54 protein-coding genes (2 of these 54 cut by a window edge) are annotated in these 54,880 nt (G+C 70.6%); 25 read left to right on the top strand and 29 right to left on the bottom strand.

What is annotated here, in order from left to right; genetic code table 11:
* The 4 genes from AUV07_RS16545 to AUV07_RS16530 all read left to right on the top strand — a co-directional run.
* Positions 1-112, top strand: partial view of a response regulator transcription factor gene (locus tag AUV07_RS16545; RefSeq protein WP_025102802.1) — the end only. 566 nt of this gene lie to the left of the window's left edge; the window shows 112 of its 678 coding nt (coding positions 567-678); the start codon falls outside the window, past its left edge; its stop codon occupies positions 110-112.
* Positions 105-1,430: a sensor histidine kinase gene (locus AUV07_RS16540; protein WP_062637809.1), complete on the top strand. Its 1,326-nt coding sequence runs from the start codon at positions 105-107 to the stop codon at positions 1,428-1,430. Before AUV07_RS16545 ends, AUV07_RS16540 begins: the two co-directional genes overlap by 8 nt.
* 169 nt (positions 1,431-1,599) lie before the next feature.
* Positions 1,600-2,490 (top strand): hypothetical protein, encoded by an 891-nt coding sequence (locus AUV07_RS16535; protein ID WP_082803019.1) that lies wholly within the window; start codon positions 1,600-1,602, stop codon positions 2,488-2,490.
* Between the two features lie 28 nt (positions 2,491-2,518).
* Positions 2,519-2,746, top strand: a complete 228-nt coding sequence (locus AUV07_RS16530; RefSeq protein WP_025102805.1) for an RNA-binding S4 domain-containing protein — start codon at positions 2,519-2,521, stop codon at positions 2,744-2,746.
* On the opposite strand, the gene AUV07_RS16525 is transcribed toward AUV07_RS16530, so the two are convergent.
* On the bottom strand, positions 2,686-3,678 hold the full coding sequence (locus AUV07_RS16525) for a DMT family transporter (protein WP_231868298.1): 993 nt from the start codon (positions 3,676-3,678) through the stop codon (positions 2,686-2,688). The two genes, AUV07_RS16530 and AUV07_RS16525, sit on opposite strands and share 61 nt — an antisense overlap.
* A 32-nt stretch (positions 3,679-3,710) precedes the next feature.
* Between AUV07_RS16525 and AUV07_RS16520 the strand changes: the two genes are divergently transcribed.
* The gene (locus tag AUV07_RS16520) at positions 3,711-4,316 is read left to right on the top strand and encodes a TetR/AcrR family transcriptional regulator (RefSeq protein ID WP_062637808.1); all 606 of its coding nucleotides are present in this window, start codon (positions 3,711-3,713) and stop codon (positions 4,314-4,316) included.
* Here the strand turns inward: AUV07_RS16520 and AUV07_RS16515 are convergent.
* Positions 4,313-4,789, bottom strand: coding sequence for a hypothetical protein (locus AUV07_RS16515; protein WP_062637807.1), 477 nt, complete (start codon positions 4,787-4,789; stop codon positions 4,313-4,315). The two genes, AUV07_RS16520 and AUV07_RS16515, sit on opposite strands and share 4 nt — an antisense overlap.
* Before the next feature lie 91 nt (positions 4,790-4,880).
* Here AUV07_RS16515 and AUV07_RS16510 point away from each other — a divergent pair, with 91 nt between their 5' ends.
* Positions 4,881-5,513, top strand: a complete 633-nt coding sequence (locus AUV07_RS16510; protein WP_157524125.1) for a winged helix-turn-helix transcriptional regulator — start codon at positions 4,881-4,883, stop codon at positions 5,511-5,513.
* Between the two features lie 9 nt (positions 5,514-5,522).
* Here the strand turns inward: AUV07_RS16510 and dnaB are convergent, their stop codons facing one another.
* Positions 5,523-6,896 carry a replicative DNA helicase gene (dnaB, locus tag AUV07_RS16505; RefSeq protein WP_062637804.1) on the bottom strand — a complete coding sequence of 458 codons (1,374 nt, stop codon included), beginning with the start codon at positions 6,894-6,896 and terminating at the stop codon, positions 5,523-5,525.
* A gap of 516 nt (positions 6,897-7,412) precedes the next feature.
* Between dnaB and AUV07_RS16500 the strand changes: the two genes are divergently transcribed.
* On the top strand, positions 7,413-8,477 hold the full coding sequence (locus tag AUV07_RS16500) for a hypothetical protein (protein WP_062637803.1): 1,065 nt from the start codon (positions 7,413-7,415) through the stop codon (positions 8,475-8,477).
* A 102-nt stretch (positions 8,478-8,579) separates the two neighbouring features.
* A complete protein-coding gene (locus AUV07_RS16495; RefSeq protein ID WP_062637801.1) occupies positions 8,580-10,127 on the top strand; it encodes a hypothetical protein in 1,548 nt (515 codons plus the stop codon).
* Positions 10,128-10,333: 206 nt separating this feature from the next.
* On the opposite strand, the gene AUV07_RS16490 is transcribed toward AUV07_RS16495, so the two are convergent.
* Together AUV07_RS16490 and AUV07_RS16485 are read right to left on the bottom strand one after the other, a co-directional pair.
* On the bottom strand, positions 10,334-10,699 hold the full coding sequence (locus AUV07_RS16490; protein ID WP_062637798.1) for a cupin domain-containing protein: 366 nt from the start codon (positions 10,697-10,699) through the stop codon (positions 10,334-10,336).
* A 16-nt stretch (positions 10,700-10,715) separates the two neighbouring features.
* On the bottom strand, positions 10,716-12,842 hold the full coding sequence (locus tag AUV07_RS16485) for a CapA family protein (protein WP_062637796.1): 2,127 nt from the start codon (positions 12,840-12,842) through the stop codon (positions 10,716-10,718).
* A gap of 87 nt (positions 12,843-12,929) precedes the next feature.
* On the opposite strand from AUV07_RS16485, the gene AUV07_RS16480 reads away from it, so the two are divergent.
* Together AUV07_RS16480 and AUV07_RS16475 are read left to right on the top strand one after the other, a co-directional pair.
* Positions 12,930-14,453, top strand: coding sequence for a S1 family peptidase (locus AUV07_RS16480; RefSeq protein WP_062637794.1), 1,524 nt, complete (start codon positions 12,930-12,932; stop codon positions 14,451-14,453).
* The gene (locus tag AUV07_RS16475) at positions 14,404-14,604 is read left to right on the top strand and encodes a hypothetical protein (protein WP_062637792.1); all 201 of its coding nucleotides are present in this window, start codon (positions 14,404-14,406) and stop codon (positions 14,602-14,604) included. Before AUV07_RS16480 ends, AUV07_RS16475 begins: the two co-directional genes overlap by 50 nt.
* 81 nt (positions 14,605-14,685) lie before the next feature.
* Here the strand turns inward: AUV07_RS16475 and rplI are convergent, their stop codons facing one another.
* The 4 genes from rplI to rpsF all read right to left on the bottom strand — a co-directional run bounded on the left by rplI (position 14,686) and on the right by rpsF (position 16,350).
* Positions 14,686-15,138, bottom strand: a complete 453-nt coding sequence (rplI, locus tag AUV07_RS16470; RefSeq protein WP_025102814.1) for a 50S ribosomal protein L9 — start codon at positions 15,136-15,138, stop codon at positions 14,686-14,688.
* 11 nt (positions 15,139-15,149) lie between these two features.
* A complete protein-coding gene (rpsR, locus tag AUV07_RS16465) occupies positions 15,150-15,404 on the bottom strand; it encodes a 30S ribosomal protein S18 (RefSeq protein WP_017203799.1) in 255 nt (84 codons plus the stop codon).
* A gap of 71 nt (positions 15,405-15,475) precedes the next feature.
* On the bottom strand, positions 15,476-15,976 hold the full coding sequence (locus AUV07_RS16460) for a single-stranded DNA-binding protein (RefSeq protein ID WP_062637790.1): 501 nt from the start codon (positions 15,974-15,976) through the stop codon (positions 15,476-15,478).
* A 5-nt stretch (positions 15,977-15,981) separates the two neighbouring features.
* Positions 15,982-16,350: a 30S ribosomal protein S6 gene (rpsF, locus tag AUV07_RS16455; protein WP_021201450.1), complete on the bottom strand. Its 369-nt coding sequence runs from the start codon at positions 16,348-16,350 to the stop codon at positions 15,982-15,984.
* Between the two features lie 224 nt (positions 16,351-16,574).
* Here rpsF and AUV07_RS16450 point away from each other — a divergent pair, with 224 nt between their 5' ends.
* The gene (locus AUV07_RS16450) at positions 16,575-17,279 is read left to right on the top strand and encodes a hypothetical protein (RefSeq protein ID WP_062638028.1); all 705 of its coding nucleotides are present in this window, start codon (positions 16,575-16,577) and stop codon (positions 17,277-17,279) included.
* A gap of 59 nt (positions 17,280-17,338) precedes the next feature.
* Here the strand turns inward: AUV07_RS16450 and AUV07_RS16445 are convergent, their stop codons facing one another.
* The 5 genes from AUV07_RS16445 to AUV07_RS16425 are packed head-to-tail and all read right to left on the bottom strand — an operon-like array spanning position 17,339 to position 22,546.
* Positions 17,339-18,178: an ABC transporter ATP-binding protein gene (locus AUV07_RS16445; protein ID WP_062637788.1), complete on the bottom strand. Its 840-nt coding sequence runs from the start codon at positions 18,176-18,178 to the stop codon at positions 17,339-17,341.
* Positions 18,171-18,986: an ABC transporter ATP-binding protein gene (locus AUV07_RS16440; RefSeq protein ID WP_062637787.1), complete on the bottom strand. Its 816-nt coding sequence runs from the start codon at positions 18,984-18,986 to the stop codon at positions 18,171-18,173. Before AUV07_RS16440 ends, AUV07_RS16445 begins: the two co-directional genes overlap by 8 nt.
* Positions 18,983-19,894, bottom strand: a complete 912-nt coding sequence (locus AUV07_RS16435) for an ABC transporter permease (protein WP_062637785.1) — start codon at positions 19,892-19,894, stop codon at positions 18,983-18,985. The genes AUV07_RS16440 and AUV07_RS16435 overlap by 4 nt, the downstream gene beginning before the upstream one ends.
* The gene (locus tag AUV07_RS16430; protein ID WP_058631931.1) at positions 19,891-20,952 is read right to left on the bottom strand and encodes an ABC transporter permease; all 1,062 of its coding nucleotides are present in this window, start codon (positions 20,950-20,952) and stop codon (positions 19,891-19,893) included. Before AUV07_RS16430 ends, AUV07_RS16435 begins: the two co-directional genes overlap by 4 nt.
* A 10-nt stretch (positions 20,953-20,962) precedes the next feature.
* Positions 20,963-22,546 (bottom strand): ABC transporter substrate-binding protein, encoded by a 1,584-nt coding sequence (locus AUV07_RS16425; RefSeq protein WP_062637783.1) that lies wholly within the window; start codon positions 22,544-22,546, stop codon positions 20,963-20,965.
* Between the two features lie 151 nt (positions 22,547-22,697).
* Here AUV07_RS16425 and AUV07_RS16420 point away from each other — a divergent pair, with 151 nt between their 5' ends.
* Positions 22,698-23,285, top strand: coding sequence for an Lrp/AsnC family transcriptional regulator (locus AUV07_RS16420; protein WP_234024180.1), 588 nt, complete (start codon positions 22,698-22,700; stop codon positions 23,283-23,285).
* A 1-nt stretch (position 23,286) separates the two neighbouring features.
* Here AUV07_RS16420 and AUV07_RS16415 read toward each other — a convergent pair whose 3' ends face one another.
* Entirely contained in the window at positions 23,287-23,646 is a 360-nt protein-coding gene (locus tag AUV07_RS16415; RefSeq protein ID WP_231729533.1) for a hypothetical protein, read from the bottom strand.
* Positions 23,647-23,711: 65 nt separating this feature from the next.
* On the opposite strand from AUV07_RS16415, the gene AUV07_RS16410 reads away from it, so the two are divergent.
* Together AUV07_RS16410 and AUV07_RS16405 are read left to right on the top strand one after the other, a co-directional pair.
* Complete coding sequence (locus AUV07_RS16410) at positions 23,712-24,617, top strand: hypothetical protein (protein ID WP_062637781.1); 906 nt, start codon at positions 23,712-23,714, stop codon at positions 24,615-24,617.
* Positions 24,614-25,717, top strand: a complete 1,104-nt coding sequence (locus AUV07_RS16405) for a hypothetical protein (RefSeq protein ID WP_062637779.1) — start codon at positions 24,614-24,616, stop codon at positions 25,715-25,717. The genes AUV07_RS16410 and AUV07_RS16405 overlap by 4 nt, the downstream gene beginning before the upstream one ends.
* A 223-nt stretch (positions 25,718-25,940) precedes the next feature.
* On the opposite strand, the gene AUV07_RS16400 is transcribed toward AUV07_RS16405, so the two are convergent.
* On the bottom strand, positions 25,941-27,254 hold the full coding sequence (locus tag AUV07_RS16400; protein WP_062637777.1) for a glycosyltransferase: 1,314 nt from the start codon (positions 27,252-27,254) through the stop codon (positions 25,941-25,943).
* Between the two features lie 63 nt (positions 27,255-27,317).
* Here AUV07_RS16400 and AUV07_RS16395 point away from each other — a divergent pair, with 63 nt between their 5' ends.
* A complete protein-coding gene (locus AUV07_RS16395; RefSeq protein WP_062637775.1) occupies positions 27,318-27,956 on the top strand; it encodes a TetR/AcrR family transcriptional regulator in 639 nt (212 codons plus the stop codon).
* A gap of 4 nt (positions 27,957-27,960) precedes the next feature.
* On the opposite strand, the gene AUV07_RS16390 is transcribed toward AUV07_RS16395, so the two are convergent.
* Positions 27,961-28,707, bottom strand: coding sequence for a 3-hydroxybutyrate dehydrogenase (locus AUV07_RS16390; RefSeq protein ID WP_062637774.1), 747 nt, complete (start codon positions 28,705-28,707; stop codon positions 27,961-27,963).
* Positions 28,704-30,089, bottom strand: a complete 1,386-nt coding sequence (locus AUV07_RS16385; RefSeq protein WP_062637772.1) for an MFS transporter — start codon at positions 30,087-30,089, stop codon at positions 28,704-28,706. The genes AUV07_RS16390 and AUV07_RS16385 overlap by 4 nt, the downstream gene beginning before the upstream one ends.
* Before the next feature lie 103 nt (positions 30,090-30,192).
* Here AUV07_RS16385 and AUV07_RS16380 point away from each other — a divergent pair, with 103 nt between their 5' ends.
* Positions 30,193-31,104, top strand: a complete 912-nt coding sequence (locus AUV07_RS16380) for a LysR family transcriptional regulator (RefSeq protein WP_060922063.1) — start codon at positions 30,193-30,195, stop codon at positions 31,102-31,104.
* A gap of 7 nt (positions 31,105-31,111) precedes the next feature.
* Here AUV07_RS16380 and AUV07_RS16375 read toward each other — a convergent pair whose 3' ends face one another.
* Both AUV07_RS16375 and AUV07_RS16370 read right to left on the bottom strand, forming a co-directional pair.
* Positions 31,112-31,516 (bottom strand): arsenate reductase ArsC, encoded by a 405-nt coding sequence (locus AUV07_RS16375; protein ID WP_062637770.1) that lies wholly within the window; start codon positions 31,514-31,516, stop codon positions 31,112-31,114.
* A 16-nt stretch (positions 31,517-31,532) separates the two neighbouring features.
* Positions 31,533-32,831, bottom strand: a complete 1,299-nt coding sequence (locus tag AUV07_RS16370; protein WP_062637767.1) for an FAD-dependent oxidoreductase — start codon at positions 32,829-32,831, stop codon at positions 31,533-31,535.
* An 83-nt stretch (positions 32,832-32,914) separates the two neighbouring features.
* Here AUV07_RS16370 and AUV07_RS16365 point away from each other — a divergent pair, with 83 nt between their 5' ends.
* Positions 32,915-33,256, top strand: a complete 342-nt coding sequence (locus AUV07_RS16365) for an ArsR/SmtB family transcription factor (RefSeq protein WP_231868297.1) — start codon at positions 32,915-32,917, stop codon at positions 33,254-33,256.
* A gap of 66 nt (positions 33,257-33,322) precedes the next feature.
* Here the strand turns inward: AUV07_RS16365 and AUV07_RS16360 are convergent, their stop codons facing one another.
* The 5 genes from AUV07_RS16360 to AUV07_RS16340 form a co-directional block, all read right to left on the bottom strand.
* Complete coding sequence (locus tag AUV07_RS16360; protein WP_062637765.1) at positions 33,323-33,994, bottom strand: hypothetical protein; 672 nt, start codon at positions 33,992-33,994, stop codon at positions 33,323-33,325.
* 305 nt (positions 33,995-34,299) lie between these two features.
* The gene (locus AUV07_RS16355; RefSeq protein ID WP_062637763.1) at positions 34,300-34,689 is read right to left on the bottom strand and encodes a DUF779 domain-containing protein; all 390 of its coding nucleotides are present in this window, start codon (positions 34,687-34,689) and stop codon (positions 34,300-34,302) included.
* 72 nt (positions 34,690-34,761) lie between these two features.
* Complete coding sequence (gene exaC, locus AUV07_RS16350; RefSeq protein ID WP_062637761.1) at positions 34,762-36,312, bottom strand: acetaldehyde dehydrogenase ExaC; 1,551 nt, start codon at positions 36,310-36,312, stop codon at positions 34,762-34,764.
* Positions 36,313-36,482: 170 nt separating this feature from the next.
* Positions 36,483-37,805 carry a GAF domain-containing protein gene (locus AUV07_RS16345; protein ID WP_062637759.1) on the bottom strand — a complete coding sequence of 441 codons (1,323 nt, stop codon included), beginning with the start codon at positions 37,803-37,805 and terminating at the stop codon, positions 36,483-36,485.
* 82 nt (positions 37,806-37,887) lie between these two features.
* Entirely contained in the window at positions 37,888-38,454 is a 567-nt protein-coding gene (locus tag AUV07_RS16340) for a TetR/AcrR family transcriptional regulator (protein ID WP_062637758.1), read from the bottom strand.
* 70 nt (positions 38,455-38,524) lie between these two features.
* On the opposite strand from AUV07_RS16340, the gene AUV07_RS16335 reads away from it, so the two are divergent.
* The 5 genes from AUV07_RS16335 to treZ all read left to right on the top strand — a co-directional run bounded on the left by AUV07_RS16335 (position 38,525) and on the right by treZ (position 45,739).
* Positions 38,525-39,094, top strand: a complete 570-nt coding sequence (locus tag AUV07_RS16335) for a dihydrofolate reductase family protein (protein WP_062637757.1) — start codon at positions 38,525-38,527, stop codon at positions 39,092-39,094.
* A 105-nt stretch (positions 39,095-39,199) separates the two neighbouring features.
* A complete protein-coding gene (locus AUV07_RS16330; RefSeq protein WP_025102837.1) occupies positions 39,200-39,484 on the top strand; it encodes a hypothetical protein in 285 nt (94 codons plus the stop codon).
* Complete coding sequence (gene glgX, locus AUV07_RS16325) at positions 39,481-41,655, top strand: glycogen debranching protein GlgX (protein ID WP_062637756.1); 2,175 nt, start codon at positions 39,481-39,483, stop codon at positions 41,653-41,655. Before AUV07_RS16330 ends, glgX begins: the two co-directional genes overlap by 4 nt.
* Positions 41,652-44,000: a malto-oligosyltrehalose synthase gene (gene treY, locus AUV07_RS16320; protein WP_062637755.1), complete on the top strand. Its 2,349-nt coding sequence runs from the start codon at positions 41,652-41,654 to the stop codon at positions 43,998-44,000. Before glgX ends, treY begins: the two co-directional genes overlap by 4 nt.
* Complete coding sequence (gene treZ, locus AUV07_RS16315) at positions 43,997-45,739, top strand: malto-oligosyltrehalose trehalohydrolase (protein ID WP_062637754.1); 1,743 nt, start codon at positions 43,997-43,999, stop codon at positions 45,737-45,739. Before treY ends, treZ begins: the two co-directional genes overlap by 4 nt.
* An 88-nt stretch (positions 45,740-45,827) precedes the next feature.
* Here treZ and AUV07_RS16310 read toward each other — a convergent pair whose 3' ends face one another.
* Positions 45,828-47,255, bottom strand: coding sequence for a CCA tRNA nucleotidyltransferase (locus AUV07_RS16310; RefSeq protein WP_062637753.1), 1,428 nt, complete (start codon positions 47,253-47,255; stop codon positions 45,828-45,830).
* Positions 47,256-47,499: 244 nt separating this feature from the next.
* On the opposite strand from AUV07_RS16310, the gene AUV07_RS16305 reads away from it, so the two are divergent.
* Together AUV07_RS16305 and AUV07_RS16300 are read left to right on the top strand one after the other, a co-directional pair.
* Complete coding sequence (locus AUV07_RS16305) at positions 47,500-50,058, top strand: purple acid phosphatase family protein (protein WP_062637752.1); 2,559 nt, start codon at positions 47,500-47,502, stop codon at positions 50,056-50,058.
* 123 nt (positions 50,059-50,181) lie between these two features.
* Positions 50,182-50,826, top strand: a complete 645-nt coding sequence (locus tag AUV07_RS16300) for a hypothetical protein (protein ID WP_062637751.1) — start codon at positions 50,182-50,184, stop codon at positions 50,824-50,826.
* 126 nt (positions 50,827-50,952) lie between these two features.
* Here the strand turns inward: AUV07_RS16300 and AUV07_RS16295 are convergent, their stop codons facing one another.
* On the bottom strand, positions 50,953-51,801 hold the full coding sequence (locus AUV07_RS16295; protein ID WP_062637749.1) for a PrsW family glutamic-type intramembrane protease: 849 nt from the start codon (positions 51,799-51,801) through the stop codon (positions 50,953-50,955).
* Between the two features lie 83 nt (positions 51,802-51,884).
* On the opposite strand from AUV07_RS16295, the gene AUV07_RS16290 reads away from it, so the two are divergent.
* A complete protein-coding gene (locus AUV07_RS16290; RefSeq protein WP_062637748.1) occupies positions 51,885-53,648 on the top strand; it encodes an alkaline phosphatase family protein in 1,764 nt (587 codons plus the stop codon).
* Between the two features lie 82 nt (positions 53,649-53,730).
* Here the strand turns inward: AUV07_RS16290 and AUV07_RS16285 are convergent, their stop codons facing one another.
* A complete protein-coding gene (locus AUV07_RS16285) occupies positions 53,731-54,381 on the bottom strand; it encodes a dihydrofolate reductase family protein (protein WP_062637746.1) in 651 nt (216 codons plus the stop codon).
* A 96-nt stretch (positions 54,382-54,477) separates the two neighbouring features.
* Positions 54,478-54,880 carry the end of an LLM class flavin-dependent oxidoreductase gene (locus AUV07_RS16280; protein WP_062637743.1) on the bottom strand. 656 nt of this gene lie beyond the right edge of the window, so only the last 403 of its 1,059 coding nucleotides appear in the window; its start codon lies beyond the right edge, outside the window — the gene reads right to left on this strand; it ends in the stop codon at positions 54,478-54,480.

Genomic DNA, 54,880 nt, shown 5'->3' with positions numbered 1-54,880 from the left:
CGTCGAGGTGTACATCGGCCACCTCCGCCGCAAGGTCGACAAGCCGTTCGGACGTGAGGCGATCGAAACCATCCGCGGCGCGGGCTATCGGCTGGCGGCGAACGGTGGCTAGGCGGCTCTGGCGGTCGGTCCGCGGTCGGACGACCCTGGGCGCCACCCTCGTCGTCGCGGTCGCGCTGCTCCTCGGGGCTTTCTCCTTCTACGGGGTGCTGAGCGCGAGCATCCACGGCAGCACCGAACGCGCGGCGGAACAGCGGCTGGAGGAGCTCGTCAGCCGATTCGACGGTCCGGGCCGACGCGGACCCGACCAGCTCGACGACGACCTCGTGCAGCTGCTCGGGCGGGACGGAGCGGTGCGCGCGGCGAGCGAGGAGGCCGCCGATGCGCTCGGCGCCACCCCGCTGCCCGTGGACGACGATCCGCAAGTCGTCCGGATCGACGGCGAGCCGATGGTCGTGGTGTCGGAAGACGTCGAGGGCGACCAGACCCTCGTCCTCGCGGTGCCGATGGACGAGGATGCGGAGACCCTGTCGACGGTGGCGACGCTGCTCGTGATCGCCGTCCCCGCGCTGCTGCTGCTCGTGGCCGTCACGACCTGGCTCGTCACGGGGCGCGCGCTGCGCCCGGTCACCCGCATCCGCCAGGAGGTCGAGGGCATCACCGCCGAGCGCCTCGATCACCGGGTGCCCGTCCCCGACACCGCGGACGAGATCCACTCCCTCGCCGTGACGATGAACGGGATGCTCGACCGGCTCGACGCGGCGGCGACCGCGCAGCGCCGCTTCGTCTCCGACGCCTCGCACGAGCTCCGCTCGCCCCTGGCCACGATCCGTCAGCACGCAGAGCTCGCCCAGGCGCACCCGGAGGTGACGAGCATCGACGAGCTCGCCGAGGTGGTGTCCGAGGAGGGGCTGCGGCTGCAGGGAATCGTGGAGTCGCTGCTGCTCCTCGCCCGCCTCGACGAGGGCGTCACCGGGAGCACCGAACCGGTGGACCTGGACGACCTGGCCCTCGCGGAGGTGCGTCGGCTGCGAGCCACCGGGCTCGACGTCGACGGCTCCGGCATCCGTGCGGCCCGCACCGTCGGCGACCCCCGGCTGCTCGGCCAGCTGCTGCGGAACCTCGCCGACAACGCCGCGCGGCACAGCAACGGCCGCGTGGCGATCGGGGTGGCGCCGCAGGCGGAGCACGTCGTCCTCACGATCGAAGACGACGGCGCCGGCATCCCCCCGGAGGAGCGGGACCGCATCTTCGAACGCTTCGTCCGGCTCGACGAGGCCCGCAGTCGCGACGTGGGAGGCAGCGGGCTCGGTCTCGCGATCGCGCACGGCATCGCCACCGCCGCCCACGGCGCGATCACGGTGGACACCTCCCGGTGGGGCGGCGCCCGCTTCACCGTCACCCTCCCCCTGGCCGGCCCTCTCTCCTGACCGACCGCCCGGGCACAGCTTCGGAGATCCCCGACGACACCCCGGTCATGGCCGCGCGCAGGCGGCGTGTCGTTCCCGAGCTCCGAAGTCGGACCCGAGATATCGGTTCCTGAACGGGGCTTCAGGAGGCTTCAGGGTGGCTTCAGCGGCGTCGGGAGACCATCGAGACATGAACGACAAGACTCCTGCTCCCGACCAGAACCCCACGCCGGACGAGAACGACATCGCGGGTCAGAACGCGGCACCCGCGGTCCCGAGCGCGGGCCAGGACCAGCACGCCGGACAGGACTCCCCCGCCGGCCCCGGCACCACCGCCGACGCCCCGACGGTCCCGGTCGCGCCGACCCCCGGCCCGGCCGCCGCCCCGAACGCCGCCCCGGAGGCACCAGCCGCCGCAACCCCCGCCACGCCCGGACGCAAGCGCGCGCTCCTGATCGGCGGCGGGATCGCGGCCGCGGTACTGCTCGCCGGCGGAGGCGTCGCGGTGGGTGCCGCGATCGGCGACGAGTTCGGTGACGACGACGACCGCCCCGCCATGGAGGGTCCCCGACACGAGGGCGACCACGGCCCGCGCGGTGACCACCGCGGCGACGAGGATGCCCGCCCGAGCGGAGACCGGGCCGACCGCGGCCCTGTCACCGGCATCGGCACCGACGACGTCGACGAGCTCCTCGCGATCGCCGCCGCCGCCCAGGACGCCGCCGAGGGCGAGGTCACCTCGATCGACGCGAAGCGCGACGGAACGTGGGAAGTGCAGCTGACCACGTCCGCCGGGGACGAGACCGAGGTGCGCGTGGACGACGACCTCACCGCGACCGTGGTCTCGACCGACGCCGCAGACGACGACGACAAGGGACCGACTCTCACGCTGGACGAGGAGACCATCCGCACTCTCGTCGACGCCGCCCTCGCGGAGGCCGAGGGGATGATCACCGACCTCGATGTGGACTCCGACGACGTGAGCCCCTACGACGCCTCCGTCCTCACGACGGACAACCGCTCGATCGACATCTCCTTCGACGCCTCGTTCGCGGTCGTCGGCACCGACGTCGACGAGTGACCGCGGCCCAGAGGGCTAGCATGCAAAGATGACGAACTCCGATCCGATCGACGAGGTCTCCATCGGCGGCGAGGTCATCCGCCTCGGGCAGTTCCTCAAGTTCGCGGGACTGCTGGACTCGGGCGGCGACGCGAAGGAGGTCATCATCGACGGCTACGTCACCGTGAACGGCGAGGTGGACCGGCGCCGCGGGCGTCAGCTCCGCGACGGCGATGTGGTGACCTTCGAGGGCCGGGCGGTCCGCGTCCGGCCCTGACCCGGCATCGCGGAGCCTCCCTCCACCTCCGCGCCCCGGTTCCGCGCCTCGCTCACGAGCACCGCGGTCACCCCGGCGCCGCACAGCACGAACCCGCCGAGCGTGATCGCCGTGAGGGGTTCGCCGAGCAGCAGCGCCCCGCCGATCGCGGTCGCCGGGGCGACGAGGAAGAGCAGCGCCTGCAGTGCGGTGATGCCGACCCGGCGCAGCAGCCACCAGTACAGGCCATAGGCGCTGAGCGTGGGGAAGACGGCGGTCAGGACCACGGCGATCCAGAACGACGGTCGCGCCGGCGGCACGAGTGCCCCGGCGAGCGCGGCGATGACGAGAAGCAGCACGGCGCTCACGCTCACGTGGATGGTCAGGGTCAGCAGCACCCCCGTACGCACGGCCGTCCGTCGCTGCACCAGCGTGCCGATCACGAGGCAGACCATCGCCGCCGCCGGAAGCAGGTAGGCGACAAGCGACGCGGAGCCGGCACCGAACTGCGACTGCACGACGAGCAGCACCCCCACCGCCCCGATCACCAGTCCCGCCACCTGGGCACCGCGCACACGGAGGCCCAGCACCGGCCCGACCAGCACGGCGACGAGCAGCGGCTGTACCGCGTCGATCAGCGCGACGGTGCCGGTGGCGATCCCCGTCGCGACGGCGGCGTACACAGCAGCGCAGTATCCGAACTGGGCGAGCGCGCCGATGACCGCTTGGACACCGAGCTCCCGCGCGGTCATCTCCTTCGCCACTCCGGACACCGCGACAAGGACCACGAGCAGGACGGCGAGCGGCGTGAACCGCCACACCAGGAGCGTCAGCGGGTCGACGTCCGCGGTGGCGACCGCGGGGATGAGGAAGCCCGAGCTCCACGTGAGGACGAAGGCCACCGCTGCACCCGCGGTCATGACCCGGGAGAGTATACCGATCTGTTTACTCATGCCGTCACTATACAGGTTGGTATACTCATCGCATGTCGACCGCCGTGCCGGAGCTCCCGCCGCTGACCCCCGGGGCGCGCCGCGTGCTCGATGCCGCCTCCGACCTCTTCTACGAGCGCGGCATCCACGCTGTCGGAGTCGACACCATCGCCGCTGCGGCCGGGGTGACGAAGAAGACCCTGTACGACCGCTTCGGATCGAAGGAAGCGCTCGTCGTCTCGTACCTGCAGCACCGGGACGCCCGCTGGCGGGATCACGTCGCCGCTCACCTCGCACGGGTCCCGGAGCCGGGGCCCGCCCGCGTGCTCGCGATCTTCGATGCCGCCATCTCCTGGGTGCCGGGCCACAGCACCAAGGGATGCAGCGCCGTCAACGCGCGCGCCGAGATCGACGGCCCCGGGGACGCCCCGCTGGTGCTCGCCGAGGCTCGTCGCGAGAAGGAGTGGCTGCTCGCGGTCTTCGCTGAGCTCTGCGGTGAGGCCGGGTTCCACGACCCGGACCGGCTCGCCGAGACGCTCATGCTCCTCTATGAAGGCGCGATCGTCACCGTCGGCATGGGGACGTTCGCGGAGCCGTTCGCGACCGCTCGGGACAGCGCGCGTCGACTGCTGGAATCCGCTGCGTCCGACGCGTCCTAGACGCCGGTCGTCGGTGAGGACGCGCGCGACGGCAGCACCGCGCGCACCGTGACCACGAGGAACGCCACGAGCAGCACCACCATCGTCACGTCCGCGACGATGTAGGCGTAGTGCGCGCCATCGGTTCCCGGAGCCTCCTGCCCTGCGATGACGAGGTCGCTGCGCCGATTGAGGATCGGGCGGATGACGATGACCTCGACGAGGAACACCAGCCACAGCCCGCCGAGCAGCAGCGCCGAGGAACGCCCGGCACGGGCACGGACGCTGACCGCCGTCAACACGAGGAGCACCGCTCCCGCGAGGACGTTGAGGGCGGTGAACACGAGGCGACCGATGCCGAGACCCAGCGGGATCGTGATTCCGGGAGCCAGGAACTTCAGCGGTGCCTCCAGGAACGAGATCGCGATGATCGCCCCGAGCAGGAAAGCGGGCAGCAGCAGGCGCAGTGCCGTCACCATGCGTCCACCCGTCATGGCCTCAGGCTAACCGGGCGGTCCGCACCCCCGGCGACGGGTGACCGTGGAAATCGGCCCGGCGCGCCCCGCTCAGGGGATAATGGGTAACATGCCACGTCCTACCGACGCTTATCGCGGACTCATGCAGAGCAGCCGGCTGCGAGTTCTCGCCGCCTTGATGGACACTCCGGGAATCGGGCTCGCCGAGCTCTCCCTCCGCATGGGTCTCCACGTGAACACGCTCCGCGACCACCTCCGCGTGCTCGAGGGCGAGGGGCTCGCCCGGTCCGAGGTGGAGCACACCGGTCGGCGCGGAAGACCGCGCCTCCGCTTCTCCCCCGTGCTGCCGAGTGAGCCGAATGAGATCGAGGAACGGCGGCTCCGGGAGGCGATCCGCCACGGCGACCTCATGCGCGCGGTGCTCCCGGCGACGCGGTCCGGACTCCCGGAGGCGGCGACCCATCAGCTCGACGCACTGTTCCACCACCTCGATGACGTGGGCCTGCAGCCCGACATCGACGAGAAGGCGATGACCGTCGACCTCTCCCCCTGCCGCTTCCACACGCTGCTGACCGATGACCAGACCGTGGTCTGCCGCGTGCACGAGGAGCTCATGAAGTCGGTGCTGGCGAGAGCGGGCGGACCCGTGGAGATCGAACGCGTGATCCCGTTCACGAGCGCGCACTCCTGCCACGTCCGGCTCAGCCTCCGCGAGGAGTCGGCGTCCGACACGGGACGCTGACGCCGGGGATCAGTTGAAGTCGCCGCCCGGTGCCATGTCGGCGAACCGGGAATAGTGCCCCTGGAAGGCGACGGTGATCGTCGCGGTCGGACCGTTACGGTGCTTGGCCACGATGAGGTCGGCTTCGCCGGGACGGACGTCCTTGTCGTAGACCGAGTCGCGGTGCAGCAGGATGACCATGTCGGCGTCCTGCTCGATCGATCCGGACTCTCGCAGGTCGCTGATCGCGGGCTTCTTGTCCTGGCGCTGCTCGGGACCACGGTTCAGCTGCGACAGTGCGATGACCGGCACCTGCAGCTCCTTGGCGATGAGCTTGAGGCTTCGGGAGAACTCCGAGACCTCCTGCTGACGGGACTCGACGCGCTTACCCGACGTCATGAGCTGGAGGTAGTCGATGATGACCATCCGCAGACCGGCACGCTGCTTCAGCCGTCGGCACTTCGCCCGGATCTCGACGAGCGTCATGTTCGGGCTGTCGTCGATGTAGAGCGGGGCGTCGTTGATGCGGCCGCGGGTGGCGGCGACCGTCGTCCAGTCCCGCGGGTCGAGCGTTCCCTTGCGCATGTTCTGCAGCGGGATCGCCCCCTCGGCGCTGAGCAGACGCATCGCGATCTCGCTCTTGCCCATCTCGAGGGAGAAGAAGATCGAGGGGAAGTCGTGCCCGATCGAGGCCGCACGGGCGAAGTCGAGGGCGAGCGTGGACTTTCCCATCGCGGGTCGCGCGGCGACGACGATCATCTGCCCGCCGTGCAGGCCGTTGGTGAGCTCGTCGAGCTCGCGGAAGCCGGTGGGGATGCCGGTCATGGAGCCGTCGCGGCCGTTGGCCGCCTCGATCTCCTCGACCGCGGCGTCGACCGCGACCGTGAGCGGCACGTAGTCCTCGGCCGTCTCCGAGCCGGTCACCGAATAGATCTCGGCCTGCGCGTTGTTGACGATGTCGGTCGCGTCGCCCTGGCCGTCGTAGCCGAGCTGGACGATGCGCGTCCCGGCGTCGACGAGGCGGCGGAGGATCGCGCGCTCGGAGACGATGCCGGCGTAGTAGCCGGCGTTGGCCGCGGTCGGGACGATCGACGTGAGCGTGTGCAGGTAGTCGGCGCCGCCGGCCTTGCTGAGCTCCCCCGTCTTGATCAGCTCGTCGGTGACCGCGACGACGTCGGTCGGTTCACCGTGGGAGTAGAGCGAGAGGATCGCCTCGAAGATGAGCTCGTGCTTGGGGATGTAGAAGTCGGCGCCCTTGAGCGTCTCGATCACGTCGGCGACCGCGTCCTTCGACAGGAGCATGCCACCCAGGGCGCTCTGCTCGGCGAGGAGGTCGTGCGGAGGGGTGCGCTCGGGCGGACGCTGCCCTCCCAGGCGCTCCTCGGAGATGTCGGCGATCGACACTGTGTTCCCTTCGATGCGACGGTTCTGAGGCGGGCCCCGCGCGCGCATCCGCGGATGCCGGTGCGGGGGACCGCGGCCGCGCGGCGGCCATCCCCAGACAAGCAGGTGCCCCCGACATTCGGTCGCTCGACCACGCTATGAGCGGTCTCCACACGGTGCAACACGGCCTGTGGATAACCATGTGGACAGCGTGCGGACAATCTCGGAGTGTCTGTGCAGAACGGGTGTGGATAACCCGGTGGACGGTGTGAACACCGGACTTTTTTTATCGCCCTGACCAGGGTTTCATCGTTTCCCCACCCTGTGGATGAAAACGAGTTTAAATTGCGCGTTGAAGGTTTCCCCTCCGGAGGGGGCATGTGTAGAACCTGGGGAAAGTCAAGCCGGAAATCCGCCGGGCGCGTCACGATCTGACACGAGAAGAATCGGATGTAAACGCCCCTGGACAGACAGGGGGTCCGCGAGTATTCTGCCTCCCATCGACACACCCGTGGACCTTCGGAGGGGGAGGACGACGTGGACGCTCGGACCACCCGACGCGGCGTACCCCACGCCGTCCTCTGGGGTGGAATCGGCGCGCTCGCCTGGGCAGCCCTGACCGTCCTCACCGGCGGCGGCTCCGCGCATGCGGACGAGCAGCCGAAGGGTCCGCTCGACAACCTCACCTCGGTCGTGTCCGAGACCGTCACCGCCGTGACGAAGCCGGTCGTGAACGACGTCGTGGCTCCGGTGGTGAACCAGGTGGCGACGCCGGTGGTCCAGGAGGTCGTCGCGCCCGTGGTGCACGAGGTCGTGGCTCCGGTCGTGACCCACACCGTCGCTCCCGTGCAGGAGGCCGCTCCCGCCGTCGTCGAGACGGTGACCGAGACGGTGACGCAGGTCCCGGTCGTCGGAGACACCGCGGCCCCGGTGCTCGAGGCGGTGGCCGAGACCACCGAGACGGTCGTCGAGCCCGTGACCGACGTGCTCGGCTCTGCACCGGTCTCGCAGATCACGGCGCCCGTGCTCGACCTCGTCGGCGGCCTTCCGCTGGTCGGCGGCATCGTCGTCGACTCCGGCGCCATCGACCTGGTCGAGAACGTCGTCGGCGTCGTCGATGGCACGACCGGCCTGATCGGCGGCGTCGTCGAAGAGACCGTTCCGCCGGTCGTCGACGTGCTCACGCCACAGAAGCCGGCCGCACCGCAGACCCCGGAGGGCTCCGTCCCTGCGGGTGCGACCACGGCGCGCGACGAGATCGCCGCGCTTCCCGAGCCTGCGCCCGCACCGTCGGCCTCCCCGAGCACGGGCCAGCACTCTGCGTTCCGTACCGTGGCTTCCTTTGCAGGCCCGGTCTCCGCGCCCCACTCCTCGGACGCCGGCGCCGGTGACGCTGCTCCGGTGCCGCTCGGTGCTCCTCCGGCCGCTCCGGCCGCCCCAGCATCTTACTCCGCCACCTCGGCCGGCGGTTCCACCAGCGCCCCCGCTCGCCTCAGCGAGATCGGCGCCACCCCGCTCCGTGCCTGGGAGCGGGCAGCCGGCGCACGGGACGACGCCCTTCCGGGCGCCCCCGTCGCCGACACCGACGTCTCTCCCGACTGACGGACTGTCGCGTCATCCCACCCGGATGACAGATGCCGTGCTGCGCGCGCACTTCCTCGCGTGCATCCCATCAGACAGACCAGTCACGTCAGGAGAACCATCATGCGTACCTACGCGAAGCGCGTCCTCTGGGGCACGCTCATCGCCGGCGGGATCACCCTGCTCGGCGCGACGGCCGCCAATGCGGCCGAGACATCCGGAGACGACGGCTTGCTCCCCGGCACCCAGGCCGTAGCGCCCATCACCGCCCCGATCACGGTCGTCGACAACGCGATCTCCGTGCTCGGCGATGCGGCATCCACGGCGCCTGCCCCGGCCCCTGCTCCGGCACCGGCTCCCGCTCCCGCCCCGGCTCCCGCTCCCGCCCCGGCTCCGCAGACGAGCGGCGCGGAGGGTACGGCATCCGGCACCCAAGCCGTGGTGACCGTGAACCTTCCCGTCACGGTGACGGACAACGCCATCAGTCTCACCGAAGACTCCACGACCAGCACCCCGGCCGCCGCTCCTCCCCAGAGCGCGGCTCCCCAGGCCCCTGACGCGGCCGGGGTGCTTTCCCTCGACACGGACGGCCTGGATGGTGTGCTCTCGGGCACCCAGGCTCTCGTGGCGGTCAACGCCCCGGTGACCGTGTCCGACAACGCCATCTCGCTGCTCGGTGACTCCGAGTCGGCCGCCGAGGGAGAGAGCGCCGCAGCACCGGCGCCTACCCCGGCGACCGGGTCGAGCACCTCGGGCGAGGACGGCACCGCGAGCGGCACCCAGGTCGTCGCCCCGGTGACGGCCCCGGTCACCGTCGGCGGCAACGCCATCTCGCTCCTCGGCGACACCGAGGCCTCCGGCACCTCCGGCGGCACCGCGGCCCCGACCGCACCCGCGGCCGGGGGGAGCACCACCGGGGGTGAGGACAGCATCCTCGGGGGCACGCAGGCCGTGGCTCCCGTGACGGCGCCTGTCACCGTCGGCGGCAACGCCATCTCGCTCCTCGGCGACAGCGAGGCCTCCGGCACCACCGGCGGCACCGCGACCCCGACCGCACCCGCGGCCGGAGGCAGCACCACCGGCGGAGACGACAGCACCCTCGGCGGCACCCAGGTGGTCGCACCCGTGACCGCCCCCATCGGCGTCACCGGCAACGCCATCTCCGTCACCGACGACGCCACCGTCACCGGCACCACCGGCGGCACCACGTCCCCGACCGCACCCGCGACCGGAGGCAGCACCACCGGCGGCGACGACAGCATCCTCGGCGGGACTCAGCTGGAGCTCCCCGTGACGCTTCCCATCACGATCGGCGGGAACGCGATCTCCGTCGTCGGCGAGAGCACGGTGACCGATCCCGGCACGAACCCCGGAACGGACCCTGGCACGGATCCGGGCACTGATCCCGGAACGGACCCGGGCACCGACCCCGGAACCGACCCGGGCACCGACCCCGGCACGGACCCCGGCACCGAGCCCGGCACCAACTCGGGGACGATACCGAGCACCGGAGCCGGCATGACCAGCATGCCGTGGGCTGCGGGTGCCGCCGCGACGGGTGAGGCCACCGGCCTCGCGATGACCGGTGGCGCCTCGGCCCCGTGGCTGTGGGCCCTCGCCGCTCTCCTGCTGCTGGGAGGTGCGGGCCTGCTGCGCCGTCGCACGGCGTAGGCGCTGAGCCCCGGCGGTGGCGATGTCCTCGGGGGAGGAGACTCGCCCCCGCCGGTGCGCGGCAGCGTCCGCACGTGCGGTGCAGCCCTCGCTGCGCTTCCTCTGCCGAGCGTGACCGCCGCGCAAACGGCGGATGCCCCGTGGTCCCCCCACCGCGGGGCATCCGTGCGCCCGTTCTGCGGACGCACGGGACGCGATGCGGGGGCTTAGCCGAGCTCCTGGAGCTCCGCCGTCATGTCGCCGCCTGCGTCTCCGGTGTTGACCGTGCCCTTCGGCTCGAAGAGGATCGCCTGCACCTCTTCCTCGGCCTTCGGGCAGTGCTCGACGCCCCGGGGCACCACGAACACGTCGTTCGGGTTCAGGACGACGTCGCGGTCGCGGAGCTGGATCGTCAGGCGTCCGCTCACCACGAAGAACAGCTCGTCGGTCTCGGGATGCGTGTGCCAGACGAACTCGCCCTGCAGCTTCACGACCTTGACGTCGTAGTCGTTGACGCTCGTCAGCCGGTGCGGCTGCCAGTGCTCGTGGATGGTGGACAGGGCCTCGTGCACGTTGCGAACGTCGTCCGTCATGGCCAGCAGCCTATCCTCACGGCGGGGCGATCGACCCGTCGGCGTCGACGACAGCGGCACTGCCCGGGAAGTCCCGCCGGCCGCGCTCGTCCACCAGGGCGCCGGCCCGACCGGTCGTATCGGGCTCCGGGGCGCCGCCGTCGGCCCCCAAGCGGATCGAGCGGACCTGTCCGCCGAGAAACGTTCCGTCGGCACGGAGACGGACCGACAGGTAGGCGCCGAAGCGGGTCTCCTCCTCGGCCCCGAAGACGCCCCCGCCCGCGAAGTTGCCCAGGCTGTAGGCGATGAGGCGGCCGCGGTAGAACTCCGCGCCCCGGACGACGTGCGGACCGTGCCCGACCACCAGATCGGCGCCGGCGTCGACGGCTGCGTGGGCGAACGCCTGCGGATCACCCCGGTTCTCCCCGAAGCTGTGCTCGGTCCCCCCGGTGACCGCGTCGGCCTCCGGTCCCTCGGCGCCCATGTGCGCGTGGACGACGACGAGGTCGGCCTGCTCCGCCGCCGCACGCACGACCTGACCGACGTGACGGAGGTCGGTGACCCGGTTGAATCCCCCATACGGCGCGAAGCCGACCAGGGCCACGGTGGTCTCCCCCACCCTCGTCACGACGACCTCGTTCCGGTCCCCGACGGCGTCCATGCCCTCCGCGCGCAGAACGGCCCTCGTCTCGTCGACGCCCTCCCGGCCGAAGTCGTGACTGTGGTTGTTCGCCTGATTGAGCACGTCGAAGCCGCGCAGCGCCGCAGCGGCATCCGGCTCGCTGCGGAACGCGAGGCAGTGGTCGCTCCCGCCGCACTTGTCGACGCCGGTGTCCGCCGCGATCACCTGCTCCAGGTTGCCGGTGACGAGGTCCTCGGTGAACCAGGGGCGTACCTCGTCGAAGGTCGATCGCCCGCGATCCGCCGGGATTCCGCGCGACGCGTCGTACAGCAGGATGTCGCCCACGGCGCCGATGCTGACTTCTCCCTCGCTGGTGGCGGCCCGGTCGATGATCGCGGCCGGCCGAGCGGGGATCGCCGCTGCCGCGCTGACGGCGAGGCCGACCCCCAGCAGTGCCAGCACCGCGACCGGGGTCCGCCAGGGGACTCTGCGTGGCGCCCCGTCGACCGCGGCCCGCCGACGAGGCAGATCCCACAGCCAGGTGAGTCCGTCGCGAGCGGTGAGCCGATCGAGGCCGATACACGCGGCGACGAGAGCCGCCGTCAGCACGACCGGGAGCAGGACGGCCGCGAGCAGTTGCACCGCCTGCCCCGCGTCGGACAGCACTCCCACGAGCGCGGCGTCGGCGAGCGCGAGCAGCGGCATGTGCAGGAGGTAGATCGGCAGGGTGCGGACGCCGAGCGCCTGCAGACCCCGCCCGACCAGAGGGAGGCCCGCGAGGATCGGGGCGACCGCGATTCCCATCGCCACCCCGAGGACGGACACGGCCGGCCACACCCCGGGAACGGTCTCCGTGCCCGTCACGCGCATGACGGCGTAGGCGGCGAGGTACCCGAGGATCAGGGCCCCGGCGAGTGCGGGCCGCGGCCGAGCTGTGAAGCGACGGATGCGCGGCGCGAGGTATGCGCCTCCGAGGAAGAAGAAGAGGTTGTAGAGGAGCGATCCGCGGTTGCTCACCACGTCGACCAGTCCGGCGGCCACCGCCACCGAGAGCATGCCGGAGCCCACCAACAGGACGCCGCGCGGCAGTCGGTGCAGGCCCTTCGCGACGACGAAGTACAACGCGAGCGCGTAGAGGTACCAGGTGTTCGGCGGGCTGATCGTCACCCCCTCCACGAACGCGGAGACGCTCCGCGGCACGAACGTCGGGAAGTCCGGGAATGCCCACATCGCGGCGGCGTGGATGAGGCTCCACAGCAGGTACAGGTAGAGGAAGCGGACGACGCGGGGACGGAACACGACGGCCCACGGTCGGGCCAGCGCCGCGGAGGCGAAGTACCCGGACAGGAACAGGAACAGCGGCATGAGGAAGGGCCAGATGAGGTCGCTCGCGAGACCCCAGGCGCCGGGAAGGGGGATGCCGAGTCGCCAGTCGACCTGCAGGTAGGTCTTCAGCACGACGTGCCAGAACACTACGAGGACGATCAGCAGCCCCTTCGCGGCATCGCCCCAGGGCGCGCGCGATGTCGTCACTGCGGTCATGCGCCCAGTCCATCCCGCCGGATGTTGCGAGAGCGTATGCGAATCCGCTGACGCTTCCGAAACAGTCGCGTCCGTACGGTCCTTCGCATGACACGCATCAGATACCTCGTCGCTGCCGTCCTCGCCGCTCTCCTCGTCTTCGCGGGCACCGCGCCGGCGAACGCGATCAGCGACGGCAGCGACGCGACCGAGAGCTATCCCTTCATGGGCGCCTACAAGCCGGGCTTCCCGAAGCCTCCCGGCCCGGGGGGCAACGGCTGCGGCGTCACCCTGATCGACCCGCACTGGGGGCTCACCGCCTCGCACTGCCGCAAGAACAACTTCGCCCAGGTCGGCTCGCCGATCGGCTGGACGGTGCAGTTCGGCTCCGCCGACGTCACCCGAGGGGGCGAGGTGGCGACGGTCAGCCGGTTCTTCCAGCTCCCGAAGTCCCGGGAGGGCTACTTCGGCAAGGACCTCATGCTCCTGCGGTTCGACGAGGCCGTGGACCAGACGCCGATCCCGGTCGCCGGAGCTTCCCCTGCGGTCGGGACGACCGGGCGGATCCTCGGGTGGGGGAACACGGCGACGACATCGCCCGCGGTCTACCCGACGATGCTGCAGGAGGCCGACGTCGACGTCCTCGATCCGAAGACGTGCCCGAACGCCTCCGACGGGGAGCTCTGCGTGGGCGGCGGCGTGGCGAAGGCCGGCAATGCCGACTCCGGCGGCCCCCTCCTGGTCCGTGAAGGGGCGGGGTGGGCGCTGGCCGGCGTACTCAGCGGACCGGAGCAGGACAACGACAAGGCGGCAGGGCTCTATACGGACGTCACCCGGCACGCGGAGTGGATCCGCACGATCATGCGGGACCACGCCACCATCCCGGACGACGAGGTCGACCTCGGACTGGGAGGCTACCCGGCGCTGGACGAATGCGAGTCGTCGCTCGTGATGGCCGCGAACTCCCGCCGCGACGATCCGGCACTCCTGCTGACGAACGGTCACTGCATTCCGGCCGTGGAACAGACGCGGGACATCCCGCGGCGCGGCGAGTTCCTCCAGAACCTTCCGGCGGACGGCGAGGTGTCCTTCGCAGACGCGCAGGGGTACGGACTGACGACTGCGCGCCTCGACCGTCTCCTCTTCGGCACGATGACGGGCACCGATGTCGCCGTGTACCGCCTGGATGCCTCCTTCGCCGAGCTCGAAGCGCGAGGCGCGACCGTCCTCCGCCTCGCCCCGGGTCGGCGACAGCGTCCGCCTGATGGCCACCGAGCAGCTGTCGTGCACCATCGAGGCCGTCGTCCCCACCCTCCGCGAGGAGGGATACGTCCTCCACCAGTCCCTGCGGATGGCGAAGGAGAAGACGTGCGAGACGTACCCGGGAACGTCGGGTGCCGCACTCGTCGCGGGCGACGGGAAGACGGTGGTCGGCATCAACAGCTCGCACAACGACGGCGGCGAGGCGTGCGCGGAGGACAACCCCTGCGAGGTATCCGCAGACGGCACGACGTCGGTCCGCCCCGGGCAGGCCTACGGGCAGCAGGTCACCGGGCTCAACGACTGCATCGCGGCCGGTTCGGTGTTCGACGCGGAGGCTCCGGGATGCACCCTCACGGCCGCGGCCGATGACGCCGCGCCGCTGAACGTCCCGCTCCTCGTCGGCGGGGCGGTGTTCACCCTGGGTATCGCCGCGCTCGTGGGGGCGCTCATCGCGCACCGGCGGCGGAGGAACCGGCTCACCGAGCCGGCGTCCGTGTCGGAGAGCGACGCCCTCGCCTGACCCGCGTCCCGATGCAGAACGCCCCCTGTCCCGGAGGACAGGGGGCGTTCTGTTCGACAGGCGTGCGCCCGTCGGGTGCCTTTACTTGGCGGCGACGACCTGCAGCGTGATGACGGCAGTGACGTCCTCGTGCAGACGCACGGTCGCCTCGTGCTCACCGGTCGCCTTGATGGGCGAGGGGATGTGCACCTTGCGCTTGTCGATCGAGCCGAGGCCCGCAGCCGTGACGGCCTCTGCGACGTCGGCGGTCTTCACCGAGCCGAACAGACGGCCTTCCTTGCCGGCCTTCACCGCGAGACGCACCTTGGTGCCCTCGAGGGTGTTCTTCAGGGCCACAGCCTCGTCGCGGTCGTGGATCGCGCGTGCCTGACGCGCGGCCTGGATCGACGCGACCTGCTTTTCGCCACCACGGGTCCACGCCGTAGCGAAGCCCTGGGGGATGAGGTAGTTGCGGGCGTACCCGTTCTTGACCTCGACCACGTCACCGGCGCTACCCAGCCCGGCGACCTCGTTCGTGAGAATCAGCTTTGCCATCTCAGTACCCCTTACCGGCCGGCGCCAGCGTAGGGCAGGAGCGCCATCTCGCGCGCGTTCTTGATCGCGGTGGCGATCAGACGCTGCTCCTGCACCGACACACCGGTGATGCGACGGGCGCGGATCTTGCCGCGCTCCGAGACGAACTTGCGGAGGGTGGCGACATCCTTGTAATCGATGACGCCGACCCGGATGGACTTCGCGGGGGCGGCGTTCTTCGCGCCCTTCCGCGGCTTGCGGCGGTCGCCGCTCGACTTTCCAGCCATTGCTTTTCCTTAGTGATGAGCGGGGTGCGGCCCTTCGACAAGCTCAGGGACCCACCCGTGAAGAAGTGTTTTCAGAAGGGGGTGTCGTCGCCGAAGCTGCCCGGAGTGCTCCAAGCGTCGGCGCTGGTCGACGAGCCGGGCGTGGACCACGGCTCCTCCGACACCTGCTGCTGCGCGGGACGGGACTGTCCTCCGCCGCCACCGCCCGAGGCCGCACGGGTGACCTGCGCGGTCGCGTACCGGAGCGAGGGGCCGATCTCGTCGACCTCCAGCTCGATCGCGGTGCGCTGGTTGCCCTCGCGGTCCTGGTAGGAACGCTGGCGCAGACGACCCTGCGCGATCACGCGCATGCCCTTGGTGAGCGAGCCCGCCACGTGCTCGGCGAACTCACGCCACACCGAGGCGCGGAGGAACAGCGCTTCGCCGTCCTTCCACTCGTTCGCGGCACGGTCGAAGTTGCGAGGCGTCGATGCGATGGTGAAGTTCGCCACCGGCAGCCCGTTCTGCGTGTAGCGCAGCTCGGGGTCGGCGGTGAGGTTGCCCACCACGGTGATGACGGTTTCGCCGGCCATGAGACTTAGGCCTTCGCAGCCTTGGCGGCCTTGCGGGCAGCCTTCTCTTCGGAGCGCTTGGCCTCGGAAGCGATCATCGCCTGAGCCTCTTCGGCGCGGAGCACCTTGGTGCGCATGATCTGCTCGTTCAGCTTGAGCTGACGGTCGAGCTCCTGCGTGGCGGCGCTGGTCGCGGTGAAGTTGACGACGGCGTAGATGCCCTCGGTCTTCTTCTGGATCTCGTAGGCGAGACGGCGCTTGCCCCAGATGTCGACGTTCTCGATAGAGCCACCATCGTTGGTGATGACCTTCAGGAACTTGTCGAGCGTCGGGGCGACCTGGCGCTCGTCGATCTCGGGGGTCAGAATGACCATGAGTTCGTACTGGTGCGTCACTTACCCACCTCCTTCGGACTAGAACGGCTCTCGGGACTTTCCCGAGAGCAGGAGGGTGTGTGCACGTGCCCACCTCAAGCGACCGAGTGGACGCCGGAAGGCAGACAACCTCGACAGTCTAGCGGAGTTTCCTCGGAGCTGCCTCCCGCGGATCCGCCCGGTCCTTGGCATGCTGGAGGGCGTGCCTGGTGACGGTCATCGGCACGGACCTGGAGGGGGGCGCCATGCGCGTCAACAAGTGGGGGGTCGGCGTCGTGCTCGCCGCCGCCGTCATGCTCACCGGATGCTCGGCGGGAGCGTCGGACAAGCCGGCAGAGCCGAAGCCGAGCGCTGCCGCATCGCAGGAGGCCCAAGCGCCGTCCAGCGACTGCCCCGAACTCGCCGACGGCGCCACCGTCGACGGCTCCGCCCTCGGCGCCTGCATCGCCGAGGCCATGACCGACACCGCCGGCTATGCCGCCAAGACCGTCGTGATGGGCATGGAGTCCACCACGCGCTTCAACCCGTCCGAGAAGGCACTGGAGTCGTTCTCGCCGATGGGCTCGGTCGTCGCGATCGGCGACGACGTCTGGGTGAAGTCGCCGTCGAGCGACTGGCAGGCCGCCGACCCGTCGTCGAGCGACCCGATCATCGCGGGGCTCAGCGCAACCGCGAAGGACGTCACCGCGATGGACCCGGCCGCGACGGCGAAGACCATCACGGGCGAGTTCACCGTGACCGGCACCGGCGAGCGCCTCGGCCAGAAGGTCTACCTCCTGAGCGGCACCGTCGAGCAGGCGGGCACGCCGGTCGAGGTCGTGTTCGAGGTCACCGAGGACTACGTCAACCTCGCCTCCACCAGCTCGGCGACCATCGAGGGCCAGTCGGTCGACGTCGCGCTCGAGATCACGGAGTGGGACGTGAAGCAGGACATCGTCGCGCCGCTCTGATCGGACGAGACACACGGAAGGGCCGGAGCGCACGCTCCGGCCCTTCGCCGTATCCGGGGTCAGTAGGCGACGGGAGGAACCTCGGCCCAGACCGCGCGGTCGTCGGCGGAGGGCGCATCGGGGATGCGGCCCATCCCGTCGGGCTCCGGGATCGCGGCGAGCAGCGCCTGCGTGTAGGGGTGCCGCGGCGCCGCCCAGAGCTCATCGGTCGGCCCGGATTCGAGCACCCTCCCGCCGAACATCACGAACGTGCGGTCGGCGATGCGGCGCACGACGGCGAGGTCGTGGGAGATGAAGAGCATCCCCGCGCCGGACTCGGCCACGAGATCGCGCATGAGTCCCGCGACACTCGTCTGGGTGGACGCGTCGAGGGCGGAGATGGGTTCGTCGGCCACGAGCAGCGAGGGCCGCGCGGCGAGCGCTCGGGCGATCGCGATGCGCTGCTTCTGTCCGCCGGAGAACTGATGCGGGAAGCGGGTGCGCACCTGGGCGGGCAGTCCCACCCGCTCCAGCCACTCCTCCACGGTGGAACCGGCGGCACCGCGCGCACGGGCGGTCGCGATGCCGTCGGAGATCTGGTCGCCGATCCGCCGGCGCGGGTTCAGCGAGGTCGCCGGGTCCTGGAAGACCATCTGGATGCCGGTGAGCGCCGTCTCACGACGACGGATCCCCAGCGGCGCGACGGGGGCGCCGCGGAACGACACGGTCCCGGCGGCGGTCTTCTCGATGCCGACGACGGCGCGGGCCAGGCTCGACTTGCCGCTGCCGGACTCGCCCACGAGGGCGACCGTCTCCCCCGCCGCGACACTCAGCGAGACGCCGTTGACCGCGATCACGGGCGGGGTGCCCGGGTACCGCACCACCACGTCGCGGGCGTCGAGGACGCTGACCTCACTCATCCGCAGCCTCCTCGGGGCTCTCGTCGATGCGCGACCCCGGCAGGGCCGCGAGCAGCATGCGGGTGTACTCGTGCTGCGGGGCGCGGAACAGCGTCTCCCGATCGGCGAGCTCGACGATGCGACCGTCCTTCATGACGGCGACCGTGTCGGCGATCGCACTCATCACGCCCAGGTCGTGGGTCACGAGCAGCACGGCGAGGTTCCGCTCGGTCGCGAGGTCGCGCAGGAGCTTCAGGATGCCGGCCTGCACCGTCACGTCGAGGGCGGTCGTCGGCTCGTCCGCGAGCAGCACCTCCGGGTCGCACGCGAGGGCGCACGCGATCGCGATGCGCTGCCGCTGTCCGCCGGAGAACTGATGGGGATACCGCTTCAGGGCCTCGGCCGGGTTCGGCACCTGCACGGTCTGGAGCAGCTCCACCGCCCGCTCGCGCGCAGCGGCGCCCTTGAGTCCGAGGTGCACGCGCATGTGGTCGGTGAGCTGACGGCCGACCGGCAGCTGCGGGTGCAGCGAGGCTGACGGGTCCTGGAAGACCATCGCGATGCGCTTCCCGCGGACGCGGTTGAGCCCCCGGCGGTTGCGACCGACGAGCTCCTCCCCCGCGAGCAGGATCGAGCCGCCGGTCTTCGCCTGTCGCGGCAGGAGGCCGAGTACCGCCAGGGAGGTGAGCGTCTTGCCGGAGCCCGACTCCCCCGCGAGGCCGTGGATGCGCCCGGGTTCGAGCTCCAGGGACACGCCCTTCACCAGCGGACGGCCGATGTCGATCGTGAGGTCGCGGATGCTCAGCGTCGCCGTGCTCTGCGCGGTCATGCGGGCACCCCCGTCGCGGAGGCGGTGTGCTCCGCCTGCTTCTCGTGTGTGATCTCGGCGGTCGGGTCGAGCACGTCGCGCATCGCGTCGCCGAGGAAGTTGAACGCGAGCACCACGGTGAGGATCGCGAGTCCCGGGAAGACTCCGAGCCACCAGGCGTCGAAGTTCTGCATCGCACCCGAGATCATCGACCCCCACTCCGCCGTCGGCGGCTGCGCACCGAGACCGAGGAAGGAGAGTCCCGAGAGGAGCAGGATCGCCGCGCCGATGTCGAGTGTCGCGAGCACGAGGACCGGGCCGGCGATGTTCGGCAGGATGTCGACGAAGAGCGTGCGCAGCGGCGAGTGGCCGAGCAGGCGGCCCGCGATCACATAGTTCTGCCCGCGGAGACCGAGCACGATGCTGCGGGTGACACGGGCGTACTGCGGCCACGAGACCACGATCGCGGCGATGACGGCGTTGAACAGCGAGGGGCCGAGCGAGGCCGCGACCACCATGGCGAGGATCACGGTCGGGAACGCCATGAACAGGTCGGTGACGCGCATGAGCGTCTCGTCGACGGCGCGCCCGAAGTACCCGGCGACCGCGCCGACGAGGGTGCCGATGATGAGGGCGGCGATCACGAGCATGAGCGCGAGCGGCAGACTCACCGTCGCGCCGGTCATCAACCGGGAGAAGATGTCGCGGCCGTTGCCGTCGGTACCGAGGATCGTGTCGATGCCCGGCGGCTGCAGGCGCGGCAGCACCTGCGCGTTCGGCGGGTAGGGCACCCACCACTGCGCGGTGAAGGCGACGATGATCCAGGCACCGGCGATGACGGTGCCGATGATGCCGAGCGGGGTGCGCCAGGCACGCGGCCAGCGGAAGCGGGAGCGTCCGGCGGGGGTCGCTGCGGCGATGCGGCTCATGCGATCCTCACTCTCGGGTCGAGCACGCCGTAGAGCAGGTCCACGATGAAGTTGATCAGGAGGTAGATGACGCCGACCACGAGACCGACGCCCATGATGCCGGGAAGGTCGAGGTTCGCGGCGGAGTTGTAGGCGTACGTGCCCAGCCCCGGCCAGGCGAACACCGACTCGACGAGCACCGTTCCGGAGAGCAGGGCCCCGAACGCGACACCCACCACGGTGAGGATCGGCAGCGAGGCGCCACGGAGCACGTAGTCGAGGATGACGCGCATCGCCGGCAGGCCCTTGGCACGGGCCGCGCGCACGTAGTCGCTGCCGAGGACCTCGAGCACCGATGTGCGGATGAAGCGGGTGAGCAGTCCGATGGTCACGAGCGAGAGCACCATGACCGGCAGTGCGAGGTGCGCGAGGGCGTCGAAGAAGCCGACCGCGTCGCCGTTGAGCAGGTAGTCGACCGTGTAGAGCCCGGTCACGCGCGGCGGCGGGGTGATCGACGGCGAGATGCGTCCGGAACCCGGGGCGATCCGCAGCTCCAGGAAGAACACGTAGAAGCTGACCAGAGCGAGCCAGAAGGTCGGGACGCTGAGCCCGACGAGCGTGACGACGCGGATCACCTGGTCGGTGACGAGGCCGCGGCGGTAGGCGGCCAGGGTGCCCAGCACGATGCTGACCGCGAGGCTGACGATGATCGCGCCGATCGCGATCTCGATCGTCGCGGGCACGGCGGTGGCGAGGTCGCTGGTGACCGGGCGTCCGGTCACCAGCGACGTGCCGAGGTCCCCGCGCAGCAGGTTCCCCATATAGATGAAGTACTGCACGAACAGTGGCTGGTCGAGTCCGTTCGCCTTGATGAACGCCTCGCGCGTCGCGGGGTTCTGCGACGCGCCCTCACCGAGCGCGGCCGAGACCGGGTCTCCCGGCACCAGGTTGGTGAGCGCGAACGTGACGATCGTCACGCCCACCAACAGGAGCAGAGAGGTCCCGGCCCGCCGCAGCAGGTATCCGACGAGAGGCGAGCGGCGCCGCTGCGCCTGCCTCTGCACGGCCACTGTCGTCATGGCGATCCGCTCAGCCGGCCGGCTGGATCTCGGCGATGTCCATCTCCCACACGGAGTTGTACACGGCGCCGGACACGCTGGAGGCGGAGGAGATGTTGCGACCGGGGACGATCAGAGGCACGAACGGGCCCTCGGCCTGCATTGCCTCGGCGAACTCGGTGAAGGCCTCGGTGCGCTGCTCGGCGTCGGTCGCGGCGGCCGCACCGGCGGCGATGCCCGCGATCTCCGGGTTGGCCTCGGCCGCCCAGCCGGCGCGGAGACCGACCTTCAGACCCGGGGCGAAGGGGAGGAAGTTCGCCGAGTCGGCGTAGTCCGGACCCCAGAACCACAGGCCGAAGCCCTCGGTGCCGTTGACGTACGCGTCGAGCTCGGTCGCGAACGGCGCCGGAGCCAGGTCGACGGCGATGCCGGCGTCCTCGAGCTGCGCCTGGATGCGCTCCGCGAGCGGGGTGAACTCCACGCCGCCGACCGGGTAGTCGTTCGGGAACTGGAGCGTGAGGGTCTGACCGGTGTACCCGGCCTCCTCCAGCGCGGCCTTCGCCTTGTCGAGGTCCTGCTTCACGCCGCTGTCGAGGGCACCCTCGAACCCGGGCGGGATGACGCCGGTCGCCTGGACCGCACCGGCACCGGCGAGCTCGAGCAGCGCGTCGTAGTCGAGCGCGTAGCGGATGGCCTCCGCGATCTTCACGTTCGCGAGGTCACCGCCCGCCTCGCCCTGGTTGAGCAGCAGGAAGATGGTCTGGCCGGACGGGACCGAGTCGACGCTGATGTCATCGCCGAGACCGGCGACCTGGTCGCCGTTGAGGTCCATCGCGACCATCGAGTCGCCGCCCTTGAGGTTGGCGAGCTGGGTCGCGCTCTCCGAGACGTTGCGCACGACGACGCGGCTGTAGGCCGACTCCTCGTCGCCGTTGTACTCGTCGTTGCGCGTGAGGACGACCTGCGAGCTGAGGTCGAGCGTGTCCAGCACGAACGGGCCGGATCCGGCGGACTCGCCGTCGAGGAAGCCCTGGGCGCTGTCGGAGCCGTCGGTGCTTCCGCCGTTCTCCATGACGACGTCGGCGTTGACGATGCCGAGCGCCGGGTTCGCGAGGATCGCGGGGAGCTGCAGCAGCGGGGTCTCCGAGGTGAACCGGATGGTCTTGTCGTCGACCTCCTCGATCGTGAGGCCGCCGAGCAGGAAGTTGGGCTTGGCGTCTTCCATGCCCTGGATGCGCTGCAGCGAGAACACGACGTCCTTCGCCTCGATGGGCGAGCCGTCGGAGAACACGCGGTCGCCCTCGAGCGTGAACGTGAACTCGGTCGCCTCGTCGTTCTGCTCCCACGACGCGAGGCCCGGGACCGGAGTGGAGACGTCGGAGCCTTCGAAGTCGACGAGGGTCTCGTACAGCGCCTTCGCGATCATGTTGCCGGTCGGGTCGTACGTGTGACCCGGGTCAGCCGTCTCGATCGAGAACGCGGTGTCGATGACGAGGGAGTCGGAGCCCTGGGACGACTCGGAGGTGTTCGCCGAGTTCCCTCCCGAGCAACCTGCGAGCGCCAGGAGCGCGACGGCTCCGAGCGCGATGACCGGCGTGATACGGCGTGACGACATCAGGGCCTCCAAGGGCGAGGAGTACATTCGGGTCCGGTCGCCACCGATGTGGACGACCGGGGATCAGATTCGCATCATATGCGACGATGTGTCCAGCAAGTGCGCGTCACACAGGCACGCATTGTCGAGAACCTCGGATGTGAGGAGCAATATGTCCAGCAAGGACGCGGATCCGTCGAAGCAATCTGGACGAAGTGCCGCCCCTTTGGATGAGACGGCGTACAGAATCCTCGATGTGCTGCGCGATAACGGTCGCGTCTCGATCGCCGCGCTGGCCGAGAAGGTGGGCATCTCGCGGGCCAGCGCGTACACGCGGGTCGAGTCGCTCGTGCACGACGGCGTCATCACCGGATTCAGCGCCCGCGTGGATCAGGCGAAGGCCGGGCTGTCGATCGGAGCCCTCGTCTTCGTGACCGTGATGCCGCAGGCCTGGGCCTCGTTCCGGGAGCGGATCATCGAGATGCCGGACGTCGAGTGGTGCGCGATCACGACCGGCGAGCACGACGCGATGCTGCTCATCCGCGCGGTCGACGTGAGCGGTGTGCACGAGTTCTCGACGGGAGTCATCGCGCAGCTCCCCGAGGTGCGGACGGTGGTCAGCGTCGTCGTGCTCGACGAGGTTATCCGGCGGCCCTACCTGCTGCCCGGAGACCTGCCCGAGCGGCAGACGGAGGTTCCGCTCGGGATGACGCGATGGACGCCCGCCTCGCCGGGGCGGGATGCGCTCCCGCCGCGCTGAGTCAGGCGGCCGGGATCTCCTCGACGACACTGAGCTGCGGGAGGCCGTGCATCTCGTAGTGCTCCACCAGGCGGATGCGGCCGTCGTCGGTGAGCTCCAGCTCGCTCTCGCCATCGCCGGTGACCACGGTGCCGTCGGCCTTGAGCACATGGACGAACGAGACCCAGATCGTGTCGCCGGTGCGGGTGCCGACGAACTTCCCGAAGGTGACCGTGTCGCCCTCGTAGCCGCCCCAGATCGCGCCGTCGCGTTCGAAGTACTCGAAGACGCTGGGGGCGTCGGGGTCGACGGCGGAGGTCGTGGACGAGACCATACGGAAGCGTCGGCCGTCGAGGGAGGGGAGGGTGGCGGTGGCAGTCACCTCTCGATTATGGGGGATCGACGGCCGCGGCTCGCGTCGTCGGACGCGGCCGGTACCGTGGTCGCATGGAGTGGATCGCAGACCCCGGCGTCGGCGCGTGGCTGCGGGAGACCCTCGACGACGGCCTGGGCAGCATGCACGCGGTCGTCCCCCGCGGCTTCCCCGCGTACGCCCGGATCTTCCATCCCGCCACGGTGCGGGTGAGTCCCACGGCGGCGGATTCCGACGTGCGCGTCAGCTGGGCGGACACCGCCGCCGCCTTCGGCACGACGATGCACGCAGAGGCGCAGTGGCACCGGATCGTGCGCACTCCCGTCGACGCCGACTGGCGGACCCGCATCGCTCCGGACGGCCGCGAGTTCACGGCGCCGATGGAGGGCGCGCTCGACAGCGACCTCGTGACGGTCCTGGCCGAGCACCTCGCCGCCCACACCGCGACACCGGACGACGGGGTGGTCGCGCTCTGGGAGGGGTTCGGCGGCCTGGTCGGCTTCTTCGGAGACGGGCCGTCCCGCGTCTTCCTCACGTTCAGCGCAGACCCGCACCATCAGGCGATGCTCGACCGCAGCACGCACGACCCCTTCAACAACGTCTTCCGGAAGCCCACCTGGCAGGACGGCATCCTCTCGCGCGAGATCTCCGAAGGGCCCCGGCTGCAACTCCCCGGGCGCGACTACGTGCTGTTCTCCGGGGGCGCCAGAGTCTTCGCGGACCCGGATTGGGTGCTCGGCGTGCCGTGGCGCGACCGGGTCGGCGAGGAGCACGGCTTCCCGCCCGCCGCGCAGAGCCCCAACCTTCTCTGGCCGCAGGACCGCGCCTGGGCGATGGTGTCGGAGATCGACTACGACTCCACGATCGTGGCGGGCACCCCGGACCTCATCCGTGCGATCTGCACGGATGAACGGCTGGAGGCGAAGGCTCTGCGCGAGGGCGCCGATCTCACCTGGGACGCCGACGAGGTCAACCGATGACGTCGCCGCAGGCATCGGCCTCGTTCGACGCCCGCCCGCTCACCGACCCCGTCGACCCGGCCGCGGTCCGTGCCTTCACGAGCGCCCTGCGCTCCCGTCGGACGAGCGGCCCGACCGCGTCGACGATCATCGCGATCGTGGCCATCGCACTCGCCGGGATCGTGTTGCTCCCGATCCTCGTCTCGGCGGTGTTCGCGCTCGCCGCGACCAGTGGCTCCCCCACCGCCGCGGCGATCCCCCTCGCGCTGCTCGTGCTCGTGGCGGCCGGGGTCGGGGCCCTCATCTGGATGGGCGTCCGCAACGGACGCATCCGGCGGTATCGCCTGCACCGATTCGCCGAGGCGAACGGCATGACCTACGAACCACGGATCGACGATCCGCCCCTCCCCGGCATGATCTTCCATCTCGGCCGTTCCCGCCTGGCCACCGATCTCGTGCGAGGGACCACTCCCCGTTTCGTGGAGTTCGGCAACTACCAGTACACGGTGCAGTCCGGGAAGAACTCGACGACGTATCGCTGGGGCTATGTGGCCGTGAAGCTGGATGTGCCGCTGCCGAACATCGTGCTCGACGCGAAGGGCAACAACGGCTTCGGCTCCAACCTGCCGGCCTCGTTCCAGCGGGCGCAGCGCCTGTCGCTCGAGGGCGACTTCGACCAGCTCTTCACCCTGTACTGCCCTGAGGGCTACGAGCAGGACGCGCTCTACCTCTTCACGCCCGACATCATGGCGCGCTTCATCGACAACGCCGCGCAGCTCGACGTCGAGATCGTCGACGACTGGCTGTTCCTCTACACGCCCCGCCGCGCCTCCACGCTCGACCCCGCGACCTGGGCCTGGCTGTTCGGAGCCGTCGGAGCGCTGCTGACGAAGCTCGACCAGTGGGCGCGATGGCGCGACGACCGCCTCGCCGCCGCGCACCCCGGGATCGCGGCGCCGGCGGGCGGACATGCCCTCCCGTTCGCCCCGCCGGCCGGAATGCTCACGCCCCCGCCGGGCGTCGCTCCGCAGGGGCGACGCCTCAAGCGCACCGGCACCTGGGTGCCGATCCTGGTGATGATCGGCGTCGCGGTGGTCTGGATGCTCAGCCGCTGGAACTGACGGCGAGACCGATGTGGGGGTGGGTGTCGTTCTGGGGAACCGACGCCCACCCCATCCCCCCTCGGGATCGAAAGGAATTCGACGTTCCCTCCGCAGTGACGGCTCTGCCGTCCCGCCCGTGGTCAGCTGGGGACTGACGCTGCGCGGCGGTACCCGGATGGTATACCAGCGGACGTTGCACCCGGTTGCGTCCATGCGCGGGAATGCACTTCCCGCGCGACGCTCAGCGGTGCATCGAGCTGTCGGCTGCGGCCCCGCTCGCGGTCTCCGCGGCCAGGACCGCGTCGAGCGTCTGCCAGGCGTCCGCAGCGCGCATCGCCTCTCCGACCTGCCGGGCGCGGTCGCGGAACATCGGCTCGGACAACACGCGGTGGACCGCCTCGGCGACCTGCCGCGGCTTCGGCGCATTCGTCCGCAGGTTGACGCCGACGCCGGTCCACCCGACCCGGGCGGAGACCTCGACCTTGTCCTCCGTCTGCCCCGCGACGACGAGAGGGACGTCGTGGGCGAGCGCCTGCTGCACCCCACCGAATCCGCCGTTGGTGACGAACACGTCCACCTGCGGCAGCAGCCGGTCGTAGGGCAGATACTCGGCGACGCGGACGTTGCCCGGCAGCTCCGCCGGGAGCGCGTCGACAGGACGGCCGCCCGTAGAGACCACGACGAGCACGTCCGCCCGGGCGAGCCCGGCGACGGTCGGCAGCACGAGCTGACCGAAGTCCGTGTTGGCGATGGTGCCCTGGCTCACGTGGACCACGCGACGCCGCCCGTCCAGGTCGGACCACCAATCCGGCAGCGGCACGGCCGAGGGCGCCGTCGGGAGAGGACCGGCGAAATGCACGGACGCCGGAAGGTCGGAGCGCGGGTACTCGAAGGCGGACACCGAGAACTGCACGTACGCATCGGCACGACCGGCCCAGTCGAGCACGAACCCGCCGAGATCGCGGCCGACCGCCTCGCGGGCCATCGCATCGGCCTCCTTCTGCACGCCGCCGAAGATCGCCCGCTCCGCGACCACACGAAGGAACGCATTGCGCATCCGGCCGAGGGGGCCACCCATCGGCGTGACTCCGAGCCCGAACGGAGCCGTGTCGACACTGCGCGCACCGAGCGGGAAGATGCCGAGGACCACGACGGGCGGCCGCTCGGTCGTCGGCAGCCGCTGCAGCAGCGCGGCACCGACGAACAGCGGCTCGGTGAGCACGGCGTCGATGTGGTTCTGCGCCAGCTCGACACGCACGGCCTCGAGCTGCGCCCGCCCGGGCCGGATGAAGAGCGTGCTCATGTCGAACCGGAGCGCGGCCGCCCCTGTGAGACCTTCGCGCTCGGGGAACGCGCCGTTCGCGTCGTCGAGGTCGACGTCGGCCCCGGCCGGCAGCGGACGGAACCGCGCGCCCGCGGCCGCCACCTGCTCCGCGTAGCGGGCACTGGTGAGGAAGAGCACCTCGTGCCCGCCCGCGACCAGGTGCCTGGCGACCTGCAGGAGCGGGAGCACGTGCCCGTGGGCCGGGGTGCAGGTGAGGAGGTAACGGGACATGGCGGCTCTCTCGATAGGGTTGGTCGTACTGCTGAAGTATTCATCACCCTCTGAGGAAAGTCAATGAGTTCATCCGCACGCCCCTACCGCTCCGCCCTGCGGACACGCCAAGCAGAAGAGACCCGCGCGCGCATCGTCACAGCGGCAGCCCGCCTCTTCGCCGCACAGGGATACCAGGCGACGACGATCTCCGCGATCGCCAGGGAAGCCGGCGTCTCCGCGGAGACGGTGAAGACCACGGCGGCGAAGGCGGAGTTGCTCATCGCCGCCTTCGAGGTCACCTTCTCCGGCTCGGAGGCCGCCGAGACCCTCGCCGACACCGAGGCCGGCTCCGGGCTGACGACCCTTCCCGACGACGTCTTCCTCGACGCGGTCATCACGCAGATCGCCGCCGCGAACGAGCGGGGGCATGCGCTCTGGACGGTCCTCCTGGGCGCGGCGCTCTCCGACCCGGTCGTCGACGCCGCCCTCCAGCGCATCCTCGCGAACCGGGCGGCAGACTACCGGGGGTTCGCGGCGGAACTTCAGCGCCGGGGCATCGTCGACTCGGGCCGCGACGGCGATGCCCTCGCCGACGTGCTGTCGTTCCTGCTCTCGCCGGAGAGCCACCAGCAGCTCGTCGTGCAGTCCGGCTGGTCGCCCGAGCGTTATCGCTCCTGGCTGCGGAGCGCTGTGCTCGCCGCGGCCTCTCCGTCGGTATGACGGCTCACCGCGCGGACCAGCCGCCGTCCATCGTGTAGCTCGCGCCGGTCACCATCCCGGCGGCGTCGGCGGCGAGCCAGACGGCAAGGCCGGCGACCTCCTCCGGCTCCACGAGGCGTTTGATCGCGGCTTCGGTGAGGAGCACCTTCTCCAGGACCTCGTTCTCCGGGATGCCGTGCACCCGCGCTTGGTCGGCGATCTGGCGCTCCACCAGCGGCGTCCGCACGTAGCCCGGATTGATGCAGTTGCTCGTGACGCCGTGCGCGGCACCCTCCAGCGCCGTCACCTTCGACAGGCCCTCGAGGCCGTGCTTGGCCGCCACATAGGCCGCCTTGAACGGCGAGGCGCGGAGACCGTGGACGCTCGACATGTTGATGATCCGCCCGAAGCCCCGCTCGTACATCCCCGGCAGCACGGCGCGGGTCAGCAGGAACGGCGCCTCCAGCATCAGCTGCAGCAGGAGCGAGAAGCGGGCCGGGTCGAAGTCCTCGATCGGGCTGACGTGCTGCACGCCCGCGTTGTTGACGAGGATGTCGGTGTCGAGGCGGAGTGCGGCCAGTGCATCGCGGTCGGTGAGGTCCACCTGCCACGCCTGCCCGCCGATCTCGTCGGCGAGGGCTTCGGCCGCGTCACCGTCGATGTCGGCGATCGTCACGCGGGCGCCCGCCTGCGCGAAGGCTCTCGCGCAGGCGGCACCGATCCCGCTCGCTCCCCCGGTGACGAGAGCACGACGTCCGTGCAGATCCGTCATGCGGCACTCGCAGCCGCGGTGCGGGCGTTCGTGCGGGCGGCATCCGCGTCGTCGATGGCCTGCAGGGACACGCCCTTCGTCTCCCGCAGCGAGAGCACCGCGATCGCCGTGACGATGCAGGCGAACACGATGTAGAGCGCGATCGGGAGCCAGGAGCCGAAGTCCCGGAGCCACTGGATCGCGAGGATCGGCGCCAGCGACCCGGCGAGGATCGCCGTGACCTGCGACCCCAGCGAGACGCCGGAGTACCGCATCCGCGTCGGGAACAGTTCGGCCATGACCGCCGGCTGCGGCGCGTACATGAACGCGTGGAAGCAGAGACCGATGGTGACCGCGAGCACGATGAGCACGGGGTTCAGGGTGTCGAACATCGGGAAGGCGAAGAAGGCCCAGGTCGCGCTGAGGATCGCGCCGGTCAGGTACACGGGCTTGCGGCCCCAGCGGTCGGCGAGCCGCCCCGCCTGCGGGATGATCGCGAAGTGCACGACGTGCGCGATGAGCAGAGCGAGCAGCAGCTGACTGGTGTCGTACTCGTGGACGGTCTTCAGGTAGACGATCGTGAAGCTGACGACGATGTAGTAGACGATGTTCTCGGCGAAACGGAGGCCCATCGCCTGCACGATCCCGATCGGATACCGGCGCAGCACCTCGACGACGCCGTAGGAGGTGGCCTTCTCCGCCTCGACCTGCGCCTTCGCCTCCAGGAAGATCGGAGCCTCCTCGACGTTGCGGCGGATGTAGTAGCCGACGAGCACGATCACCGCGGAGAGCCAGAAGGCGATGCGCCAGCCCCACTCGAGGAACGCCGCCGAGCTCATCGCCCACGAGCTCACGAGGAGCACGAGCGTGGCGAGCAGGTTGCCGACGGGAACCGCGGCCTGCGGCCAGCTCGACCAGAACGCGCGCGACCGGTCGGGGCTCTGCTCCGCGACCAGGAGGACGGCCCCGCCCCACTCGCCGCCGACAGCGAAGCCCTGGATGAAGCGCAGCGCGACGAGCATCGCGGGCGCCCAGTAGCCGATGCTCTGGAAGCCGGGGAGGCACCCCATGAGGAAGGTCGCGGCGCCGACGATGATGATCGTGGCCTGCAGCGTGGGCTTGCGGCCGAAACGGTCGCCGATCTGACCGAACACGATGCCGCCGAGCGGCCGCGCGATGAAGCCGACCGCATACGTCACGAAAGCGGCGATGATGCCGTCGAGCGGCGATCCGGTGGCCGGGAAGAAGTAGGTTCCGAAAACGAGGCTGGCGGCGGTCGCATAGAGGAAGAACTCGTACCACTCGACGACGGTGCCGGCCATGGAGGCGGCGACGACGCGCGTGAGCTTCGAGGAGGACGGGGCGGCGGCGCGGTGACCGGAGGCGCGGGTGGGGGCGGTCATTTCTCTCCTTCGGTGTCGACGGTGACACATCCGTTCCAGTGTCGGCACGGGCCGGACTTGCAGCAATGCCCAGTGGCGCGCAGCGGCTGTGCATAATTGCAGCATGGATGCGGCGAAGAGGCCTCGTGCCGACGATCTGCTCGTGCTGCTCGCGGTCGCCCGCACCGGCCGGTACACGAGCGCGGCCGCCCACCTCGGTCTTGACCACACGACGGTGGCGCGCCGCATCGCTGCCCTCGAGGACGCGCTCGGCGGACGGGTCGTCGCGCAATCCGCGTCCGGGTGGGAACTTACCGATCTGGGGCGCACCGCCGCCGAGACCGGTGGACGCATCGAGGCCGCGCTGTCCCAGCTCGACTCCGCCCCCGGCGAGACTCCTGACCCGATCGCCGGCGTCGTGCGCATGTCCGCCACCGACGGTTTCAGCGCCTACATCGCCGCCCCCGCGATCGCAGAGCTGCGCCGAGCGCACCCACGGCTGACGGTCGAGATCGTCGCGGCCACGCGGAGGGCCGCCGAGCACCGCGCCGGGCTCGACCTGGAGGTGGTCGTGGGCGCGCCCCAGACCCGCCGCGCGCAGGCCGTGAAGCTCGGCACGTACACCCTCGGCATGTACGCCTCGCGGGACTACCTCGACCGGACCGGCACCCCGGCATCGCGCGCCGAGGTGGAGCAGCACCGACTCGTGTACTTCGTCGACTCGATGCTTCAGGTGGATGCGCTCGACCTTCCGCGCCGGCTCGTTCCCGGCATGCAGGACGGCCTCACCTCGACCAACGTCTTCGTGCACGTCGAGGCCACCCGCGCGGGAGCCGGGATCGGCCTGCTCCCCTGCTTCGCGGCCGACCGGCACCCGGATCTTGTGCGCCTGCTGCCCGAGGTCTTCGCCGAGAAGCTCCCGTACTACATGGTCGCGCGGCCCGAGTCGCTGCGGCTCCCCGCGGTCGCGGCGCTCGCCGAGGCCCTGCGTGCCCGCACGCGTGCCGCGAAGGCGATGCTCGACGGGGCCGGCTGAGCGCCGGTCAGAGCAGCTCGGACACGAGGGTTTCGATGCGGTGGCGGATGTCGTCGCGGATCGGCCGGACGGCGTCGATCCCCTGACCGGCGGGGTCGTCGAGCACCCAATCCTCGTAGCGCTTGCCAGGGAAGAACGGGCACGCGTCACCGCAGCCCATCGTGATCACGACGTCGGACGCCTGCACGGCCTCGGTCGTGAGCACCTTCGGCGCCTCGGCCGTGATGTCGATGCCGAGCTCCCCCATCGCCGCCACCGCGACGGGGTTGATCTCGGCAGCAGGCATCGACCCGGCGGAGCGCACCTCGATGCGGTCGCCGGCGAGGTGCCGGAGGAAGCCGGCGGCCATCTGCGAGCGCCCCGCGTTGTGGACGCAGACGAAGAGGACGGAGGGGCGGTGCGGTGCGTTCATGGTCTCTCCAGGATGCTCAGCCGACGGGGACGGGCGGGGGCCCGATCTGCAGCGTAGTGGGCGCCGCACAACAGCCGCCTCCGCCATCGAAACTCCCGGCTCCCCCGCAGACACCCGTGTCCGGCAACACGAGTTCGTTGCGCGCCGCCGCCTCGTGATCGCCCGCGAGGTGGGCCGCGACGCTGCGCACCTGCTCGAACCCGGTCAGGGCCAGGAACGTCGGGGCGCGTCCGTAGGACTTCGCGCCGACGATGAAAAGCCCCGGCTCCGGATGCGCGAGCTGCCGGGCGCCCGTCGCCGCCACCGAACCGCACGAGTGGATGTTCGGGTCGATCTCGGAGGCGATGCCCGTCACGGCGTCCAACGAGGGGTCGAGGTCGACCCGGACCTCGCGCAGGATGCTCGTGTCCGGACGGAAGCCGGTGAGCGCGAAGACATGGCCGACGCCGGACACCTCCCGGCCATCCTCCGCGATCACGGACAGGGTGCCCGAGTCGGAACGGAGTTCAGCGACGCGGAAGCCGGTGACCACCTCGACGACCCCCGAGTCGACGACCGCGCGCGCACGGGTGCCGAGAGCCGCGCGCTCCGGCAGTTCGTCCGCTGCCCCGCCGCCGAACACGTTGGCCGCACTCCCTCGCCGCAGCAGCCACGTCACGCGGGTTCCGGGTTCACGACGCGCCCGTTCGCTGAGGCGGAGCACGGCGTGCGTCGCCGAGTGTCCGGCACCGACGACCACCACGTGCGTGCCGGCGAAGGCGGAGACGTCATCCGGGATCCGATACGTGATGAGGTCGCGTGCGGCGGTCTCGCCGAGCGCCGGGAAGCCATCGGCCCCCGCGGGGTTCGGGAGGCTCCAGGTGCCGCTCGCATCGATGACCGCCCGCGCCAGCACCATGCCCTCGGCACCGGCGCTGTCGCGCGTATGCACGACGAACGGCTGGTCCCGCCGCCCGGCGTCCACGACCTTGTCACGCCCCCGCCGGGACACTCCGGTCACCGTCATCCCCGCACGGACCTTGTTCCCCAGGGCATCCGCGAGGGGCAGGAGGTACTCCCGCAGCCACTCCTCCGCGCGGGGATAGCCGCTGGTCGGTGCGGTCCATCCGGTCGGTTCGAGAAGGCGGCGTGCGGCGGCATCGGTGAGCTCCGGCCAGGAGGAGAACATCCGCACGTGGCCCCACTCGTGGACAGCGGTTCCGGCATGCTCGCCTTGTTCCAGCACGAGCGCATCGAGACCGCGTTCCGTCAGGTGTGCCGCAGCAGCCAGACCCTGCGGGCCGGCGCCGATGATGACCACGGGTAGGCCGGTCACAAGCTCTCCTCATATCGATGTGTATCAATACGACGAGCATGGCGCACCTATCGATGATTGTCAATACGTGCCACACTGGGAGGGTGACCCTTCCCGCGACCATCGATCAGAGCGTCTGCTGCACGCCTCGCGTCACCACGACGCTGGCCCCAGAAGACGCCGAGAGCCTCGCTCGCGTCTTCAAAGCCCTGGGCGACCCCACCCGCGTGATGCTGCTGTCTCTCATCTCCGGCAGCGACGGCGGAGAAGCCTGCATCTGCGATCTCACCGAACCCGTCGGCCTGTCCCAGGGCACTGTCTCCCACCACATGAAGGTGCTCGCCGATGCGGGGCTGGTCATTCGCGAGCAGCGGGGCCGATGGGCCTACTTCTCGCTGAACGGCGAGGCCCTGGGCGCCGCCGCCGACGCCTTGCGGTCGCGCTGACCGCCTTCGAATCGCGCAATTGTCTGCACCTCGGGCCGAAACGGGACCAGTCGGGCGATTCGAAACTCAGTACCCGTGCTCGACGGCGAATGACCGCAGGACGCCGTCCGTGCCGTCGCCGCCGAGGAAGGTCGAGGTCTGCAGCGTCACCGTCTCCGCGAATCCGTCGGGGCCGGGCACGGTGATCTCCAGCGGATACGTACCGCCGAACGCGGGGATCCGCAGCACCTCATCGCCATCCGCGAGAGACCGGGCCGCGAGGAACGCGGCGCTGACGTCCACGCCGTGGATGCGATACACCGTGTCGGCCGGGAGGAGCTCGACGCCGCTCGCGTCCAGCCCGAAGTCGTCCTCGGAGGTCACGATGGCGTAGTCGTCCGCACCCCGTTCGTTCGCGCTGGTCCGTCGGAGCTCGACCGTGTCGGTGTGCTCGGCGCCCGCCATCTCGTAGGTGACGGTCGCAGTGCCGCTCTTCCCGTCCTCCGACGCCGTCACGTCATCGACGGAGAGGATCTTCGGCCGGTCGTCGACCTGCGTGTAGACGCCGCTCCTAGTGAGCAGCAGAGCGAGCGGCTGCTCAAAAGCCACCGCCGGGTAGAGGTTCTCGGCTGCGCCGTCCTCGTCCCCGGCGGCGAGGAGCGCGAAGACGAAATCGACGGAGGATCGCACGCCGTCCTCTGCCGAGAAGAGCTCGACATCGGTCGGCGCGGGCGTCGGAGACGGCGGGGCGGCAGGCATGCAACCGCCCAACGCCAGAGCCAGAACCACGGCAGGGGCCAGGACGATCGGCAGACGTCTCTTCCGAGATCGGGACGGGCTCATGTGCACCTCGGATCGGACTCGGCGTCGTGGTCGGCCTTCCGCGGCAAGGCTCCCCGAGCCTACGGAAGGGCATCGGCGACGATCAACACCGCACCCATCGCTCCCCGGCGAACGCGCGGGCGAGGCGTCTCAGGCCAGGCTGAGGCCCGCCAGCTCCGCGGGATCGCTTGATTGGCTGCATATCCGGCCGAAATGGGACCAATCAGGCGATTCGAAGGCCCTCAGGCCAGGCCGAGGCCCGCCAGCTCCGCGGGGTCGAGCATCCGCGACCGGATGAGGAAGCGCATCCCCGTCGGACCTTCGACGCTGAACCCGGCGCCGCGACCAGGCACGACATCGATCGTCAGGTGCGTGAACTTCCAGTACTCGAACTGCGAGGCCGACATGAAGACCTCGACCGGATCGTCGAGCCCGACGTCGAGGGCGCCGAGGAGCACGTCGCCGGGGCCGGTGAGGAACATCCCCACCGGGTAGCACATGGGCGCGGAGCCGTCGCAGCAGCCGCCGGACTGGTGGAACATGAGCGGCCCGTGCTGCGCGGTGAGCTCGCGGACGAGCGCGGCGGCGGGGGCGGTCACCGCGACGCGCGCGGGCGGGGCGGCGTCGGCCATGGGGGACTCCTTTCGGGATGCCGGGTGCCGGACGGGGCGGCGAGCGCCGTCCGACACCCGGGCGGGGGCGGATCAGAAGAAGCCCATCGGGCCTTCCGCGTACGAGACGAGGAGGTTCTTCGTCTGCTGGTAGTGGTCGAGCATCATCTTGTGGTTCTCGCGGCCGACGCCCGACTGCTTGTACCCGCCGAACGCGGCATGCGCCGGGTACTGGTGGTAGGTGTTCGTCCACACGCGACCCGCCTCGATCGCCCTGCCCGCGCGGTACGCGGTGTCGCCGCTGCGACTCCACACCCCGGCGCCCAGGCCGTACAGGGTGTCGTTCGCGATCGAGATCGCGTCGTCGAAGTCGTCGAAGCTCGTGACCGAGAGCACCGGACCGAAGATCTCCTCCTGGAAGATCCGCATGTCGTTCGTCCCCTCGAACACGGTCGGCTGCACGTAGAAGCCCTCGCTGAGGTCGCCGCCGAGGTCGGCGCGCTCGCCTCCCGTGAGCAATCGGGCCCCGCCCTGCTTCCCGATGTCGATGTAGCTGAGGATCTTCTCCAGCTGATCGTTCGAGGCCTGCGCGCCGATCATGGTCGCGGGGTCGAGCGGATTGCCCTGCACGACCTTCTTCACGCGCTCCAGGCCGTCGGCGAGGAACCCGTCGTAGATCGAGCGCTGGATGAGGGCGCGTGACGGGCAGGTGCAGACCTCGCCCTGGTTGAGCGCGAACATCGTGAAGCCCTCGAGCGCCTTGTCGTAGAACGGGTCGTTCGTGGAGCGGGCCACGTCCTCGAAGAACACGTTCGGGCTCTTGCCGCCGAGTTCCAGGGTGACGGGGATCAGATTCTGCGAGGCGTACTGCATGATGAGGCGCCCGGTCGTGGTCTCCCCGGTGAAGGCGACCTTGCGGATGCGCTTGTGCTGGGCGAGCGGGGCGCCGGCCTCGATGCCGAAACCGTTCACGATGTTGACGACTCCGGCCGGCAGCAGGTCGCCGATGATGTCGAACAGGAACAGGATCGATGCGGGCGTCTGCTCCGCGGGCTTGATGACGATGCAGTTGCCCGCGGCGAGCGCCGGCGCCAGCTTCCACACGGCCATGAGGATCGGGAAGTTCCAGGGGATGATCTGGCCGACGACGCCGAGCGGTTCGTGGAAGTGGTACGCGACGGTGTTCTCGTCGAGCTGGCTGATGCCGCCCTCCTGCGCGCGGAGCACCCCGGCGAAGTAGCGGAAGTGGTCGATCGCGAGCGGGATGTCGGCGGCGAGGGTCTCCCGCACGGGCTTGCCGTTCTCCCAGGTCTCGGCGACCGCGATCTCCTCCAGGTGCTGCTCCATCCGGTCGGCGATGCGGTTCAGGATCACGGAGCGCTCCGCGGGGCTGGTCTTGCCCCAGGCGGTGAAGGCCTTCCAGGCGACGTCGACGGCGCGGTCGATGTCCTCCACGGTGCCGCGGCCGACCTCGGTGAAGGGCTTGCCGTTGACGGGACTGATGTTCTCGAAGTACTGGCCCTTCGCGGGTTCGACGAACTCGCCGCCGATGTAGTGGCCGTAGCGGGGCCGATAGTTCGCGACCGCTCCGGGCTGCCCGGGGGCCGCGTAGGCGAGGGACACGTCTTCTTCGACGATGGTCATGGGGGTCTCCTTCGACGGGGGCGCCGCGGCGTCGATGCCGCGGTGTTCCCTCGACGCTAGGCCGCTCCCCGTTGCACTCCCGGTGCGCAACGTTGCAGCCGGTTGCACCCGTTCGAATCGCGCACTGTGCTGCATCCGCGGCCGAAATGGAGCCAATCGGGCGATTCGAATCAGGTGAGGCGCTCGATCCGGGTCACGAGGCCGGCACGACGCGGCGAGCGCGCCGGAAGCATCTCCAAGGCGAGCCGCAGCACCTCCGCGTCCTCGCTCCCCTCGGGGGTGTCCGCGTAGGCGAGCAGCACGTCCAGACTCGCCCCCGACAGCATCACCTCCCGCAGCGCCGCCCGGACCGAGTCACGGAACTCCTCCACGCCGGGCGAGGCCGACTCCGGCAGCACCGGCCCCCGATACGCCGTCAGAGCGACCCGGTGCGCCCCGCGATCCAGGAGGGAGAGCACGTCGTGGGCGTCGGTCTCCAGCGGCACCGGAAGACGATACGGGCGGGACTCCGGCACGAGGTCGGGAGCCGCCCGCTCCAGGACCTTCCGCAGACGCACCATCTCCGGCCGCAGGGTGTCCGGCGAGACGCCGGGGCCGTAGACGAGCTCGGCGAGCCGGTCGGCGGAGAGCCCCTGACGGTGCACGGCCAGCATCAGGAGGATGGCCGCGTGCCGGGCGCTGAGCTCGGTGACCGCCTCCTCGTGCGCCGACACGGTCTCCAGCCGGGCGCGGTCGCGTCCGAGCACGTGCAGTCGCGCGCGGGCGAGGGGTTCCGGCGGCGGCCTGCCGGGCAGTCGTCGAGCCGGAGGCTCCGCCCGTCTCTGCAGCCGGGCCACGAGGAGCTCGGACTCGACCGCTCGCGCCGTGGCGTCGACGAGTAGTCGTGCCTGCGGAGTCACCACCTCCGGCCCCCCGGTGATGTCGATCACGCCCAGGACCCGCTGCGTCTCCGGGTCGCGTACGGGGGCCGCGGTGCACGACCACGGGTGTACCAGCCGGTTGTAGTGCTCGGCCCCGCGGATCTGCACCGATCGTTCCAGGGCGAGCGCGGTGCCGGGAGCGCTCGTGCCGACGACGTCCTCCGCCCAGTTCGCGCCGGCGACGAACCCCATGCCCTCGGTGAGGGACCGCAGCTGCGCGTCCCCCTCGATCCACAGCAGGCGCCCGGCCTGGTCCCCGACGGCGATCACGACCCCCGAGTCCTCGGAATCGCCGGGAAGCAGCAGCGCCCGGATCATCTCCATCGCCGAGGCGAGCGGATGGGCCAGGCGATAGGCGTCGAGCTCGTCCTCGTGCAGATCGAGCGGCGGCAGTCCCTCCGGCCCGACGCGGCGACGCCAGGACCTCTCCCACGACTCGCGCACGAGCGGACGCACTTCTCGGAGGCGGTGATCGTCGAGATTGCCGGCGATGAGCTCCTCGTGCGCACGCTCGACGAGGAGGCGAGACGCCGTCGGCGACGCCTCCCGCGGATCGTGCCACGTCGCAGACACGCGTTCTCCGTTCCTGGAGCCGGGAGCGTGCCCTCAGTGTACGAGCAGGATCGACCGGGCGGAACAGCAGCCGGGGCGGCGGTCAGGGCAGCAGCCCGGCCACGAGATCGTCGATCACGTCGTCGGTCGAGGTCTCCGGGTCGATCGGGGTGGTGAGCAGGTCGAGCAGCAGACCGTCGATCGCGTAGTGGAACAGGGCGATCTCCCGTCGGCCCCCGGGGAGACCCGCCCGGGTGTTGAAGGCGACGTCCGCATCGAAGCCGGCCCGTTGCCAGGCGCCGAGCACGGCGGCGAGCTCGGGACGGCGCGCACTCTCGAGCCGCAGTTCGAAGAGGGCGAGGGTCACGTCGCGATCAGCGGTGAGGCGGCGCACGATGTCCCGGATGTAGTCGGCGAAGAGCTCCCGGCTCGGCGTGATCTCGGCCCTCCGCTCCAGGTCCTCGGGCGTCGGAGCCAGGCGTTCCCCGATGCGGTCGACGAGACCCTCGATCAGCGCCTCCCTGCTGCGGAAGTAGTTCGACGTCGTGCCCGCGGGGACCTCCGCCTCGGCGTCGACCGCGCGGTGTGTGAGCCCCCGGGATCCCTCGCGGGCGAGCACCGCCAGCCCCGCATCCGCGATCTGCCGTCGTCGCGGCTCGTTCCTCGCCATGCCGCCACCCTAGCGCAATCACTACGACTGTTGTACTCTCAACCGCAACAGATGTAGTGATTGGAGACCGATGCGAGAGCTCGTGTACTACGCCGCGGTGACCCTGGACGGGTTCATCGCCGGTCCGGACGGGGAGTTCGACGCCTTCCTCGTCGAGGGCGACCACATGGACGGCATCAATGCCCGCTTCGCCGACACCCTGCCGACCGTGGCCGCCGAAGCCCTCGGCATCCCGCAGCGCAACGATGTGTTCGACACCGTGTTGATGGGCAGGAACACCTACGAGGTGGGCGGGCTCGCGAGCCCGTACCGGCACCTGCGGCAGATCGTCTTCAGCCGCACCCGCACCGCCGAGACCGAGAACCTCGAGGTGACGGCCGAGGACCCGGTGGACGTCGTGCGGCGCCTCAAGCGCGAGGAAGGCGGCGCGATCTGGCTGTGCGGCGGCGGCTCTCTCGCGGCGACGCTGGCCGACGAGATCGACCGGCTCATCCTGAAACGGCAGCCGCTGCTCTTCGGATCCGGCATCCCGCTCTTCGGCGACCGCCCCTACCGTCCCGAACGGTTCGAGGCCGTGGAGACGACCCCGTATGAATCGGGCGTCGTGGTGACGGAGTACGTGCGACGGCGCGGCGAGTGATCCCGTCGTCATCGGGTGCATAGCCGGTCGACGCCCGGTTGGCAATACCGTTCTCGAATCCGTTCCCGGTTCCTATCGTGGTCCCATCACGAGTCAGGAGGCGCCATGAACGTCCACACCCCCACCAGCACTGGCTCCTCGCAGCGCGCCGACGCGGCCCACCCCGCCGCGATCGAGCCAGCCTGCGAGCGGATCGACTTCGACCGGTACGTCGTCGCGCACGACGCCCCTGTCGGGTACATCGAGGTCGTGCCGCCGCTCTATGTCTGCTACCTCGGACACCCGTATCCTCGGGCTGTGGAGATCGCTCAGGTGTACGACTACGACCATGCCGTCAGCATCGTCAGTGCCATGGCCGCGGGTTCGCGCGACCACGCCCTCGCCGGATGAGCCGCGAGGTCTGGCCCGGGTCCGCCTACCCGCTGGGGGCCACCTTCGACGGGCAGGGCACCAACTTCGCCCTCTTCAGCGAGGGAGCGGAGCGCGTGGAGCTCTGCCTCTTCGACGCGGACGGCACGGAGACGCGCGTGCCCCTCACGGAGGTGGACGCCTTCGTCTGGCACGGCTACCTGCCCACGGTCCAGCCCGGGCAGCACTACGGCTATCGGGTGCACGGCCCCTACGACCCGGCCCAGGGACAGCGGTTCAACCCGAACAAGCTGCTCCTCGACCCGTACGCGAAGGCCGTCGCCGGCGAGATCGACTGGGGTCAGTCCCTGTTCGGCTACGACTTCGGCGACCCCGATTCCCGGAACGACGACGACTCCGCGGCTGCGATGGCGAAGGGCGTCGTCGTCAGTCCGTTCTTCGAGTGGGGCGGCGACCGGCCGCTGAAGACCCCGTACGCCGAGACGGTCATCTACGAGGCCCATGTGAAGGGGCTCACCCAGCGGCATCCCGAGGTGCCGGAGGAGCTGCGGGGGACCTACGCCGGCATCGCGCATCCGGCGGTCGTCGAGCACCTCCAGCGTCTCGGCGTCACCGCCCTGGAGCTGATGCCCGTGCACCAGTTCGTCAACGACTCGGTGCTGCAGGACAAGGGCCTGTCGAACTACTGGGGCTACAACACCCTCGGCTTCTTCGCCCCGCACAACGCCTATGCCGCCGGTGGTCAGGACGGTCAGCAGGTGCAGGAGTTCCGCGCCATGGTGCGCGCGCTCCACGAGGCCGGGATCGAGGTCATCCTCGACGTGGTCTACAACCACACGGCGGAGGGCAACCACCTCGGTCCGACGCTCTCGATGCGCGGGATCGACAACGAGGCGTACTACCGGCTCGAAGAGGACAAGCGGTACTACACGGACTACACCGGCACGGGCAACAGCCTGAACGCGGGCAACCCGCACGCCCTGCAGCTGCTCATGGACTCGCTGCGGTACTGGGTGACCGAGATGCACGTCGACGGCTTCCGCTTCGACCTGGCGGCGACCCTCGCCCGAGAGTTCTACGACGTCGACCGCCTCGCGGCGTTCTTCGAGCTCGTGCAGCAGGATCCGATCGTCTCGCAGGTGAAGCTCATCGCCGAGCCGTGGGACATCGGACCCGGCGGCTATCAGGTGGGCAACTTCCCGCCGCAGTGGACGGAGTGGAACGGCAAGTACCGCGACACCGTGCGCGACTTCTGGCGCGGGGAGCCGCAGGCCCTCGGCGAGTTCGCCTCCCGCCTCACCGGGTCCGCCGACCTGTACGAGCACTCCGGCCGACGACCCGTCGCCTCCATCAACTTCGTGACCGCGCACGACGGCTTCACGCTGCGCGACCTCGTCTCCTACAACGAGAAGCACAACGAGGACAACGGCGAGGACAACAACGACGGCGAATCCCACAACCGCTCCGACAACATGGGCGCGGAGGGGCCGACCGACGACATCGACATCAATCGCCGCCGCGCGCGTCAGCAGCGGAACTTCCTCGCGACGCTGCTGCTCTCACAGGGCGTGCCGATGATCTCCCACGGCGACGAGCTCGGCCGCACGCAGCACGGCAACAACAACGGCTATGCACAGGACAACGAGCTCACCTGGATCGACTGGGAGGCGGCCGACCTGCCGCTCGTGGAGTTCACGGCGGCGGTCGCCCGGCTCCGGCACGACCATCCGACCTTCCGCCGCAGTCGCTTCTTCGACGGACGCCCGGTCGCGGACGAGGACGGCGAGCGCATCCCCGACGTCGTGTGGCTGCGACCGGACGGCGCCCGCATGACCCCGGAGGACTGGGATTCGGGCTTCGGCCGCTCTGTCGGCATGTTCCTCAACGGCCGCGGGATCCGCGAGAACGACCGGCGAGGGCGACCCGTGGAGGACGTGAACTTCCTCGTCTACTTCAACAGCGGGGACGAGCCCGTCGACCTCGCCCTGCCGGACGATCGCCACGGTGCGGAATGGCTCGTCGCAGTGGACACCGCCGGCGAGCTGGGCGACCGGAACCTCCGCGCCCGCGACACCGTGCCGCTCGAGGGCAAGGCCATGCTCGTGCTGCAGGAGATCGACGGCGAGCCGGTCGACACCGACGACTCCGTCGACGCCTCGCTCCGCGCGCAGAGCGAGCAGGTCGCCTCATGACCGACAGGCCGCTGTCGACCTATCGCCTCCAGATCAGCGGCAGCTTCCCCCTCGAAGCGGCGGCCGAGGTGGTCGGCTACCTCGCCGAGCTCGGCGCGTCCTGGACGTATCTGTCGCCGCTGCTGGCGGCGACGCCGGGTTCGAACCACGGCTACGACGTGGTCGACCACGCGCGCATCGATCCGGACCGAGGGGGCGAGGACGGTCTCGTCCGGTTCGCCTCGGCGGCGCGCACGGCCGGCCTCGGCATCCTCGCCGACATCGTGCCCAACCATGTGGGCGTCGCCGTGCCGCGGCAGAACCCGTGGTGGTGGGAGGTGCTGCGACTCGGCCGGAAGACCCGTCATGCCGCCGCCTTCGACATCGACTGGGACGCCGGCAGCGGGCGCCTCCTGCTCCCGCTGCTGGGCGCGAGCCCGGAGGAGGTCGTCGCGAACGGCGAGCTCGACGTCGACACCACACCGGCCGCCGATGCGCCGGACGGGGTGCTGCGCTACTTCGAGCACGAGCTCCCGCTCGCCCCGGGTACCGCGGCGCTGGCCGACGACCTCCCGGCACTCCTGGCGGCCCAGAACTACGAGCTGCGCTTCTGGGAGGACCAGAACACCGATCTCACGTACCGCCGATTCTTCGCGGTCTCCGAACTCGCCGGCATCCGGGTGGAGCGCCCCGACGTCTTCGCGGAGTCCCATCGGGAGATCCTCCGCTGGCTCCGGACCGGACTCGCGGACGGGCTGCGGGTGGATCATCCGGACGGCCTCGTCGACCCCGGCGCGTATCTGGAGCAGCTCGCCGACGCGACCGGGCGCGCGTACACGCTCGTGGAGAAGATCCTGGAGCCCGGCGAGGCCCTCCCGGCCTGGTGGCGCACCGACGGCACGACCGGGTACGACGCGCTGGCCGAGCTCGACCGCCTGTTCGTCGACGCGGAGGGTGTCGCGGCGCTGGACCGGCTGGACGCCCGCCTCCGCGCGGAGACCGGCCTCCCGGACGCGCTCCCCTGGCACGACCTCATCCACGACACGAAGCGGATGATCGCCGACACGCTCCTGGCCGCGGAGGTGCGCCGCCTGGTCCGCACGCTCCCCCACGGGATCGTGCACGCCGACGACGCCCTCGCCGAGCTCCTCGCCTGCTTCCCCGTGTATCGCTCCTATCTCCCGGAGGGCCGCGAGCACCTGCGCGCCGCCTTCGCGGAGGCCCGGCGCCGACGCCCCGACCTCTCCGCCGCCTTCGCCGCGCTCGAACCGCTCCTGGCCGATCCGACCCTCGAGGTCGCGCAGCGGTTCCCGCAGGTGAGCGGCGCCGTGATGGCGAAGGGCGTGGAGGACACCGCGTTCTACCGGTTCACCCGCCTCGGGACGCTGACCGAGGTCGGCGCCGATCCGTCGATTCCCGCCCTGTCGGTCGAGGAGTTCCACGACGCGCAGCGGGCACGACTGGCCGCCTGGCCCCACTCGATGACCACGCTTTCCACGCACGACACGAAGCGCTCGGAAGACGTGCGGGCGCGCCTGTCGGTGCTCTCGGAGATCCCGGAGCGGTGGGGCGAGGTGCTGGCGGAGCTGCGCGCCATCGCGACCACCGGACACGGTCCCCTCGACGCGCTGATCTGGCAGGCCGCCGTCGGAGCTTGGCCGCTGCCCTCCGACCGGCTCCTCGCCTATGCTACGAAGGCCGCGCGTGAGGCCGCCGAGCGGACCACCTGGCAGCATCCGGACGCGGCCTTCGAAGAGGGTCTGGCCGCGATCGCGCGATCCGTGGAGGGCGACGCCGCGCCGATCCTCGACCGGTTCGTGGCGGAGATCGTCGATGCGGGCCGTTCGAACTCCCTCTCCGCCAAGCTGCTGCAGCTCACCGGCCCCGGCGTGCCCGACGTCTACCAGGGCACCGAGCTGTGGGACCTCTCGCTCGTCGACCCCGACAACCGTCGACCCGTGGACTTCGCTCTGCGCGCCCGGATGCTGCGGGAGCTCGACGCGGACCACGCCCGCGGTGTGCTCCCGCCGATCGACGACTCCGGTGCCGCGAAGCTGCTGGTGACCTCGCGGGCCCTGCGACTGCGGCGGGACAACCCGGAGCTGTTCCGCTTCTACCGGCCGGCCGTCGTCGAGGGCGAAGCCGCGGACCACGCCGTCGCCGTGCACCGCGGCGGCGCGACCGCCGTGGCCACGCGGCTGCCGGTGACGCTGGCGCGCCGTGGGGGCTGGGGCGACACGGTCATGATGCGGCCCGAGCTGCCGGGGACGGATCTCCTCACCGGTCGGCGGATCCCGCCCGGGCCCGTGCGGCTGGCGGAACTGCTCGACACGTATCCCGTCGCCCTGATCGAGCTGGCCCGATGATCTCGGTGTGGGCGCCGAAGGCGCGTCGTGTGCGGGTGCGACGCCTCGACGCCGCGGGCACGATCGTGGAGGAGCGCGAGCTCACGGCGGCCGCTGAGGGGCACTGGACCGCTGACCTCGCCCTCGCAGACGGCGAGCGCTACGGGTTCCTGCTCGACGACGGCGACGACCTGCGTCCGGACCCTCGGTCGCGGCGGCAACCGGACGGTGTGCACGGTGCCTCGGCGGCGTTCGACCCCGCGGCCTTCGCCTGGACCGACGCCTCCTGGACCGGCCGGCAGCTCGCGGGCGGGCTGATCTACGAGCTGCACCTCGGCACCTTCACGCCGGAGGGCACGCTCGACGCGGCGATCGGCCGCCTGGCGCATCTCGTCGACCTCGGCGTCACCCATGTCGAGCTGCTGCCCGTCAACGCCTTCAACGGCGCCTGGAACTGGGGATACGACGGCGTGCTCTGGTACGCGGTGCAGGAGGAGTACGGCGGCCCTGCGGCGTATCAGCGCTTCGTCGACGCCGCCCACGCACACGGGCTCGCCGTCGTGCAGGACGTCGTCTACAACCACCTCGGTCCGAGCGGGAACTACCTCCCCCTCTTCGGTCCGTACCTGCGCGAGGGCGAGAGCAACACGTGGGGCGACTCGGTGAACCTCGACGAGGACGCGGTGCGGGAGTACATCCTCGACAACGCCCTGATGTGGCTGCGCGACTTCCACGTCGACGGACTCCGCCTCGACGCCGTGCACGCCCTCCACGACCGGCGGCCCGTGCACCTGCTGCGAGAGCTCTCCGAACGGGTGGACGCCCTCTCCGCGCAGCAGAATCGGCCGCTGACCCTCGTCGCCGAGTCCGACCTCAACGACCCGACGCTCATCCTGCCGCGGGAAGCCGGGGGCTACGGGCTCACGGCGCAGTGGTCGGACGACTGGCATCATGCCGTGCACGTCGCGCTCACCGGGGAGACCGCCGGGTATTACGCCGACTTCGCCGCGGCCGAGGCGGTGGCCAAGGTGACGGAGGGCGGGTTCTTCCACGACGGCACCTTCTCTTCCTTCCGCGACCGTCCGCACGGGTCCCCGATCCCGGCCGAGGTGCCGAGCTGGCGGCTGGTGACCTTCGCGCAGGACCACGACCAGATCGGGAACCGCGCGGCCGGGGATCGGCTCTCCGCCACGCTGTCCCCCGATCGGCTCGCGGTGGCCGCCGTCCTCACGCTGACGGCCCCGGGCACCCCGATGCTCTTCATGGGCGAGGAGTGGGGCGCGACGACACCGTGGCAGTTCTTCACCGCCCACCCCGAGCCCGAACTCGGCCGCGCGGTCGCCGAGGGTCGCACGGCGGAGTTCGCCCGCATGGGCTGGGATCCGGACGCGGTCCCCGACCCGCAGGATCCCGACACCTTCCGCCGTTCGCACCTCGACTGGGCGGAGGCCGAGGCGCCGGTGCACGCCCGGCTCCTGGCGCTGTACCGCGACCTCGCCCGACTGCGGCGAGCGCGACCGGAGCTCACCGACCCGGACTCCGCGCACGCGGCGGTCGAGGTCCGGGAGACGGACGGCCGCCCCGAGCACCGCGTCTACCGCATCGATCGCGGAGGAGTGTCCGTGCTCGTGAACCTCTCCCCCACCCCCGCAACGTTCGCGGTACCCCCCACGTCGCAGCTCCTCCTCGCCACCGCCGCCCTGACGAGCACCCCCTCGTCCCTGACTCTCCCCCCGGACGCCGCGGCGATCATCAACTGAGGTTGACCCACCCCTCTGCGGTCCTCCCGGCCCTCTGCGTGCGTCCGCAAGGGGCCGGGGTGCGCGGAAGGGGGTGGGTCGGCAGGAGTCAGCTGCGCGAAGCCCACCACTCGCGGAGACGCTGCTCCGCGACGTCCTCGCCCAGCACGCCCTCGTCGAGGCGCAGATCGAGGAGGAACCGGTACGCCTCGCCGACCTCCCGGCCCGGAGAGATGCCGAGGACCTCCTGGATGCGGTTGCCGTCGAGCTCCGGACGGATCGCGTCGAGCTCCTCCTGCTCGCGAAGAGCCGCGATCCGGGACTCGATGTCGTCGTAGGCGGCGGCGAGCCGAGCGGCCTTGCGCTTGTTCCGCGTGGTGACGTCGGCGCGCGTGAGGATGTGCAGCCGCTCCAGCAGGTCCCCGGCATCGCGGACGTAGCGGCGCACGGCGGCATCCGTCCACGCCCCCTCCGCATAGCCGAAGAACCGCAGATGCAGCTCGATCAGGGTCGCGACGGCATCCGTGGTCGCCGAGTCGAAGCGCAGGGCCTGCAGCCGCTTGCGTGCCATCCGTGCGCCGACGACGTCGTGGTGGTGGAAGGTCACCGCGCCACCCGGCTCGAGCTTGCGCGTGCGGGGCTTGCCGATGTCGTGGAGCAGAGCCGCGATCCGCAGCGGCACATCCGCCGGGGCCCCGGGGTTCCTGGCGTGCTCGAGCGCGATGGCCTGACGGAGCACCGTGAGCGAGTGCTCGTAGACGTCCTTGTGGTGGTGGTGCTCGTCGACCTCGAGCTTGAGGGCGCTGACCTCGGGGAGGAACTCCTCGATGAGTCCGGTCTCCACCAGCACCCGGATGCCGCGGACGGGGTCGGCGGTCTGCATGAGGCGCACGAGCTCGGACTGCACGCGCTCCGGGCTCACGATCGTCAGGGTCTCGCGGAGCTCGGTGATCGCCCGCTCCGTGTCCTCCTCCACCGTGAAGCCGAGTTGCGCGCTGAAGCGGGCGGCGCGCAGCATCCGGAGCGGGTCGTCGCCGAACGACACCCGGGGATCCGTCGGCGTCCGCAGCACGCCCGCCACGAGGTCCTCGACCCCGCCGGTCGGGTCGACGAGCTTCACCGCGGGCACCTGGAGGGCCATCGCGTTGACCGTGAAGTCGCGGCGGAGGAGGTCGCCGTCGATCGAGTCGCCGAACTCCACGGTGGGCTTGCGCGTCACGCCGTCGTAGCTGTCGGCGCGATAGGTCGTGATCTCGACCTGCTCGCCCCGCACCCGGGCGCCGATGGTCCCGAAGGCCCGGCCGATGTCCCAGTGCGCGGAGGCGACCGGCTTCACGATCGCGAGGATCTCGTCCGGCGAGGCGCTCGTCGTGAAGTCGAGGTCGTGCGTCTCGCGGCCGAGCAGCGCATCGCGCACCGGGCCGCCGACGACGGCGAGCTCGAAACCGGCTTCGTCGAAGGCCTCCGCGAGGGTGCGGACGACGGGATTCTCGGCGAGCGCGCCGAGACGGGCGAGGCCGTCGGCCATGTTGAGCATGGGTTCCAGCGTACCGGCCCGCTTTCCACCCCTCCCGGACCGGGCACGACTTCGGAGCTTCCGGCCGACGCGCCGGCTCCGAGCCGGTACCCCCGGCGTGTCTCGGGCGATCTCCGAAGCTGTGCCCGCCCGCGACCGCGTTCACCTCCCCGTCGCCTCGATGTCAGACCGCGGTCATCCGGCTCCGCTGGGCTGGGGGCGCCCCGTGCGGCTGAGCACGGACACCCACCCACGAAGGACTGACATGACCTCCCCCACCCCTGCGGTGCGGTGGCGGCGTCGCGGACTGACGTCCGTCGCGCTGCTCGCCGTGCTCGGCGGCGCCGTCGTCGCCCCCGCGGCCCTCGCCGCCCCCGATCCCGAGGTGCCCACCGGATCGCTCGTCACCGGCGACACCCCCTGGCACTACCTCGACGACGGCTCCGACCCGTCCCCCGCCCCGGCCGCGCTGCGCGACTGGACCCTGCCGGCCTACGACGACAGCGCGTGGAGAACCGCACCGGGCTCGTTCGGCGCCAAGGGCGGGAAGCTCGCCCCCGTCGGCCCGCAGACGCCGAAGACGCTCCTCAACCACTACCTCGACGGCACCGCGGCACCGACCGTGCCCACCTACTTCTTCCGGACGACGTTCGAACTCGAAGCCGGCGTCGCCGAGCAGGTCGCCGCTCTGCAGAGCACCCTCACCTACGACGACGCCATCATCGTCTGGATCAACGGCGAGGAAGTCGCCCGCTACGTCGACGGCCGCATCACCGACACCACCAACGTCGAGTATGCCGGCGACTCCAACGGTGACCCGCTCACCAGCACGTTCAGCGCCGAGGGCGACCTGCTCCGTGACGGCCCGAACACGATCGCCGTATCGCTGTTCCAGGACCGCGCGTCCAGCTCCGACATCTACTTCGACATGTCGTCGCTCACCCTCGTGAAGGCCTCCGACCCCGGCACGCCCGTGGTCGCCCCCCCGACCCGCGTCATCCTCACCCCGACCGAGAAGCCGGAGGTGTCGCAGTCGTTCTCCTGGCTCGCCGGCGACGCCTCGCACACGGTCGGCCAGGTCGAGATCGGCCTCGCGACCGGTGGTGCCACCCGCACGGTCGACGCGTACGACGCCGGTGTCGTGAACGGCAACCCGAACAAGCACTTCTCGGCCACGGTCACCGACCTCACCCCCGCCACGGCGTACCGCTACCGGGTGGGTCTCCCCGGGAGCTGGAGCGACTGGTACGAGTTCCGCACCGCCGACCCGAAGGCGAGCGACTTCCAGTTCATCTACTACGGCGACGCCCAGATCGGTCTCGACACCACATGGCCGAGCGTCGTGAAGCAGGCCGAGGCACACGCTCCGCGCTCGATCGGCTCCGTGCACGCCGGCGATCTCATCAACACCTCCAGCAACGAGAACGAGTGGCTGAACTGGTTCCAAGGCATGAAGGACTCGGCGGTCCGCACCAATGTCATGGCCGCCCCCGGCAACCACGAGTACTCCGGCGACAAGCTGCTCACGGCGTGGAAGGCCGCGTTCGAGTACCCGCACAACAACCCGTCGACGAGCTCGATCGGCGAGCTGGCGGACCTCGCGAAGGGCGACTCCGAGGTCGCGCAGCAGTACCGCGCGTTCTTCGACCACTGGAGCTCGTTCGCCGCCGAGACCGCGTACTACACCGACTACCAGGGCGTCCGTTTCATCACCCTGAACGCGACCCGCGACACGACGTTCCTCACCCCGGCAGGGCTCCCGTCCTGCACGGGCGCGGAGTGCCCGTCGTCCCAGATCGGCACCCTGTGGACGCGCTTCCAGGCCGCCTGGCTCGACCTGCTGCTGCAGAACAGCCCGTCGAAGTGGAACGTCGTCACGTTCCACCAGCCGGTCTTCTCGGCCTCGGCCGGTCGTGACGAGCCGGTGCTCCGCGCGGAGTGGCTGCCCGTCTTCCAGCGCAACGACATCGATCTCGTGCTCATGGGCCACGACCACACGTACGCCCGCGGCTACGTGAACACGGATGCGACCGAGACTCCGGGCTTCACCACTGGCCCGGTCTACGTCGTGTCGAACTCCGGCGCGAAGCACTACGACCTGGAGACCCCGGAGAAGAACGTCTGGACCAACAACGGCGCCACGCAGGTGCTGCGCGGTCAGGGCGTGACGACGTACCAGGTGATCGACGTCTCGAAGAACCAGCTCGTCTATCGGTCGTACCTCGCCGAGAAGCAGCCGGACGCCACGACCGACCTTCCCGTCGGCGCCGTCTACGACACGTTCACGGTGACCAAGTCGGACGCCGGTGAGAAGTGGGTCACCGAGGCCGGTGTCACCCCGCCGGTCACGGAGGAGCCGGAGCCCGAGAAGCCGGCGACGGTCGAGCTGGGCGCGTCCTCGGTCACGGCCGGCGGCACGCTCACGGTGTCGGGAAGCGGGTTCGCGGCCGGCGCCGAGCTCGCCCTCGAGCTGCGATCCGACCCGGTCGCGCTCGGTACGGTCACGGCCGCGGCCGACGGCACGTTCTCGCGCACCGTCACCATCCCCGCGGCCACCCCGGCGGGGACGCACACGCTCGCCGTGATCCTCCCCGACGGCACGGAGGTGACGGCCTCCCTCACCGTGACCGCAGCGGCCGGTGGCGGAGCGGTCGTCTCCGGTGAGAGCGGCTCGGGTGGCGCAACCGATGGGGACCTCGCGACGACCGGTGCCGACAGCATGCCGTTCGTCATCGGGGCCGTCGTGCTGCTCGCCGCCGGCCTCGGCCTGTTCGCCCTGCGTCGCCGCCGTACGACTACGGTGGAGACGGTCGAGGCGGAGTAGTCCGTCAGCGGGCGTCGTCCGGGGTTCTCTCCGGGCGGCGCCCGCTCTTCGCCCGCGGATGCCCCATCGACAACGGTTCGGACTCCGTCCGCTGGCCGATCCGCGTTCCACTAGGCTCAAGCCATGCCGCACCGCTCTCGGCTCGTGATCGTTTCGATCGCAGCTGCACTCCTGGGCTTCGCCCTCACCGCCTGCGCGCCCGAGACCACGGAGGGCGGTGCACCGTCGCCGTCGCCGTCGCCGTCGCCCATCGCCTCTTCCCCCGCGACACCCGCAGACCGTGTCGTGGAGATCTCGGTTGACGGCCTCTCGATCGATGGCGGCCCCGTACTCGCATACGACGACGCCGACGACGCCCTCGCGGCCCTCACCGATGCGTTCGGATCGGCGCCGACGGAGGCGCCCGTGGAGGGCCCGTACGGCGCCGTATACGCCGGGTACGACTGGCCGGGGACGAAGGCCACGGTCCGCGACACCCGTATCGACCTGGTGGTGTCGGCAGACGCGCCGGGAGTGATCGTCCGGACTCCGGAGGGTGTCGGCATCGGCTCGACGCGCGCTGAGGCGATGGACGCAGGGGCCGTGGACGGGTGGGATGAAGACGGTGACGGCGTCGCCGACTACCTGAGCATCGGCGTGCGGGAAGTCTCCGGCACCTCCTCGCTCGTGAAGCACGGTGAGGTTGGTGTGGAGTATGTCGACCTCAAGATGACCGGCGATATCGTGAGCCGCCTCAGCACCGGTGGCAACGACTACAGCGACATCTGAAGCACCCGCGACGCCGCCGCGCGTCCGGGCACAGCTTCGGGGCCGGGGCTCGACTCGCCGTCGTTCAGCCGCCCATGGCGGCGTGTCGGCCGCGATCTCCGAAGCTGTGCCCCCTGACCAGGCGGCTCAGGTCCGGCGACGAGTCAGGACGAGACGGAGGGTCACGGCGAGGACCGTCGACACCACGATCCAGCCGAAGGCCGTGCCCAGGGACGTGAAGAACGAGGCCTGATCGGTGGCGCCGGCCACGTTCCCGTAGTTGATCGCGCCGTGGGCCCCGATCGCCACCAGGAACCCGGCGAGCGCGAGGAGCGGGCGCGACCAGGGGCGTCGGGCATCGAGAGCGAGACCGAGCGCTGCCCCGGTCCAGATGGTGAGCGCGGCATGGGTGGGGAACGTCAGGGTGCGGACGATCCAGGTCGCGATGCCGGAGCCGAGATCGCTCGCCGCGAGGTCCGCCGCGATCGCGGAGGCGTCCTCCACCGCTGCGAAACCGACGCCGACCAGGGCTCCGACCATTGCGCCGAAGAGCACGCCGCGCAGACCGAGGCGTCGTGCGAGCAGCAGGATGAGCAGCACCCCGAGCCCCTTCCCCACCTCCTCCACGATGGGCGTCAGCACCCACATCGTGGGGATCGCCTCCCGGAGGATTCCCTCATCGTCCACGTACATCGCCTGCTCGGCAGACCACGCGCCGATCCCGGTGGCGAGGAGCACGGCCGCGCCGGCGCCCCAGGCCACGGCGAGCAGCGAGGACGTCCACGACCGCGCACCCCGCGGAGCGATCCAGCGGGCGACGAACGTCGTCACGGCCGCCGCGGGGAGAACGGCGGCGAGACACAGGAGGAAGACGGGACCGGTCTCGGTCGTGAACAGCACGATCGCGAGTGCCAGCGGGAGGAGGAAGACGGCGAGCACCACGGGGCGGCGAGCCGCGAACGGGACGGTTTCGGAGGGGACGACCGCGGAATGCACTCCCCGATCCTTCCAGACCCGTTCCGCGACATTCCGGGGACACCGGAATGCTGCACGGGCTCGCGCGGTCATAGGATCGCGGCATGGTCGACGACGACGAACCCTCCGGCGCCTCTCCCCGCGACCCCTCTCGGCGCGGATTCCTCACCGTGGGCGGTGCCGCCCTGGCGGGAGCGGTGATCGGGGGCGCGGGAGGAGCGGCGATCGGAGCCTCCGTCGCCGGAGCCGGCGGCCGGGACGGTTTCGCCGATGACCCGGATCCGTTCGCCGCACTCACGCCCCGTTCGGAGCCCGGTTTCGATCACGTGGTCGTGGTGATGGGCGAGAACCGCTCCTTCGACAACCTCCTCGGCTACCTCTACACGGCCGAGACGCTGCCGGCGGGCGAGACCTTCGAAGGTCTCGCGTTCGGCGCCCACAGCAACACCGCCCCGGACGGCACGGTGGTCGAGGCGCACGTCTACCGGGGCGACACGGACCGCATCATGAGCCTCCCCGACCCGGACCCGGGTGAGGAGTACCCGCACGTCAACACGCAGATCTTCGGCACCGTCGATCCGAAGACCAACGCCGACCTGTTCGTCGACGAGATGACCACGCCCTTCAATGCCCCCACCCACGGGGAGAAGGCGACGATGTCCGGGTTCCTCGAGGACTACATCATCAACTTCCGTCGACTGCGCGACGGGAAGGAGCCGAGCCTGGACGAAGCGCGGCACATCATGGGCTCGTTCTCGCCGGAGATGCTCCCGGTGCTCTCCACCCTCGCCGCCGAGTTCGCCGTGTTCGACCACTGGTACGCGGGAGTGCCGTCCCAGACCTTCTGCAACCGCTCCTTCTTCCACGCCTCGACCTCGCACGGGTTCGTGACGAATCAGGGTGGCGGCGGTTACCGGAAGTGGCTCGACGCCCCGGCCACACCGACCGTGTTCAACCGCCTGGAAGACCGCAAGGTGAGCTGGCGGATCTACATCGACAAGCTCCAGCTGGTCTCCTTCACGGGGATGCTGCATGCGGCGGTGCTCGAGAAGTACTGGCGCACGGATCATTTCGGCACGATGGAGGACTTCTACGCCGACGCGAAGAACGGCACCCTTCCGGCTTACGCGTTCATCGAGCCCCGGATGGTCTACGACCACAACGACTTCCATCCGCCTTTCGGGAAGCCGCGGGAGAGCGTGGTCGACGGTGAGCCCGTGTTCGACAGCGCCATCTCCGATGTGCGGGCGGGCGACCGGCTCATCCATGACATCTACGAGGCCGTGCGCACGAGCGCGACGCCCGGCGGCTCGAACGCCGTGAACACCCTGCTGCTCATCACCTTCGACGAGCACGGCGGCTGTTACGACCACGTGCCGCCGCCCGCGGCCACCAAACCCACGAAGGACGCCGGCGCCGGGGAGATGGGCTTCACGTTCGACCGGCTCGGCTGTCGTGTCCCGGCGATCGCGGTGTCGGCGTACACGCGGCGCGGCACGATCATCCACGACGAGATGCACCACGGATCGGTCGCGGCCACGCTGTCGCGCCTGCACGGCCTGGAGCCGCTGAACGACCGCGATCAGTCGGCCAACACGCTGCTCAACGTCGTGAACCTCGACAAGCCGCGGCACCCGGCCGACTGGCCCGTGACCACACCCGCGTACACCCCGCCAAATCCCGAGGGCGGCACCCCGCAGCCGAACGAGGCGGATCACCTCAAGCCGCTCACGCCTCCCGCCCGCGGCCTGCTCGGGCTCCTCCTCGCCCGGTACGGCGCGCCGGGTGAGAAGGAACCGGAGACCTTCGCCGACGCGTACCGGCTCCTCCACGAGCATGGCGAGGAGCTGTTCGGCCCTCCGCTCTGACTCCGCACTTCCGCACGAGGTCGCAGAGCTTCCGGGAATCCCCCGCGACCCCGGTGCGATTCTGCGACCGCGCGCCGGTGCCTCAGCCCTCGCGGGAGAACGTGATGTGAATCACCCCGGACTCCGCGACCTCGGTCGTCACGCGATAGCCGGCCTCGAGGCCACGCAGGTCATCCCAGAGTCGGATGCCGCTGCCGGTGAGGATGGGGGTGATGCCGACATGCAGATCGTCGACGAGCCCCGCACGCAGGAACTCCCGGACCGTGGTCGCCCCGCCGCCGACGCGCACGTCACGCCCTCCGGCGACGGCCACGGCTTCCTGCAACGCCTCCTCCGGGGTCGCGGAGAGGAAGCGGAAGCTCGTGCCGTTCGCGAACTGGATCGGCGGGCGCAGCGTATGCGTGAGGACGAAGACCGGAACCTCGAACGGCGGCTCCTCGCCCCACCAGCCGCGCCACTCCGGGTCGTCCGGGTTCGCGTGGAGCCCGAACATCCCGGCACCCATGATCTCGGCACCGATGCCCTGGAAGTACTGCGCCGCGTACTTCTCGTCCACCCCGGTGGTGCCCGCGCCGCTCGTGTCGTGGAAGACGCGCTCCTGGAAGGTGCGGGTCGCCGTGTAGGCCGCAGTGAGTCGTCCCCAGTCCTCGCCGAAGGGGTTCTCCGGGGTCTGATCGGTCGTCGTGGCGAAGCCGTCGAGGGTGATGTTGAGGTCGACGCGCACGCGGGTCATGGTGCCTCCGAAGCGGTGGGGACGGGCGCCGGTCGGCGCGCCGTCCCAGCGTCGGGCGTCCCGCGGCCGCTGTCAAGAGCCGGCCGCCGTGCCGGATCAGGCCACGGGGTCGCCCTGGACCGGGCCCTCGGTGTTGGGCTTCCACCCGAGGGCCGGCGCCACGTGCTCCGCGAACGCCTCGAGCACGTGGAGGTTGTACTCCGGCCCGAGCTGGTTCGGGATCGTGAGCATGAGGGTGTCGGCGGCCATGACGGCCTCGTCCTGCCGGAGCTGCTCGATGAGCACATCGGGCTCCGCGGCGTAGGTCTTGCCGAACGTGGAGCGGAACCCGTCGATGATGCCGATCTGGTCGGCGTTCTCCTCGCTGCGCAGCCCGAAGTAGGCGCGGTCCCTATCCGACACGAGCGGGAACACGCTGCGGCTGACCGAGACGCGCGGCGACCCGGTGTGACCGGCCTCGCGGTAGGCGGAGCGGAACAGCTCGATCTGCTCGCGCTGC

The sequence above is a fragment of the Microbacterium sp. CH1 genome (assembly GCF_001595495.1).
GTDB lineage: Bacteria > Actinomycetota > Actinomycetes > Actinomycetales > Microbacteriaceae > Microbacterium.
This window is presented reverse-complemented; position numbering and strand designations above follow the sequence as displayed.

What these genes read in the sequence shown, in the direction of transcription:
- AUV07_RS16380 (WP_060922063.1), top strand. Translation starts at nt 30,193, where the DNA reads ATGGATGCGGCGAAGAGGCCTCGTGCCGACGATCTGCTCGTGCTGCTC.
- AUV07_RS16375 (WP_062637770.1), bottom strand. Translation starts at nt 31,516, where the DNA reads ATGAACGCACCGCACCGCCCCTCCGTCCTCTTCGTCTGCGTCCACAAC.
- AUV07_RS16520 (WP_062637808.1), top strand. Translation starts at nt 3,711, where the DNA reads ATGTCGACCGCCGTGCCGGAGCTCCCGCCGCTGACCCCCGGGGCGCGC.
- AUV07_RS16390 (WP_062637774.1), bottom strand. Translation starts at nt 28,707, where the DNA reads ATGACGGATCTGCACGGACGTCGTGCTCTCGTCACCGGGGGAGCGAGC.
- AUV07_RS16480 (WP_062637794.1), top strand. Translation starts at nt 12,930, where the DNA reads ATGACACGCATCAGATACCTCGTCGCTGCCGTCCTCGCCGCTCTCCTC.
- AUV07_RS16290 (WP_062637748.1), top strand. Translation starts at nt 51,885, where the DNA reads ATGGTCGACGACGACGAACCCTCCGGCGCCTCTCCCCGCGACCCCTCT.
- AUV07_RS16400 (WP_062637777.1), bottom strand. Translation starts at nt 27,254, where the DNA reads ATGTCCCGTTACCTCCTCACCTGCACCCCGGCCCACGGGCACGTGCTC.
- AUV07_RS16395 (WP_062637775.1), top strand. Translation starts at nt 27,318, where the DNA reads ATGAGTTCATCCGCACGCCCCTACCGCTCCGCCCTGCGGACACGCCAA.
- AUV07_RS16515 (WP_062637807.1), bottom strand. Translation starts at nt 4,789, where the DNA reads ATGACGGGTGGACGCATGGTGACGGCACTGCGCCTGCTGCTGCCCGCT.
- AUV07_RS16340 (WP_062637758.1), bottom strand. Translation starts at nt 38,454, where the DNA reads ATGGCGAGGAACGAGCCGCGACGACGGCAGATCGCGGATGCGGGGCTG.
- AUV07_RS16525 (WP_231868298.1), bottom strand. Translation starts at nt 3,678, where the DNA reads ATGAGTAAACAGATCGGTATACTCTCCCGGGTCATGACCGCGGGTGCA.
- AUV07_RS16385 (WP_062637772.1), bottom strand. Translation starts at nt 30,089, where the DNA reads ATGACCGCCCCCACCCGCGCCTCCGGTCACCGCGCCGCCGCCCCGTCC.
- rpsR (WP_017203799.1), bottom strand. Translation starts at nt 15,404, where the DNA reads ATGGCTGGAAAGTCGAGCGGCGACCGCCGCAAGCCGCGGAAGGGCGCG.
- AUV07_RS16420 (WP_234024180.1), top strand. Translation starts at nt 22,698, where the DNA reads ATGTCCAGCAAGGACGCGGATCCGTCGAAGCAATCTGGACGAAGTGCC.
- AUV07_RS16355 (WP_062637763.1), bottom strand. Translation starts at nt 34,689, where the DNA reads ATGGCCGACGCCGCCCCGCCCGCGCGCGTCGCGGTGACCGCCCCCGCC.
- AUV07_RS16445 (WP_062637788.1), bottom strand. Translation starts at nt 18,178, where the DNA reads ATGAGTGAGGTCAGCGTCCTCGACGCCCGCGACGTGGTGGTGCGGTAC.
- AUV07_RS16310 (WP_062637753.1), bottom strand. Translation starts at nt 47,255, where the DNA reads ATGCTCAACATGGCCGACGGCCTCGCCCGTCTCGGCGCGCTCGCCGAG.
- exaC (WP_062637761.1), bottom strand. Translation starts at nt 36,312, where the DNA reads ATGACCATCGTCGAAGAAGACGTGTCCCTCGCCTACGCGGCCCCCGGG.
- AUV07_RS16425 (WP_062637783.1), bottom strand. Translation starts at nt 22,546, where the DNA reads ATGTCGTCACGCCGTATCACGCCGGTCATCGCGCTCGGAGCCGTCGCG.
- AUV07_RS16490 (WP_062637798.1), bottom strand. Translation starts at nt 10,699, where the DNA reads ATGACGGACGACGTTCGCAACGTGCACGAGGCCCTGTCCACCATCCAC.
- AUV07_RS16440 (WP_062637787.1), bottom strand. Translation starts at nt 18,986, where the DNA reads ATGACCGCGCAGAGCACGGCGACGCTGAGCATCCGCGACCTCACGATC.
- AUV07_RS16535 (WP_082803019.1), top strand. Translation starts at nt 1,600, where the DNA reads ATGAACGACAAGACTCCTGCTCCCGACCAGAACCCCACGCCGGACGAG.
- AUV07_RS16450 (WP_062638028.1), top strand. Translation starts at nt 16,575, where the DNA reads ATGCGCGTCAACAAGTGGGGGGTCGGCGTCGTGCTCGCCGCCGCCGTC.
- AUV07_RS16335 (WP_062637757.1), top strand. Translation starts at nt 38,525, where the DNA reads ATGCGAGAGCTCGTGTACTACGCCGCGGTGACCCTGGACGGGTTCATC.
- AUV07_RS16305 (WP_062637752.1), top strand. Translation starts at nt 47,500, where the DNA reads ATGACCTCCCCCACCCCTGCGGTGCGGTGGCGGCGTCGCGGACTGACG.
- treY (WP_062637755.1), top strand. Translation starts at nt 41,652, where the DNA reads ATGACCGACAGGCCGCTGTCGACCTATCGCCTCCAGATCAGCGGCAGC.
- AUV07_RS16285 (WP_062637746.1), bottom strand. Translation starts at nt 54,381, where the DNA reads ATGACCCGCGTGCGCGTCGACCTCAACATCACCCTCGACGGCTTCGCC.
- AUV07_RS16435 (WP_062637785.1), bottom strand. Translation starts at nt 19,894, where the DNA reads ATGAGCCGCATCGCCGCAGCGACCCCCGCCGGACGCTCCCGCTTCCGC.
- AUV07_RS16430 (WP_058631931.1), bottom strand. Translation starts at nt 20,952, where the DNA reads ATGACGACAGTGGCCGTGCAGAGGCAGGCGCAGCGGCGCCGCTCGCCT.
- AUV07_RS16485 (WP_062637796.1), bottom strand. Translation starts at nt 12,842, where the DNA reads ATGACCGCAGTGACGACATCGCGCGCGCCCTGGGGCGATGCCGCGAAG.
- rplI (WP_025102814.1), bottom strand. Translation starts at nt 15,138, where the DNA reads ATGGCAAAGCTGATTCTCACGAACGAGGTCGCCGGGCTGGGTAGCGCC.
- treZ (WP_062637754.1), top strand. Translation starts at nt 43,997, where the DNA reads ATGATCTCGGTGTGGGCGCCGAAGGCGCGTCGTGTGCGGGTGCGACGC.
- AUV07_RS16330 (WP_025102837.1), top strand. Translation starts at nt 39,200, where the DNA reads ATGAACGTCCACACCCCCACCAGCACTGGCTCCTCGCAGCGCGCCGAC.
- AUV07_RS16360 (WP_062637765.1), bottom strand. Translation starts at nt 33,994, where the DNA reads ATGCCTGCCGCCCCGCCGTCTCCGACGCCCGCGCCGACCGATGTCGAG.
- AUV07_RS16410 (WP_062637781.1), top strand. Translation starts at nt 23,712, where the DNA reads ATGGAGTGGATCGCAGACCCCGGCGTCGGCGCGTGGCTGCGGGAGACC.
- AUV07_RS16300 (WP_062637751.1), top strand. Translation starts at nt 50,182, where the DNA reads ATGCCGCACCGCTCTCGGCTCGTGATCGTTTCGATCGCAGCTGCACTC.
- AUV07_RS16510 (WP_157524125.1), top strand. Translation starts at nt 4,881, where the DNA reads ATGCCACGTCCTACCGACGCTTATCGCGGACTCATGCAGAGCAGCCGG.
- AUV07_RS16530 (WP_025102805.1), top strand. Translation starts at nt 2,519, where the DNA reads ATGACGAACTCCGATCCGATCGACGAGGTCTCCATCGGCGGCGAGGTC.
- glgX (WP_062637756.1), top strand. Translation starts at nt 39,481, where the DNA reads ATGAGCCGCGAGGTCTGGCCCGGGTCCGCCTACCCGCTGGGGGCCACC.
- AUV07_RS16495 (WP_062637801.1), top strand. Translation starts at nt 8,580, where the DNA reads ATGCGTACCTACGCGAAGCGCGTCCTCTGGGGCACGCTCATCGCCGGC.
- AUV07_RS16405 (WP_062637779.1), top strand. Translation starts at nt 24,614, where the DNA reads ATGACGTCGCCGCAGGCATCGGCCTCGTTCGACGCCCGCCCGCTCACC.
- AUV07_RS16460 (WP_062637790.1), bottom strand. Translation starts at nt 15,976, where the DNA reads ATGGCCGGCGAAACCGTCATCACCGTGGTGGGCAACCTCACCGCCGAC.